The sequence below is a fragment of the Aquitalea pelogenes genome, from assembly GCF_041914625.1.
GTDB lineage: Bacteria > Pseudomonadota > Gammaproteobacteria > Burkholderiales > Chromobacteriaceae > Aquitalea > Aquitalea pelogenes.
The window spans coordinates 287,549-341,273 of the sequence record NZ_JAYSDA010000001.1 but is presented as its reverse complement, the minus strand read 5'-3'; the positions used below and the strand labels follow the sequence as shown (position 1 = coordinate 341,273).

At 60.4% G+C, this 53,725-nt stretch carries 55 protein-coding genes and 1 pseudogene (1 of these 56 only partly in view); 38 read left to right on the top strand and 18 right to left on the bottom strand.

Annotated elements, in window-relative coordinates; translation table 11 throughout:
- The 3 genes and pseudogenes from ACE3SE_RS01730 to ACE3SE_RS01720 form a co-directional block, all read right to left on the bottom strand.
- Nucleotides 1–533, bottom strand: a pseudogene (locus ACE3SE_RS01730) (hypothetical protein); the annotation flags it as partial.
- A gap of 2 nt (nt 534–535) precedes the next feature.
- Nucleotides 536–958: a DNA polymerase III subunit chi gene (locus ACE3SE_RS01725; protein ID WP_045845104.1), complete on the bottom strand. Its 423-nt coding sequence runs from the start codon at nt 956–958 to the stop codon at nt 536–538.
- Nucleotides 945–2,510 (bottom strand): leucyl aminopeptidase, encoded by a 1,566-nt coding sequence (locus ACE3SE_RS01720; protein WP_045845105.1) that lies wholly within the window; start codon nt 2,508–2,510, stop codon nt 945–947. The genes ACE3SE_RS01725 and ACE3SE_RS01720 overlap by 14 nt, the downstream gene beginning before the upstream one ends.
- A 202-nt stretch (nt 2,511–2,712) precedes the next feature.
- Between ACE3SE_RS01720 and lptF the strand changes: the two genes are divergently transcribed.
- The 4 genes from lptF (at nt 2,713) to ACE3SE_RS01700 (ending at nt 8,015) form a co-directional block, all read left to right on the top strand.
- On the top strand, nt 2,713–3,813 hold the full coding sequence (lptF, locus tag ACE3SE_RS01715) for an LPS export ABC transporter permease LptF (RefSeq protein WP_045845106.1): 1,101 nt from the start codon (nt 2,713–2,715) through the stop codon (nt 3,811–3,813).
- Between the two features lie 6 nt (nt 3,814–3,819).
- Entirely contained in the window at nt 3,820–4,896 is a 1,077-nt protein-coding gene (lptG, locus tag ACE3SE_RS01710; RefSeq protein WP_045845107.1) for an LPS export ABC transporter permease LptG, read from the top strand.
- 1 nt (nt 4,897) lies between these two features.
- Nucleotides 4,898–7,468, top strand: a complete 2,571-nt coding sequence (locus tag ACE3SE_RS01705; RefSeq protein ID WP_131359407.1) for a [protein-PII] uridylyltransferase — start codon at nt 4,898–4,900, stop codon at nt 7,466–7,468.
- A gap of 91 nt (nt 7,469–7,559) precedes the next feature.
- Nucleotides 7,560–8,015 carry a MaoC family dehydratase gene (locus ACE3SE_RS01700; RefSeq protein WP_374553541.1) on the top strand — a complete coding sequence of 152 codons (456 nt, stop codon included), beginning with the start codon at nt 7,560–7,562 and terminating at the stop codon, nt 8,013–8,015.
- Between the two features lie 53 nt (nt 8,016–8,068).
- Here ACE3SE_RS01700 and ACE3SE_RS01695 read toward each other — a convergent pair whose 3' ends face one another.
- From ACE3SE_RS01695 to ACE3SE_RS01685, 3 genes are all read right to left on the bottom strand, one after another.
- Nucleotides 8,069–9,676, bottom strand: coding sequence for a methyl-accepting chemotaxis protein (locus ACE3SE_RS01695; protein ID WP_374553539.1), 1,608 nt, complete (start codon nt 9,674–9,676; stop codon nt 8,069–8,071).
- Between the two features lie 174 nt (nt 9,677–9,850).
- A complete protein-coding gene (locus ACE3SE_RS01690) occupies nt 9,851–10,801 on the bottom strand; it encodes a GMP reductase (protein WP_082086291.1) in 951 nt (316 codons plus the stop codon).
- Nucleotides 10,802–10,984: 183 nt separating this feature from the next.
- A complete protein-coding gene (locus tag ACE3SE_RS01685; RefSeq protein WP_045845111.1) occupies nt 10,985–11,635 on the bottom strand; it encodes a ParA family protein in 651 nt (216 codons plus the stop codon).
- Nucleotides 11,636–11,738: 103 nt separating this feature from the next.
- Here ACE3SE_RS01685 and ACE3SE_RS01680 point away from each other — a divergent pair, with 103 nt between their 5' ends.
- Nucleotides 11,739–12,398: an HAD family hydrolase gene (locus ACE3SE_RS01680; RefSeq protein ID WP_045845112.1), complete on the top strand. Its 660-nt coding sequence runs from the start codon at nt 11,739–11,741 to the stop codon at nt 12,396–12,398.
- A 64-nt stretch (nt 12,399–12,462) separates the two neighbouring features.
- On the opposite strand, the gene ACE3SE_RS01675 is transcribed toward ACE3SE_RS01680, so the two are convergent.
- Together ACE3SE_RS01675 and ACE3SE_RS01670 are read right to left on the bottom strand one after the other, a co-directional pair.
- The gene (locus ACE3SE_RS01675) at nt 12,463–13,392 is read right to left on the bottom strand and encodes a hypothetical protein (protein ID WP_062789257.1); all 930 of its coding nucleotides are present in this window, start codon (nt 13,390–13,392) and stop codon (nt 12,463–12,465) included.
- A gap of 89 nt (nt 13,393–13,481) precedes the next feature.
- Nucleotides 13,482–14,072 carry an IMPACT family protein gene (locus tag ACE3SE_RS01670; RefSeq protein WP_374553536.1) on the bottom strand — a complete coding sequence of 197 codons (591 nt, stop codon included), beginning with the start codon at nt 14,070–14,072 and terminating at the stop codon, nt 13,482–13,484.
- A 95-nt stretch (nt 14,073–14,167) separates the two neighbouring features.
- Between ACE3SE_RS01670 and ACE3SE_RS01665 the strand changes: the two genes are divergently transcribed.
- The 9 genes from ACE3SE_RS01665 to ACE3SE_RS01625 all read left to right on the top strand — a co-directional run bounded on the left by ACE3SE_RS01665 (nt 14,168) and on the right by ACE3SE_RS01625 (nt 19,276).
- The gene (locus tag ACE3SE_RS01665) at nt 14,168–14,296 is read left to right on the top strand and encodes a hypothetical protein (RefSeq protein WP_255434146.1); all 129 of its coding nucleotides are present in this window, start codon (nt 14,168–14,170) and stop codon (nt 14,294–14,296) included.
- A gap of 67 nt (nt 14,297–14,363) precedes the next feature.
- Nucleotides 14,364–14,804 (top strand): NfeD family protein, encoded by a 441-nt coding sequence (locus ACE3SE_RS01660; protein ID WP_374553534.1) that lies wholly within the window; start codon nt 14,364–14,366, stop codon nt 14,802–14,804.
- A 2-nt stretch (nt 14,805–14,806) separates the two neighbouring features.
- Entirely contained in the window at nt 14,807–15,748 is a 942-nt protein-coding gene (locus tag ACE3SE_RS01655) for an SPFH domain-containing protein (protein ID WP_374553532.1), read from the top strand.
- Nucleotides 15,749–15,816: 68 nt separating this feature from the next.
- Complete coding sequence (locus ACE3SE_RS01650) at nt 15,817–16,350, top strand: septation protein A (RefSeq protein ID WP_045845116.1); 534 nt, start codon at nt 15,817–15,819, stop codon at nt 16,348–16,350.
- Nucleotides 16,350–16,652 (top strand): YciI family protein, encoded by a 303-nt coding sequence (locus ACE3SE_RS01645; protein ID WP_045845117.1) that lies wholly within the window; start codon nt 16,350–16,352, stop codon nt 16,650–16,652. The genes ACE3SE_RS01650 and ACE3SE_RS01645 overlap by 1 nt, the downstream gene beginning before the upstream one ends.
- Nucleotides 16,649–16,915 carry a BolA family protein gene (locus ACE3SE_RS01640; RefSeq protein ID WP_045845118.1) on the top strand — a complete coding sequence of 89 codons (267 nt, stop codon included), beginning with the start codon at nt 16,649–16,651 and terminating at the stop codon, nt 16,913–16,915. Before ACE3SE_RS01645 ends, ACE3SE_RS01640 begins: the two co-directional genes overlap by 4 nt.
- 19 nt (nt 16,916–16,934) lie before the next feature.
- A complete protein-coding gene (locus ACE3SE_RS01635) occupies nt 16,935–17,723 on the top strand; it encodes a peptidylprolyl isomerase (protein WP_045845119.1) in 789 nt (262 codons plus the stop codon).
- Between the two features lie 32 nt (nt 17,724–17,755).
- On the top strand, nt 17,756–18,538 hold the full coding sequence (locus ACE3SE_RS01630) for a peptidylprolyl isomerase (protein ID WP_045845120.1): 783 nt from the start codon (nt 17,756–17,758) through the stop codon (nt 18,536–18,538).
- Between the two features lie 156 nt (nt 18,539–18,694).
- Complete coding sequence (locus ACE3SE_RS01625; protein WP_374553529.1) at nt 18,695–19,276, top strand: LysE family translocator; 582 nt, start codon at nt 18,695–18,697, stop codon at nt 19,274–19,276.
- Nucleotide 19,277: 1 nt separating this feature from the next.
- On the opposite strand, the gene ACE3SE_RS01620 is transcribed toward ACE3SE_RS01625, so the two are convergent.
- Genes ACE3SE_RS01620 through ACE3SE_RS01610 form a run of 3 tightly spaced genes read right to left on the bottom strand, consistent with a single transcriptional unit; the run spans nt 19,278 to nt 23,034 of the window.
- Complete coding sequence (locus tag ACE3SE_RS01620) at nt 19,278–20,132, bottom strand: helix-turn-helix transcriptional regulator (RefSeq protein ID WP_374553528.1); 855 nt, start codon at nt 20,130–20,132, stop codon at nt 19,278–19,280.
- A gap of 54 nt (nt 20,133–20,186) precedes the next feature.
- A complete protein-coding gene (locus ACE3SE_RS01615) occupies nt 20,187–22,673 on the bottom strand; it encodes an EAL domain-containing protein (RefSeq protein ID WP_374553527.1) in 2,487 nt (828 codons plus the stop codon).
- Between the two features lie 43 nt (nt 22,674–22,716).
- Entirely contained in the window at nt 22,717–23,034 is a 318-nt protein-coding gene (locus ACE3SE_RS01610; protein ID WP_374553525.1) for a hypothetical protein, read from the bottom strand.
- On the opposite strand from ACE3SE_RS01610, the gene ACE3SE_RS01605 reads away from it, so the two are divergent.
- From ACE3SE_RS01605 to ACE3SE_RS01580, 6 genes are all read left to right on the top strand, one after another.
- Nucleotides 23,033–24,154, top strand: coding sequence for a hydrogenase small subunit (locus ACE3SE_RS01605; RefSeq protein WP_045845123.1), 1,122 nt, complete (start codon nt 23,033–23,035; stop codon nt 24,152–24,154). The two genes, ACE3SE_RS01610 and ACE3SE_RS01605, sit on opposite strands and share 2 nt — an antisense overlap.
- Nucleotides 24,154–25,944, top strand: coding sequence for a nickel-dependent hydrogenase large subunit (locus ACE3SE_RS01600; protein ID WP_374553523.1), 1,791 nt, complete (start codon nt 24,154–24,156; stop codon nt 25,942–25,944). The genes ACE3SE_RS01605 and ACE3SE_RS01600 overlap by 1 nt, the downstream gene beginning before the upstream one ends.
- Nucleotides 25,945–26,139: 195 nt before the next feature.
- The gene (gene cybH / locus ACE3SE_RS01595; protein ID WP_178972992.1) at nt 26,140–26,847 is read left to right on the top strand and encodes a Ni/Fe-hydrogenase, b-type cytochrome subunit; all 708 of its coding nucleotides are present in this window, start codon (nt 26,140–26,142) and stop codon (nt 26,845–26,847) included.
- A gap of 97 nt (nt 26,848–26,944) precedes the next feature.
- Nucleotides 26,945–27,316, top strand: coding sequence for a HigA family addiction module antitoxin (locus ACE3SE_RS01590; RefSeq protein ID WP_374553521.1), 372 nt, complete (start codon nt 26,945–26,947; stop codon nt 27,314–27,316).
- Nucleotides 27,317–27,781: 465 nt separating this feature from the next.
- Nucleotides 27,782–28,060 (top strand): hypothetical protein, encoded by a 279-nt coding sequence (locus ACE3SE_RS01585; protein WP_374553520.1) that lies wholly within the window; start codon nt 27,782–27,784, stop codon nt 28,058–28,060.
- Between the two features lie 90 nt (nt 28,061–28,150).
- The gene (locus ACE3SE_RS01580; RefSeq protein WP_374553518.1) at nt 28,151–28,387 is read left to right on the top strand and encodes a hypothetical protein; all 237 of its coding nucleotides are present in this window, start codon (nt 28,151–28,153) and stop codon (nt 28,385–28,387) included.
- 188 nt (nt 28,388–28,575) lie between these two features.
- Here the strand turns inward: ACE3SE_RS01580 and ACE3SE_RS01575 are convergent, their stop codons facing one another.
- The 7 genes from ACE3SE_RS01575 to ACE3SE_RS01545 form a co-directional block, all read right to left on the bottom strand.
- Nucleotides 28,576–29,100, bottom strand: a complete 525-nt coding sequence (locus ACE3SE_RS01575; protein WP_374553516.1) for a PaaI family thioesterase — start codon at nt 29,098–29,100, stop codon at nt 28,576–28,578.
- A 30-nt stretch (nt 29,101–29,130) separates the two neighbouring features.
- On the bottom strand, nt 29,131–30,609 hold the full coding sequence (locus tag ACE3SE_RS01570; protein ID WP_374553514.1) for an MFS transporter: 1,479 nt from the start codon (nt 30,607–30,609) through the stop codon (nt 29,131–29,133).
- 86 nt (nt 30,610–30,695) lie between these two features.
- Entirely contained in the window at nt 30,696–31,502 is an 807-nt protein-coding gene (locus ACE3SE_RS01565) for an oxidoreductase (RefSeq protein ID WP_374553512.1), read from the bottom strand.
- Nucleotides 31,503–31,596: 94 nt separating this feature from the next.
- Complete coding sequence (locus tag ACE3SE_RS01560) at nt 31,597–32,784, bottom strand: thiolase family protein (protein ID WP_374553510.1); 1,188 nt, start codon at nt 32,782–32,784, stop codon at nt 31,597–31,599.
- Between the two features lie 28 nt (nt 32,785–32,812).
- Nucleotides 32,813–35,893, bottom strand: coding sequence for an efflux RND transporter permease subunit (locus ACE3SE_RS01555; RefSeq protein ID WP_374553509.1), 3,081 nt, complete (start codon nt 35,891–35,893; stop codon nt 32,813–32,815).
- On the bottom strand, nt 35,890–37,005 hold the full coding sequence (locus tag ACE3SE_RS01550; RefSeq protein ID WP_374553507.1) for an efflux RND transporter periplasmic adaptor subunit: 1,116 nt from the start codon (nt 37,003–37,005) through the stop codon (nt 35,890–35,892). The genes ACE3SE_RS01555 and ACE3SE_RS01550 overlap by 4 nt, the downstream gene beginning before the upstream one ends.
- Before the next feature lie 84 nt (nt 37,006–37,089).
- Nucleotides 37,090–37,743 carry a TetR/AcrR family transcriptional regulator gene (locus ACE3SE_RS01545; protein WP_374553506.1) on the bottom strand — a complete coding sequence of 218 codons (654 nt, stop codon included), beginning with the start codon at nt 37,741–37,743 and terminating at the stop codon, nt 37,090–37,092.
- Nucleotides 37,744–37,798: 55 nt separating this feature from the next.
- Here ACE3SE_RS01545 and ACE3SE_RS01540 point away from each other — a divergent pair, with 55 nt between their 5' ends.
- The 18 genes from ACE3SE_RS01540 to ACE3SE_RS01455 form a co-directional block, all read left to right on the top strand.
- Entirely contained in the window at nt 37,799–39,259 is a 1,461-nt protein-coding gene (locus ACE3SE_RS01540) for an efflux transporter outer membrane subunit (protein WP_374553504.1), read from the top strand.
- 367 nt (nt 39,260–39,626) lie between these two features.
- A complete protein-coding gene (locus tag ACE3SE_RS01535; protein ID WP_374553503.1) occupies nt 39,627–39,824 on the top strand; it encodes a hypothetical protein in 198 nt (65 codons plus the stop codon).
- Between the two features lie 170 nt (nt 39,825–39,994).
- Nucleotides 39,995–40,603, top strand: a complete 609-nt coding sequence (gene hybD / locus ACE3SE_RS01530; protein WP_062789301.1) for a HyaD/HybD family hydrogenase maturation endopeptidase — start codon at nt 39,995–39,997, stop codon at nt 40,601–40,603.
- Nucleotides 40,603–40,926, top strand: a complete 324-nt coding sequence (locus ACE3SE_RS01525) for a HypC/HybG/HupF family hydrogenase formation chaperone (RefSeq protein WP_062789284.1) — start codon at nt 40,603–40,605, stop codon at nt 40,924–40,926. Before hybD ends, ACE3SE_RS01525 begins: the two co-directional genes overlap by 1 nt.
- Nucleotides 40,926–41,366: a hypothetical protein gene (locus ACE3SE_RS01520; RefSeq protein WP_374553501.1), complete on the top strand. Its 441-nt coding sequence runs from the start codon at nt 40,926–40,928 to the stop codon at nt 41,364–41,366. The genes ACE3SE_RS01525 and ACE3SE_RS01520 overlap by 1 nt, the downstream gene beginning before the upstream one ends.
- Nucleotides 41,363–42,226 carry a hydrogenase expression/formation protein gene (locus ACE3SE_RS01515; RefSeq protein ID WP_062789289.1) on the top strand — a complete coding sequence of 288 codons (864 nt, stop codon included), beginning with the start codon at nt 41,363–41,365 and terminating at the stop codon, nt 42,224–42,226. Before ACE3SE_RS01520 ends, ACE3SE_RS01515 begins: the two co-directional genes overlap by 4 nt.
- Nucleotides 42,226–42,450, top strand: a complete 225-nt coding sequence (locus tag ACE3SE_RS01510; RefSeq protein ID WP_045845133.1) for a rubredoxin — start codon at nt 42,226–42,228, stop codon at nt 42,448–42,450. The genes ACE3SE_RS01515 and ACE3SE_RS01510 overlap by 1 nt, the downstream gene beginning before the upstream one ends.
- Nucleotides 42,447–42,911 carry a [NiFe]-hydrogenase assembly chaperone HybE gene (gene hybE, locus ACE3SE_RS01505; protein ID WP_374553499.1) on the top strand — a complete coding sequence of 155 codons (465 nt, stop codon included), beginning with the start codon at nt 42,447–42,449 and terminating at the stop codon, nt 42,909–42,911. The genes ACE3SE_RS01510 and hybE overlap by 4 nt, the downstream gene beginning before the upstream one ends.
- Nucleotides 42,908–43,921, top strand: coding sequence for a hypothetical protein (locus tag ACE3SE_RS01500; RefSeq protein WP_374553497.1), 1,014 nt, complete (start codon nt 42,908–42,910; stop codon nt 43,919–43,921). The genes hybE and ACE3SE_RS01500 overlap by 4 nt, the downstream gene beginning before the upstream one ends.
- Nucleotides 43,914–44,255, top strand: coding sequence for a hydrogenase maturation nickel metallochaperone HypA (gene hypA, locus ACE3SE_RS01495; RefSeq protein ID WP_374553495.1), 342 nt, complete (start codon nt 43,914–43,916; stop codon nt 44,253–44,255). Before ACE3SE_RS01500 ends, hypA begins: the two co-directional genes overlap by 8 nt.
- A gap of 72 nt (nt 44,256–44,327) precedes the next feature.
- Complete coding sequence (hypB, locus tag ACE3SE_RS01490) at nt 44,328–45,365, top strand: hydrogenase nickel incorporation protein HypB (RefSeq protein WP_374553493.1); 1,038 nt, start codon at nt 44,328–44,330, stop codon at nt 45,363–45,365.
- A gap of 3 nt (nt 45,366–45,368) precedes the next feature.
- A complete protein-coding gene (hypF, locus tag ACE3SE_RS01485) occupies nt 45,369–47,681 on the top strand; it encodes a carbamoyltransferase HypF (protein WP_374553491.1) in 2,313 nt (770 codons plus the stop codon).
- Nucleotides 47,682–47,726: 45 nt separating this feature from the next.
- The gene (locus ACE3SE_RS01480) at nt 47,727–47,954 is read left to right on the top strand and encodes a HypC/HybG/HupF family hydrogenase formation chaperone (protein ID WP_045845135.1); all 228 of its coding nucleotides are present in this window, start codon (nt 47,727–47,729) and stop codon (nt 47,952–47,954) included.
- Nucleotides 47,951–49,069 (top strand): hydrogenase formation protein HypD, encoded by a 1,119-nt coding sequence (hypD, locus tag ACE3SE_RS01475; RefSeq protein ID WP_045845136.1) that lies wholly within the window; start codon nt 47,951–47,953, stop codon nt 49,067–49,069. Before ACE3SE_RS01480 ends, hypD begins: the two co-directional genes overlap by 4 nt.
- On the top strand, nt 49,066–50,106 hold the full coding sequence (gene hypE / locus ACE3SE_RS01470) for a hydrogenase expression/formation protein HypE (protein WP_374553489.1): 1,041 nt from the start codon (nt 49,066–49,068) through the stop codon (nt 50,104–50,106). The genes hypD and hypE overlap by 4 nt, the downstream gene beginning before the upstream one ends.
- Nucleotides 50,107–50,200: 94 nt before the next feature.
- On the top strand, nt 50,201–51,640 hold the full coding sequence (locus ACE3SE_RS01465) for a sigma-54-dependent transcriptional regulator (RefSeq protein ID WP_374553487.1): 1,440 nt from the start codon (nt 50,201–50,203) through the stop codon (nt 51,638–51,640).
- The gene (locus tag ACE3SE_RS01460; RefSeq protein ID WP_374553485.1) at nt 51,624–52,625 is read left to right on the top strand and encodes a hypothetical protein; all 1,002 of its coding nucleotides are present in this window, start codon (nt 51,624–51,626) and stop codon (nt 52,623–52,625) included. Before ACE3SE_RS01465 ends, ACE3SE_RS01460 begins: the two co-directional genes overlap by 17 nt.
- Nucleotides 52,622–53,725 carry the 5' portion of a nickel-dependent hydrogenase large subunit gene (locus ACE3SE_RS01455; protein ID WP_374553483.1) on the top strand. 336 nt of this gene lie beyond the right edge of the window, so 1,104 of the gene's 1,440 nt are visible here — the first part of the coding sequence; it begins with the start codon at nt 52,622–52,624; its stop codon lies beyond the right edge, outside the window. Before ACE3SE_RS01460 ends, ACE3SE_RS01455 begins: the two co-directional genes overlap by 4 nt.

Below are 53,725 nucleotides of genomic sequence, written 5' to 3'. Positions count from 1 at the left end.
TGCATGGCTGTCGGCATAGTCGCAACTGCTGGCGGGGCGGACGCAGTCGCATTCAGCTGGGCGGGCTTGTCGGCAGGTAATTCCGGCACCGCCTCATCCAGCACAAACTCGAAGCCATCCACCGCCATCAAGGGTGCTTCGGGCTTCGGTGAGTTTTGCGCAGCAGGCGGGGCCGCCAGGGACAGCGGGTCGCTGCCCTGCAATACCTGGCCCAGATCCAGCTCGTCCGCCGCTTCGCTCAGGTCCAGCGAAGGCAGGCCGGACAGATCCAGCGCCGGGCTGTCACTGACCGGCGGCGCTGCCACCTCCAGGTCTTCCAGTGTCAGCTCGGGAATATCCAGTTCTGCCACGCCTTCTGCCGGAGCAGACAGGGCACGGTGTGCGGCATCCAATTCGCTGGAAAAGTCAAAATCCGGCACATCCAGCACTTCGTCCGCCAGGACGGGAATGGCGGTTTCATCCACCACTTCGTCCAGCACGGGCAGGTCCAGCTCGTCCCAGGAGGGCAGATCAGGCGTTGGCGACTGGTTCATGGTCACTTGTGGCTCATGTCATGATGTTGAATGGCGTAACCGCGAGCGCGATAGGACTTGAAGCGGTGGCGCGCAGTGGCCAGCGCCTGCTCATCGGTACCGACGATTTCCAGGATACGGGAAAACTGCGCTGGCTCGACCGGCAATTCCGGCCCCAGGTTCAACAATACCGGGTGCTGCAAACCGGCCGGCAGACTGGCGGTCAGCCAGATCGGCGTTTCGGCCGCTTCGGGAGAATCCATCCGGCAATGGGCGATGAACTGGGTATCACCCATGCACCAAAGCCGGTTACTGAAGGTATCCAGCGCCCGCTCGTCTTCCAGCCAGACCAGCAGGCGCTCTCGCTTGCGGAATACCGTTGCGGCCAGCTTGCAGGCAAACTCCTGCGGCTGGGCCACATTGGTATAGAAATCAATCCGCGTCATCTTCTACGATTTCAGGCGATTCACGACGCGGGCGGCCACGGCGCACGACATTGCCCAGGGCGATGTCGGCACGGTCTTGCAGGAACTGAACCAGCAAGGGTACCGGGCGACCGGTTGCGCCCTTGTCCTTGCCACTCTTCCACGCAGTGCCGGCGATATCCAGATGTGCCCAGTCATAAGCCTTGGCAAAACGCGACAGGAAGCAGGCGGCGGTGATGCTGCCACCCGGACGCCCGCCGATATTGGCCATGTCGGCAAACGGGCTCTTGAGCTGTTCCTGGTACTCATCCCACAAGGGCATGTGCCAGGCACGGTCGGCTACTTCTTCGCCAGCCGCCAGCAGTTCACGCGCCAGGCTGTCCTGATTGCTGTACAGGCCGGTGGCGATATGGCCCAGCGCAATCACGCAGGCACCGGTCAGGGTGGCAACGTCAATCACGGTTTGCGGATTGAAGCGCTCGGCAAAGGTCAGCGCATCACACAGGATCAGGCGGCCTTCTGCGTCGGTATTGAGCACTTCGATGGTCTGGCCGGACAGGCTGGTGATGATGTCACCGGGCTTGACGGCATTGCCGGCCGGCATGTTTTCGCAAGCCGGAACAATCGTCACCAGATTGATCGGCAGCTTCATTTCCACCGCCGCGCGGAAGGCACCCAGTACCGAGGCTGCGCCGCACATATCGTATTTCATCTCGTCCATGCCTTCACCGGGCTTGAGCGAGATACCGCCGGAGTCAAAGGTGATGCCCTTGCCCACCAGCGCCAGCGGGCGGTCGTTCTTGTCCTTGGCACCCTGGTATTGCAGCACGATGAGCTTGGGCTCCACCACGCTGCCACGGGCAACCGACAGGAAGGAATGCAGGCCCAGTTCTTCCAGCTGGCTTTGGCCGTAGATTTCCACCTGGGTGCCGAATTCTGCGGCAATGCGCTCGGCTTCTTCTGCCAGGTAAGCAGGCGTGCAGACATTGGGCGGCAGGTTGCCCAGGTCCTTGGCCAGTTTCATGCCATTGCCAATGGCCAGGCCGCGCAGCAGGCCTTTTTCGCCATCAGCCAGGTCGCTGCGGCGCGGCACGGCCAGCGTGAGCTTGCGCGGCTCGCGGGCGCTGTCGTCCTGCTTGCTCTTGAAGCGGTCGAAGCGATAGAGCACGTCCAGCGTCACCACGGTGGCTTGCTCGATCATCCATTCGACATCGTGTTTTTTCACGGTCAGTTCGGTGAGGTAGCTTACCGCTTCGGTGGCGGAAGTCTGCGTCAGGCTGCGCACCGAGCTGCGCACGGCCTCGCGGTATTCCTTGGCGCGGAAGTCGCGTTCCTTGCCCAGACCCACCAGCATCACACGGTCGCACAGGGTATGCGGCACGGAATGCAGGATCAGCGTGCTGCCCAGCTTGCCTTCCATGTCACCGCGACGAATGACGTCGCTGATGAAACCGTTGGAGATGCGATCAAGCAAGTCGGCAGCAAAGGTGAGCTTGCGCGATTCATAGACGCCCACGATCACGCAGGCAACGCGCTGCTTTTCCGGGCTGCCGCTTTTTATGTTAAATTCCATCTTGTACTCCCATGAAATGCGAGTGTCAGTTGCTCCACTTCCTGCAGGCTGCCAGCGATGTCTGGCTTACCTAAAGGCCCTGCCTGTAGCAGGCAAAGACAGAAGCTGCGTCCATCCCGAAATTTGCCGAAACCGGCGTTTCAGAGTTATCAAATCAAATTATCACTACGCTAGTCATAAAAAGTCAAAAAGGCACTGATAAATGGTTTTTCGTAAAAGCCTGACCCGAGAATTGACTTTTACCGCCCTGGGCGTATTTGTCGTCCTGCTGGCCATCATTCTCTCGACCCAGGCCATCAACCTGCTTGGCCGTGCGGCCGAGGGGCAAATCGCCAACGAAGCCGTCACTGCGCTGATCGGCTTCTGGGCACTGGGTCTGTTCCCCCTGCTGATGATTCTGACCGTTTTCGTCACCGTACTGGTGGTGATGACCCGTATCTGGCGCGACCATGAAATGGCCGTCTGGCTGTCATCCGGCCTGTCCTTGCGTGACTGGGTGTGGCCGGTGATGCGTTTTACCATCCCGCTGGCCTTGCTGGTGGGCATTGTGTCGCTGTTCATCGCGCCCTGGGCGGAAGAGCGCAGCCAGGTGTATGCGGAAATCCTCAAGCGCCGGGAAGAAATCAGCGCCATCGCGCCGGGCGTGTTCAAGGAAACCGGCTCCGGTAGCAAGGTGTATTTCATTGAAAGCTATGGCGGCGACCATGGCGCAGCCACGCGCATCTTCATGCAGGACTTGAGCGAGGGCAAAGTGTCCAGCATTTTTGCCAAGCGCGGCTACATTTCGGTGAATGAAGACAACGAACGCGTACTGGTGCTGGAAGACGGCCGCCGCTACGTGGGTGAACCGGGCAAGTCCGACTACGAGGTGGGCAGTTTCCAGCGTTACAGCGTGTTGATTGGCACCAACCAGAAACTGGCCGCCCCGCCCAACAACCGTCAGGCGCAAAGTACCGGCAGCCTGATCGGCAGCAGCGACCCGGCCTTGCGCTCGGAACTGGTATGGCGCCTGTCCATGCCGCTGAGCTGTCTGGTGCTGGCCTTGCTGGCCATTCCGCTCTCTTATTACAACCCGCGCAGCGGCCATGCCTACAATCTGGTGGTGGCCTTGCTGGCATTCTTCCTGTACCAGAACAGCCTGACGCTGGTACGTAACTGGATTACCCAGGGCAAGGTGGGCATGGCCAGCATCCTGATCGTTCACGTGATCGTGCTGATCCTGGCCGTGCTGTTGCTCAAATATCGCGACCGTCCGGCCAATACCGTGCGTCAGACCCTGAAATACTTCCTGAACAAGCCCTGAAGCCAGATGAAACTGATTTATCGCTACATCATCAGCGCACTGACCCAGTCCACGCTGTTTACCCTGGCAGCCTTGCTGGGTCTGTATGGCTTCTTCGACATCATTCACGAAGTGCCCGACCTGAACCATGGCAATTACTCCATCGGCAAGATGCTGGGCTATATCGCGCTGCAAGCGCCTGGCCACGCCTACGAACTGATGCCGCTGGCGGTGCTGATTGGCGGCATGGTGGCCATGACGCAGCTGGCCAGCTCCAGTGAATACACCGTCATCCGCACCTGTGGCATCACCCTGGGCCAGATTGCCCGCACGCTGCTGCTGTTCGGGCTGGGCTTTGCCGTGCTCACCACAGCACTGGGCGAGTTCATCAGTCCCTATGCGCTGCAGCAGGCCGAACGCATGAAACTGTCGGCCATGCGTTCGATGGTGGCGCAGGAATTCCGCTCCGGCATCTGGGTGAAGGACAACAACAACTTCATCAATGTGCACGAAATGCTGCCGGACACCACCTTGCTTGGCGTGCGCATTTATACCTATGACGACAACTACCAGCTGGTGACCACCCGCTATGCCGAGCGAGGCAGCTACCAGCGCAACGCCCATGTATGGCAGTTGAGCAATGTGGTGGAAACCCGCCTGTTCCCGGACCATGTGGAAAGCAAGACCGTGGCCCTGGCGCAATGGGCGTCCATCATCGAACCGGACATCCTGAACGTGCTGCTGGTGGTGCCGGAACAGATGTCGGCACTCAACCTGATCAAGTACATCGAACACCTGAGCGCCAACAAGCAGCAAACCCAGCGTTATGATATTGCGCTGTGGAGCAAGCTGTTCTACCCGCTGGCCTGTGTCTCGATGGCCCTGGTGGCACTGGCCTTCACCCCGCAGCAACGTCGCCATGGCCAGCTGGGTGTGCGACTGTTTTCCGGCATTTGTCTGGGCGTGGGTTTCCATTTCATCAACCGCCTGTTCGGGCATCTGGGCTTGCTGTACAGCTGGAACCCGGTGATTTCCGCCACGGTGCCCACCTTGCTGTTTCTGTTTGCCGGTATCGCCATCATCCTGAAGCAGGAAAGACGCTGACATGGAACCACTCTCCGCCGAGCTGACCCAGGCACTGCGCAAGCAACTGGCCCAGGAACGGACTGCCCTGCTGGAGCAGTACCGGTCCCATCGCGACCCGCAACGCTACCTGAGCCAGCACAGCCAGCTGGTGGACCGTGTGCTGCAACAGTTGTGGCAGCATGCCGGGCTGGGAGAACAGGCCAGCATGATTGCCGTCGGCGGTTATGGCCGTGGCCAGCTGTTTCCCAGTTCCGATATCGATGTGCTGGTATTGCTGCCCGCCGTCAGCCCGGCAGAACTGCCCGAGCAGGTAGCCGCACTGATCGGCCACATGTGGGACATCGGTCTGGAGGTGGGGCACAGCGTACGCACGGCGGAGGAATGCCTCCAAGAGGCGGCCGCAGACATCACCATTGAAACCAACTTATTGGAAAACCGGCTGATTGCCGGGGCTGCCACGCCCTATCAGCAGCTGATTCAGCGCCTGGACTGTCAGCGCGACCCGCTGGCCTTCTTCGAAGGCAAGACGCTGGAACAGCAGCAGCGCCACAACCGCCACTTTGGCGTGACCAACAATCTGGAACCCAATATCAAGGAAAGTCCGGGCGGCCTGCGCGACCTGCACACCATCTTGTGGATCAGCAAGGCCATTGGTCTTGGTGAAAACTGGAGCGATCTGGTACAGCGCGGCATTCTGACCCAGGCAGAAGCACGGCTGATTCACCACAGCGACCGCCAGTTGCAACGCCTGCGCATCGATCTTCACATCCTGGCACGACGCCGCGAAGACCGGCTGATTTTCGATCTGCAGCAAAGCATGGGCCTGGCCTTCGGCCTGCAGGACACCCCGGCCAAGCGCGCCAGCGAACAAGTGATGCAGCTGTATTTCCGTGCTGCCAAGACCGTCAGCCAGCTCAATGGCATTTTGCTGCCCAATCTGCGTGCCCGCCTCTATTCGCAAGTACCACGCATCACGCAAAACCTGAACGAACGCTTTTATTCGGTCAACGGCATGCTGGGCATCCGCCGGCCGGATGTATTTGAAAAAGAGCCTTCGGCCATTCTGGAGGCTTTTTTCATGCTGCAACGCAACCCGGAACTCACCGGTTTTGCGCCACGCATGCTGCGTGCCCTGTGGCATGCCCGCAGCCACATCAACGACCGTTTCCGCAAGAACCCGGAAAACCGCCGCCTGTTCATGCAGATGCTGCGCGAACCCGGCCTCACCCGCTGCCTGCGCCGCATGAATCTGTACGGCGTGCTGGGGCGTTATCTGCCCGGCTTTGGCCGCATTGTCGGCCAGATGCAGCATGACCTGTTCCACGTGTATACCGTGGACGAACACATCCTGATGGTGGTGCGCAATCTGCGCCGCTTTGCCATCAGCGCCTTCAATCACGAATACCCCTTCCTGTCGCGGCTGATCAACGATTTCGAACGACCGGAAGTGCTGTACGTCGCCGGCCTGTTTCATGACATTGCCAAGGGGCGTGGCGGAGACCACTCCACGCTGGGCATGGTGGATGCGCGCGAGTTCTGCGAGCAGCACGAACTGTCCGCCGAGGACACCGAGCTGGTGGTATGGCTGGTAGGCCAGCACCTGACCATGTCCAGCATTGCGCAGAAGCAGGACATTTACGACCCGGACGTGATCCAGCGTTTTGCCGAACTGACACAAACCCCGCGCCGCCTGGCGGCGCTATACCTGCTGTCGGTAGCCGACATCCGCGGCACCAGCCCCAAGGTGTGGAATGCCTGGAAGGCCAAGCTGCTGGAAGACCTGTACAACGCCACCCTGCGCGTGCTGCTGCGTGGCGGCGAGGTGGACCTGAACTCGGAACTGGAAGAGCGCAAAACCCAGGCGCTCAGCCTGCTGCGCCTTTATGCGGTTCCGGCCGGCGTGGAGCAAAAGCTGTGGTCGCAGCTGGACATGGTGTACTTCCTGCGCCACGAGGCCAAGGAAATTGCCTGGCATGCACGTATCCTCAACCGTTTCGTCAATATTGAAACGCCGATGGTGCGCGCCCGTCTGTCGGACGATCACGAAGGCATCCAGGTACTGGTCTACACCCCGGACAAGCCGGAACTGTTTGCCCGCACCTGCGCATTTTTTGGCCGCACCAACTACAGCATTGCCGATGCCAAGGTGTACACCACGCGTCACGGCTACGCGCTGGATACCTTCCATGTCTTCATCCCCGAGCATCACGACGGGGATTACCGCGACATGATCAACTTTATCGAATTCGAACTGGCCGAATGCCTGCGGCTGGAAACACCGCCGCCGCCACCGGCCAATGGTCGCATCAGCCGTCACCTGAAGCACTTCCCGATTGCGCCGCAGGTGCTGATTCGCCCGGACGACAAGGACAACTTCTACGTGCTGTCCATTGTGGCTGGCGACCGTCCCGGACTGCTGGCACGTATTGCCAAGGTGCTGGCGGACTACCGGCTGAGCGTGCAGTCCGCCAAGATCATGACCCTGGGCAGCCGTGCGGAAGACTCCTTCCTGGTGAGCGGACCCGGCCTGAAAGACGACAAAACGGTACTGGCACTGGAAAGCGAGCTGATTGCCGCCTTGCGCATCTGAGTTGGCAGCAGCCACCCGGCCCAGTAACTGTTTTTGACCGTCAGGGAACAAGCACGTATGCTGGGACATCAACTTACGTTAACGTCACATCATGCTCTACTTCGAAGACCTGACACCGGGCCACCGGTTCGAAACCGGCAGCCATACGCTGACACAGGACGAAATCATCAGTTTTGCCCGCCAGTTCGACCCGCAGCCGTTTCATACCGACCCGGAAGCCGCCAAAACCAGTGTGTTTGACGGACTGGCTGCCTCCGGCTGGCATACCAGCAGCCTTACCATGCGCCTGATTACCGCCAGCGAGCTGAAAAACGTGGCCAATGGCTTGATCGGCATGGGGATCAAGGACATGCGCTGGCCACAGCCCACCCGTGCGGGTGACACCTTGCGCGCAACCATCGAAGTGCTGGCGCAAAAAGCCTCCGGTAGCAAACCGGGATTCGGCGTGGTGCAATTGCGCTGGACCACGCTGAACCAGCATGACGAGATTGCCATGCAGCTGGAAACCTCCATCTGGGTTGCCCGCCGCCCGACTGAACAAGCATGAAAAAAGCCTGCCCCGTCACACGGCGGCAGGCGTTTGTAACGCACATCACATACTTAGCGCTTGTGCCACTTGCTGAAGTTATCGGTCAGTTGCGCCAGATCGACCGAAGTTTCCGCCAGATGACTGGCACTTTCACCAATGGAATGAGTGGTATTGAGGTCTTGTTCCGACAAGGCATTCAACTGCTCCAGTGCAGCGGCCATCACATTGATGGAGTCGGACTTGCTGCCCATTTCCTGCGCCAGTTGCGCTGCCTGACGGCTGGATTGCTCGGCTGCTTCAATCAGGCCCTGCAGATTGCCGGATGACAGGCGGATCTGGCCATTCACCTCGCCCACCTCCTCCACCGTGGCATCCATGCTGCTGACCGCGCTATGGGTGATCTTGCCGATTTCCTCGACGATGCCGCCAATCGAATCGGTGGTATTGGTAGTGCGTTCCGCCAGCTTGCGTACTTCATCGGCCACCACGGCAAAGCCACGGCCCATTTCACCGGCACGGGCAGCTTCGATGGCTGCATTCAGTGCCAGCAGATTGGTCTGATCGGCAATTTCACGGATCAGCGCCGTCATGCTGCGAATCCGTGTCATCGCCTCGTCCAGTTCCACCATGGCAGTGCGTGACCGCGATACCACCGAAACAGCCCGCTCAGCAGCTGTGGTGGCGGCATCCATGGTCTGCCGTCCCTCGCGTGCCACGCGCTGGGTATGCTGTGAATCCTGCTGGTTATGCTCGGCCAGTTGCACCACGTCCTGAATGGCCACGCTGAGCGATTCCATATTATGACTGATCTGGTTCAGCCCTTCGCGCTGCTCCACCGAGCGCGAAGCCAGCGCGTGCATGTCATCCAGCAAACCGTGCGCCTGCTGTTTGGTGTATTGGCTGGCGCGCATCACATCGGCAATGGTGGCACGATAGTGAATGCGCAGCGCCTCCATCGAGGACAACACCTTGCCTGCCAGGCCGCCTTCACGGGCCTCGACCGCCTGATCCAGCCGGCCTTCCTGCAAATCCTGAAAACGTTGATCCAGCACGCCCAGCACCGCGCGCAAGCGCACCCAGGCCCATACCCCGGCACCCAGGGCCAGCAGGCATCCGGCAATGCCCGTCATTTCGCGGATGGCACTGATGGAGTCCGGCAGGAAAAAGGACACAATGGCCAGCAACAAACCAACCAGCGAGAACACCGGTGCCAGCTTGAAGACATCCGGCTGGCGCGCATAGCGTTGCAGCGTGGACGGCAGAGTAGCCTTCTTGTCCTGTACCTGACGATACAGGGCGGCTGCGGCGTCGACATCCTGTCGGCTCGGGCGCGAGCGCACCGACATGTAACCCACGATACGGCCATGTTCGGTGATGGGTGTGACATAGGCCTCCACCCAGTAGAAATCGCCATTTTTGGCCCGGTTTTTCACAATGCCGCGCCAGGGCTTGCCTGTCTTTACCGTGTCCCACAGATCGGCAAATGCGGATGGCGGCATGTCCGGGTGGCGCACGATATTGTGGTTTTTACCCAGCAGCTCGTCTTCGGTAAAACCACTGATGTCGATGAATGCCCGGTTGGCGTAGGTGATGCTGCCTTTTACATCGGTCTTGGTGACGATGGGATTGACAGGGTCGACCATCAGTTCGTTGGTGGTAACCGGCAGATTGATCTTCATTTGATGAGTGTTCTTTTGATAGTTTTAATTATTTGTAAGATTCAGTTGAATCCCACTATTCTAACAACAAAGCCACTCTTCAGAATATGCAAGCCACCACTATTTACCAATCCATTTGCACATGAAAAAGCCCGCAAAATGCGGGCTGTTGCAATGAATGTTCTTTCCCGGTTCTCAGCGATAAACCTGGATCATCTGGACATCACGCAAGGCTGACAGATCGCGGCCGCCGGCATAGCTGACCGACGACTGAAGATCCTCTTTCAGTTCACGCAGCAGTTTGCCAATGCTGCCCTTGTACTCCACCAGAATCTTCTTGCCTTCCACATTGACATAGGCACCCTTGTTGAACTGCGAGGCGCTGCCAAAGTATTCCTTGTAATGCTTGCCGTTGATTTCGACAATCTCTCCCGCCGATTCGTCATAGCCGGCAAACAGCGAACCGGCCATGATCATGCTGGCGCCGCAGGCCAGGGCCTTGGCCATGTCGCCATGCTCCACAATGCCGCCATCGGCAATCACCGGCACGCTGACAGCTGCTGCGCAGTCACGCACGGTGGAAACCATCGGGCGGTGAAAGCCGGTCTTGTTCTTGGTGATGCAGACCCGGCCACCGGCAATGCCTGCCTTGATGGCATCGCAGCCCCAGCTTTCCAGGTCGCGAGCGGCATCGGCCGTGGCAATATTGCCGCCAATCAGGAAGCTACCCGGGAAAGTGTCCTTGATATGCTTGATCATGCGCTCGGCCTTGACGCACCAGGCATTGGCCACGTCCAGGGTGATGTATTCCGGCGTCAGGCCAGCGGCTTTCAGTTCTGCCAGCTGTTGCAGGGTGTCTTCGTTGACTCCGGCGCTGATGGAGGCAAACAGGCCCTTCTCCTGCATGGCCGCGGTAAAACGGCAGGCATCCACATTGAAGCGGTGCATGGTGTAGAACCAGCCCAGCCGGGCAAAAGCCTCGCAGGTTTCTTCGTCCACCACCGATTTCATGTTGGAGGGGTAGATGGGCATGTCAAAACGGCGCGGCCCGAATTGAACCGAGGTATCGCATTCCTTGCGGCTGTCGACAATGGTTTTTCTCGGGACGAGGTACACGTCGCCATAGTTCAGTTCGGTATTCATCATGCAAGTATTCCCTTCAGGCTGTAGACGATAAAAATGCAGGGGCCCCAATAAAAAGCGGGAGCCACATGGGCTCCCGCTTACGGATTCTCCTGCGCCGCCGTTCTGTTGGCTCGCACGCAATTACCGGCTGACTCTACGCCGGCAATATCTTCACGTCAAGAGATAAATGCTTCACGTGAAGATTTATTTATCAAACCAGCAGGATTCATCCTGCTCACCCAGCCAGCTCAGGATGGGCTGCCAGGCTTCGCGGTCTTTTCTGGTTCGCGACTCAGGCAGATCGAACAAGGTCATGCCCGATGCGGCCGCCTGAACGTATAACTGGGTGTCACGCAACCAGCTGAGCACCGGCACATCATGTTCGGCCAGAAAGCGTTCCAGCTCTTTTGCCGAGCGGGTGCGCGGGTCCACCCGCATGCCCACCACCGCCATGAATACCTTGTTCTTGCGTACCGCTTTTTCCGCCAGCAATTGTTCGAAAAACTCGCCACTGGCCCACATATCGAAAGGGGAAGGTTGAATCGGAATCAGGATGCGTTCGACCCGGGACACCAGCGCCGCCATTTTCTTGCCATGCAGACCGGCACCACTGTCCAGAATGACCACTTCGGTGCCCTTGGGCGGCTTGGCCGGAGCTCCTGCTGCCACTTCCCAGCCCTGAATGCGCGGCAGGCTGTCAGCGCGTTGCTGCAACCAGCGCAAGGAAGATTGCTGGCGATCCACGTCGCCCAGCATGACATTGCGGCCGGAACTGGCAAAGTAACCAGCCAGGTTGGTGGCTAGAGTGGACTTGCCGCTCCCGCCCTTGGGATTCGCTACCAGCACAGACTGCACACAGACCCCCGATTGCTTGGTGATGAACCACTATACCAGAGTCATTACCCTTGCAGGCAGCTGCCTGCCGCATTAGGCTGACACGCCGGAGGAAAGCAAACCAATGAAACCAAGCATGCAAGCCATCCTGTTCGACATGGACGGGCTGATGATCGACACCGAAAGCATCAGCGGCCAATCCTGGCTGCGCGCCGCTGACGAGGTGGGCGTGGAGATTCCCGAAGCGGTGATCCTGGGCATGGTGGGCCTGTCGGTCACCAAAAGCCTGGACTATGTGGCCCAGCACTTTCAGGACCGCACGCTGGCAGAAACACTCAGCCAGCATTGCCGTCATCACTATCGCGAACTGCTGACCCATGGCGAGCTGAAGCTCAAGAGCGGCATCATCGAGGTGCTGGACTGGGTGGAAAGCCGGGAACTGCCACGCGCCGTGGCCACCTCCACCCAGCGCCAGATGTGTGACCTGAAACTGCGTCGCAGCGGCCTTGGCCCTTATTTCCACCACACTGTCGCCGGCGATGAAGTGGCCAACACCAAACCGGCGCCCGATGTCTACCTGGCTGCGGCAAGCAGACTGCAGATCGATCCGCAGCATTGCGTGGTGCTGGAGGATTCGCTCACCGGCATGCAAGCCGGACTGGCCGCCGGCATGCGGGTGATCCTGGTGCCGGACATGGTGAAACCGCAAGCCCACCAGACCACGGGAGCGCTGGCGGTATGTGACGACCTGCACCAGGCACTGGAACTGCTCAAGACGCTGTAACAGCGCGCCATCCCGGATAGCAAAAAGCCGCCAAGATGGCGGCTTTTTCATGGTTCGGGAGACATCAACCCTGTGCGCGAATGCGCGAAATCAGCTCGTCGCGAATATCTTCGTATTGATCCACGCTGACCTGGCACGTCCCGGCGGCTTCATGGCCACCACCGCCGTATTGCAACATCAGCGCGCCGACATTGGTACGGCTGCTGCGGTCGATGATGGATTTGCCGGTGGCAAACACGATGTTCTGCTTGTTCAGGCCCCACATCATGTGGATGGAAATATTGCATTCCGGGTACATGGCGTACACCAGGAAGCGGTTGGCCGGGTAAATGGTTTCCTCCAGCAACAGGTTCAGCAGCACCAGGTTGCCATGCACCTTGGCACAACGGGCGATCTGTTCGCGCGCCTGGTCCTGATACTGCATGTACAGGTCCACCCGCTCCTTCACATCCGGCAAGGCCAGGATCTCCTCGATGCTGTGGTCGCGGCAATAGCCGATCAAATCCATCATCAGCTGATAGTTGCTGACGGTGAAATTACGGAAGCGGCCAAGACCGGTTCGCGCATCCATCAGGTAATTGAGCAGCACCCAGCCGGTGGGGTTGAGGATTTCTTCGCGGGAGAACTGGGCAGAGTCGGCCTTGTCCACCGCCGCCATCATTTCGTCACTGATACGCGGAAAGGCCTGCTTGCCACCAAAATGGTCGTACACCACGCGGGCTGCGGAAGGCGCGGCCGGGTCGATGATGTGATTGGCATGCTGCTCGTTGCGCAGGGTTTCAGAAAAATGGTGGTCGAACGCCAGATACGCACCCGGCACATACGGCAGGTTGGTGGTGATGTCCCGCTCGGTGATTTCAATCTTGCCATCCTGCATGTCCTTGGGATGGACAAACTTGATGTCATTCACCATACCCAGCTCATTCAACAGCACGGCACACACCAGGCCGTCAAAATCACTGCGCGTCACCAGACGGTATTGCTGCTGCGACATGTCATTCTCCCCGCTTGGCCAGACAAGCCGGCCTGAATACTGTGATGGACCGCTACACCGGAAATGCAGATACCACTCCGGCAGCGAGATTAATTTTCGTGCGTCATGAAATATACCTCACCGGCCAACAGGTCGTGCAAGCGCATTTGCAGGCTGGTGCACTGGCTTTGAGGCAGGCTGAGGCTCAGTTCTACCTGTTCACCATAGTCGGCAGACAGCACGGCAATCTGCAAGGCTTCGCAATGGCGGCGAAAGCGTGCCTCGTCCGCAAAGGCAATACGGGCACGGCATTGTGTCATCACCACCACCGGCACCGCTTGCGACAGCAGCAGCGCTTCGTTCAGAGCCTGGGTATACGCCCGTACCAGGCCACCGGCACCCAGCTTGACGCCACCAAAATAGCGCACCACCACGGCCAGCACATTATGCAATTGCTTGTGCATCAGTACGTTATACATGGGACGGGCCGCCGTACCGGAAGGCTCGCCATCGTCATCCAGCATAGAGTCGCCATCCACAAGCAGTACTGCACAGTAATGACGGGCATCGGGATAGCGGGCGCGCAGTGCATCGAGATGCTGCATGGCTTCTTCACGCCGGGAAACCGGGTACACAAAGGCAAGAAAGCGGCTTTTTTTGATTTCGATTTCTGCAGCAACAGGGGCTGCCAATTGAAACATTTATACCTGTCCTGAAGTCTTAGTCATTAGCGCATGGTAGCGTGCTTTCCCGCCAGCGTGCGCCATTAACCGTTCAACCCTCCGGGAGTCATGCGATGAACCTGCTACTGATCTGCCTGACCCTGCTGCTGGAAGCCTGCTGGCTGGCACTGGAAAAGTACTGGCTTGATCCAGCGCAAGCTGTCGCCTTGCGCGCTACCCTTCCCGACCCGGACCACCGCTGAAAGCAGTTGTCTTGGACCCGTTTCGGCATGAGAATGCCTAATCTTTCGTCATGAAAGCAGGCTAACCTTGACTCCTACCCTGTGGCTGGTCGGCGCATTGCTGGCGTTGATGGCCGAATTCATGTCCGGCACGTTCTACTTGCTGGTCATCGCGGTGGCGCTGGCCGCCGGTGGCGTTGCCAGCCTGCTGGGCGGCAGTGAGGCACTGTGCTGGACACTGGCCAGTCTGGGCGGCATTGCCGGTGTGGTGGCGGTAAGCCGCTGGCGCAAACGACAGCCACCTGCTGCGCTGCCAGGCAAGGCAGTCCCGGACGACCCGGACATCGGCCAGCTGGTACGCGTAATCAGCCGGATCGACAAGCAAAACCTGCGTGTGCATTATCGCGGTACCGAATGGCAGGCCCGTGCACAAGATGCCAGCGCGCTGGCGCCGGGTGACAGCGCCGCCATCGCCGGTCGCGACGGCAATGTACTGCTCCTTACCACCCCACAACAAGAAAGCCGATAATCATGGAATTCGTCATTGTCCTGTTTGCTGCCGTGGTGATCTTCATCATCAAGTCGGTCAAGGTGGTACCGCAACAGCATGCCTATATCGTGGAGCGGCTGGGCCGCTATCACGCCACCTTGACGCCGGGGCTGAACATCCTCATCCCCTTCATCGACCGGCTGGCCTACAAGCACAGTCTGAAAGAAGTACCGCTGGATGTCCCCAGCCAGATCTGCATCACCCGCGACAATACCCAGCTGAAAGTGGACGGCATCCTGTATTTCCAGGTAACCGACCCGCAACGCGCTTCCTACGGCACCAGCGACTACCTGCTGGCCATCACCCAGCTGTCGCAAACCACCTTGCGCTCGGTAATCGGCAAGATGGAGCTGGACAAGACCTTCGAAGAGCGTGATGAGATCAACCAGATCGTGGTGGCCTCGCTGGATGAAGCCGCCATCAACTGGGGGGTGAAGGTGCTGCGCTATGAAATCAAGGACCTGGTGCCGCCGCAGGACATCCTGCATTCGATGCAGGCACAGATTACCGCCGAGCGGGAAAAGCGCGCCCGCATTGCCCAGTCCGAAGGGGTGAAGATGGAGCAGATCAACCTGGCCAACGGTGCGCGTGAAGCTGCCATCCAGAAGTCCCAGGGCGAAATGCAGGCCACCATCAATAACTCGGAAGGCAACAAGCAGGCTGCCATCAACAAGGCACAGGGTGAAGCCGAGGCATTGCGCCTGGTGGCCGATGCCACGGCAGACGCAGTGCGGCGTGTCGCCGAGGCAGTGAAGGTGGACGGCGGTATCGAAGCAGTCAACCTCAAGGTGGCAGAGCAGTATGTTGCCGCCTTTGCCCAACTGGCCAAGCAGAACAATACCGTCATCCTGCCGGCCAATGTGGCGGATGTCAGCTCGCTGGTGGCCACGGCGCTCAGCGTGGTCAAGCAAAGCAATCGTTAACACTTATGTCATTTTCGCAGCCTGCCCCTGTCTTGTATAACAGGCAGGCTGCCCCCATAATCAGCCGCATGAAATTCTTATCCGACTTCCTTCCGGTAGCCCTGTTCTTCGGCAGTTACCTGATTACCCACGACATGTTCCTGGCCACCAAGGTTCTGGTGGCAGCAACCGCCCTGCTGTTTGCCTGGACCTGGTTCAAGCACCGCAAGGTGGATGCCATGCAATGGATCAACCTGGTCCTCAGCGTGGTGCTGGGTGCGGCTACCGTGATTTCCCACAACGACCTGTTCATCATCTGGAAATTCACCGTGCTGTACTGGCTGATGGCCATCGCCTTGCTGGTGAGTGACTTCATGGGCAAGAACGGTCTGAAACTGCTGATGGGTGAGCAAATCCAGCTGCCGCAGGCCATCTGGCGCAAGCTGGCCTATGCCTGGGCCGTGTTTTTTGCCTCCATGGGCGCACTCAATCTGTATGTGGCTTTCAATTTCAGCCGCGAAATCTGGCTGAGCTTCAAACTGTTTGGCAGTCTGGGCCTGATGGTGGTGTTCGTCATTGCGCAAAGCCTGTTCCTGTCCAAATACATCGAGGAAAAGAAATAATGCTGTATATCATCAGCGGCCAGGATCACCCCGGCTCCCTGGAAAAGCGTCTTGCTGCACGTCCAGAACATCTGGCCCGTCTGTCCGCCTTGCAGGAACAGGGCCGCCTGGTACTGGCTGGCCCCTGCCCGGCCATCGACAGCGTGGACCCGGGCAGCGCCGGTTTTACCGGCAGCCTGATCGTGGCCGAATTTGCCAGCCTGGAAGAAGCCCGCAACTGGGCCGATGCCGACCCCTATGTTGCCGCCGGCGTTTACGCCGCGGTGGAAGTGAAGCCCTTCCGCAAGGTATTCCCGGCATGAGCGATACCGTCGCACTGCTGCAGGCCGCCTTGCAGCAGCTGGCCCCGGAACATCTGGAAATCCATGACGACAGCGCGGCACATGCCGGCCATGCCGGTGCGCGTTCGGGCGGCGGTCATTACGATGTCCTGATTGTCTCCACCCGTTTTGCCGGTCTGAACAGCGTCGCCCGTCACCGCCTGGTCTACGCGACGCTGGGCGATCTGATGAAAACCCGGGTGCATGCGCTGGCCATCCGCGCACTGACACCTGAAGAACTTTGATTCCGAGGAAGAACCGTCAATGAAAAAGAACCACATCGCTGCCTTGCTGCTGGCTGCAACCATCAGTGTTCCGGCTCTGGCCGAATCCATTGCCACCGTCAATGGCAAGTCCATCGACAAGACCGACCTGGACAACGCTGTGGCCGTTGTCGTACAGAACAGCAATGGCAATGTGCAGGATTCCCCTGCCCTGCGTCAGCAGGTGAAAGACACCCTGATCAACCGTGAAGTGATTCTGCAAGAAGCGCAGAACCGCAAGCTGGACCAGCAACCGGCCTTCATCAAGCGCATGGAAGAAGTGCGTCAGGACATGCTGCGTGAAGCGCTGTTTGCCGATCTGGTAAAGAACATCCCGATCACTGATGCCCAGCTGCAAGAACGCTACAACCAGACCCAAAGCAAGTTTGCCGGTACCAAGGACATCCACGCCCGCCAGATTACCGTTGGCAGCGAAGCCGATGCACTGAAGATCATCGACAGCCTGAAAAAGGGTGCCAAGTTTGACGAGCTGGCCAAAACCCGCTCGCTGGACCCGGCAGCCAAGCAAAATGGCGGTGACATGGGCTGGGGTAATCTCGCACGCATGGAGCCGCAACTGGCTGACATCCTGAAAGACCTGAAAAAGGGTCAGTTCAGCAGCAAGCCGATGCAGACCCGCGTAGGCTGGATCATCTTCAAGGTAGAAGACATCCGCGATGCCAAACTGCCGCCGCTGGCTGAGGTAAAGCCGCAAATCGAGCGTCAGCTGCAGGAAGAAGCCATTGCCAAGGCAGTGGATGATTTGCGCAGCAAGGCGAAAATCCAGTAACACCACCCCGTCGTAACAACAGGAAATACAATATGCGCAAGACTTTGCTGGCAAGCGCCCTGCTGGCCGCCCTGAGCACCACTGCCGTCCTCGCTGCCGGCCCGTCCGTGAATGGCAATGAGATCTCCCAGGCGCGTATCGACGCCGTGGTACAGATGATGGCCTCCCAAGGCCAGGCTGCTGACGACAAGACCAAGGACATGGTGAAGGATCAACTGATCACCGCCGAAGTACTGCGTCAGGAAGCCGTGAAGAAGGGTCTGGACAAGACGCCGGAATTCAAGGCCGAGCTGCAGAACATGGAAGCCATGGCCCTGGCCAACCGCGTAATCCGCGACTTCCAGAAAGCCAACCCGGTAACGGATGAACAACTGAAAGCCGAATACGACAAGCTGGTTGCATCGGTACCGGAAACCAAGCAATACCACGCCCGCCACATCCTGGTAGGCAGCGAAGCCGAAGCCAAGGCGGTGATCGAAGCCCTGCGCAAGGGCAAGGCTTTCGACCAACTGGCCAAGGAAAAGTCCAAGGACCCGGGCAGCAAGGGTAATGGTGGCGATCTGGGCTGGCAGGAAGCTGGCACTTTCGTGCCGGAATTCTCTGACGCCATGGCCAAGCTGAGCAAGGGCCAGGTTACTGCCAAGCCGGTGAAAACCCAGTTTGGCTGGCACGTGATCAAGCTGGACGACGTCCGCACCGAACGCAACGTGCCGTCGCTGGACGATGCCCGTCCGCAGCTGACCCAGCGCATCATGGGTGCCCGCATCGAGAAATTCGTTGGGGACCTGAAGGCCCAGGCCAAGATCCAGCAGTAACACCCTGCCCTCTGGCAGACAAAAAGGGATGCTCCGGCATCCTTTTTTCTTGCCTGCCGCAGTTGTCCTTACCCCATGCAGTGGGCAATTTTCTTCAATACCGGACGCAACTGGCGCTCTATCTTCTCAGACTGTTCCCACCTGTCGAGGATAGACATGCAAGTCCTGCTCTCCATGGCCGCCTTTGCGCTGGCCGCTTCCATCTCACCCGGTCCGGTGAATATCGTGGCTTTCGGCTGTGGCGTCAGCCATGGCTTCCTGCCCAGCCTGCGCCATGTCAGTGGTGCCACCATCGGCTTTACCCTGCTGTTTCTGCTGACCGGCCTTGGTCTTGCCGAACTGCTGGACGGACTGCCTGCCGCTGCCCGGCTGATCCAGTATGCCGGGGTCGCGTTTTTGCTGTATCTGGCCTGGAAACTGGCCCGGGATAATGGCGAACTGCACACCAGCAGCCAGCGACCCTCGTTTCGCCAGGGCGCACTGATGCAGTGGCTGAATCCCAAGGCCTGGCTGGCTTCGTTGGCCGGCATGGGGGCATTTGCCAGCCAGGGTGACACACTGCTGGTATGGCGTTTTGCCGCCATTTATTTTGTCATCTGCTACGGGTCGATTGCCTGCTGGGCATGGGCGGGAGCGCGCTTGCAGCCGTATTTGCGCGAGCCCAGGCATGTGCGGCTGTTCAACCGCCTGTTGTCCTTGCTGCTGGCTGGCAGCGCGCTCTACTTGCTACTGGAGTGATTCAGCCGCTGCTGCGACAGTACTGACCGGGCGTAGCCGCCACCAGCCGCTTGAAGGTGCGCTGGAAGTGGGCCTGGTCGGCAAAGCCCAGGGTCTGCGCGACCTGGGCGATGGACTGGCCACTACGCAGCAGTGTCTTGCCGCGCCGGATGCGCCGGTCCAGCAGATATTCATGCGGCGTCATGTGATAGCGCTGGCGGAAGGCGCGAATCAGATAAGAAGCAGATAAGGAGGACGCGGCGCAGATGTCTTCCAGCCGCAGGTCACTGGCGTATTGGTCGTCAATGAACTCAGCCACCCGTTGCAAGCGCCGGTGCTGCTCCGTGCTGTCCGGCATCACGGTGTGCAAGCGGCTGTGCAACTGCGCAAAGAAGCTTGTGGCCGCCTCCTGCTTGCCAAGCAGGGCCATATCCGGGGTCCGGCAAGTAGCCACCAGTTGCTGCAGTTCGCCAAACAGGCGTGCATCCTCGCTCAAGCGCGGGGAAAAACAATGGAAATCCTGATTGGCACTCAGCCCGAGTTCCACTTGCAGTTGCGCCAGCCAGGCGGTATCCACATACAGCATGTGGTAGGACCATGCCTGATTGGCAATCGGATTACAGGCATGCACCTCACCCGGATTCATCAGCACCACGCTGCCATGCGCCACCTGATAGCGGTCTTGCAGGCTCAGGTAAGTGCTGACACCACCAGTGATGGCACCAATGGAAAAATGCTCGTGCGAGTGACGGGCGTAACACACCTGCCGCCCGTCCTGTACGGTACGGATTTCCAGGAAGGGCAAGGCCGGGTCACGCCAGAACAAGGGCTGTGACTGGCTGGAGGCAGAAGAAGGCGTGGCTGGCGAACGAGGCATCCGCTCAGCATATCGCAGCCACTGCCGGCATGCCAGCCCTGCGGCTGGTGATGTCTAGCCCTGCTGGGCGCGCAGCAGGCTTTCGAATACAGCGGCAGGCACCGGCTTGCTGAACAGATAACCCTGCCCGCAATCACAGCCCTGTTCTACCAGGAAGCGGCGCTGCTCATCCAGCTCCACGCCTTCGGCCACCAGATCCAGCCCAAGGCTGCGGGCAATGGAAATGATGGCCTGGGTGATGGCGGCATCGTCCCGGTCCTGATGCAGGTCCATGATGAAGCTCTGATCAATCTTCAAGCCGCGAACCGGCAGGCGCTTGAGGTAGGACAGGCTGGAATAGCCGGTGCCGAAGTCGTCAATCGACAGGTAAATGCCCAGCGCCTGCAGGCGGTGCAATACCTCCACCATGCCGCTGTCTTCATCCATGGCCACGCTTTCGGTGATTTCCAGCTCCAGCGCGCTGCTGGGCAGGCCATGACGTTCCAGCGCCTGGGCTACCGTGTCGACAATGCTGGAATACTTCAGCTGTCGGCCGGATACATTCACCGCAATACGCCCCTGCAACAGCCCGGCGTCACGCCAGCGGCGGATGGATGCACAGCTGTTGTCCAGCACCCATTCGCCGATGCTGGTGATGAGCGAGCTTTCCTCGGCAATGGGAATGAACTGCGCCGGGGAGATCAGCCCCATGTCCGGATGCTGCCAGCGCAGCAAGGCTTCGCCGCCGATGATGCGGCCCGAGGCCAGTTCCACCTTGGGCTGGTACCACACTTCCAGCTCATCCTGCGCCAGTGCGCGGTGCAGGCTGTATTCCATCTTCAGCCGCTCTATCGCCCGCGCATTCATGTCGGCGGTGTAAAACTGGAAATTGTTCTTGCCGCGCTCCTTGGCCCGGTACATGGCGGTGTCGGCATTCACCAGCAAGGCATCCGCCATGGCACCGTCTTCCGGGAACATGCTGATGCCGATACTGGCGGAAATGAACACGCCCTGCCCGGCCACGGTGGATTCGGCGGAAATGGCATCCAGAATGCTCTGCGCCCGACTGGCCACCTGCTGCACGGTGACGATGTTTTCCAGCAACACGGTGAATTCATCGCCGGACAGGCGCGCCACGGTGGACAGATTGGGCACGATGCGTTGCAGCTCGCTGGCAATGCGCACCAGCAGCTCGTCACCGGCATGATGCCCCAGGGTGTCGTTCACCATCTTGAAGCGGTCCAGGTCGATGAACAGCAAGGCAAAGCGGCGATCGAACTGCCGCGCCTGGTCCACCGCCGACTGCAGTTTCTCGATGAACAAGGTACGGTTGGGCAGGCCGGTCAGTGCATCATGATTGGCCAGAAAGTGCAGTCGTTCCTCGGCCTGCTTGCGCTGGGTAATGTCGGAAAACACGGCCACGTAGTGCAGGCATTCGCCACGCTCGTCGCGTATGGCCGTGATGCTCAGATGCTCGGTATACAACAGGCCGTTCTTGCGGCGGTTCACCACCTCGCCCTGCCAGGCACCGTCGTGTCGCAGGCAGCGCCACAGGTATTCGTAGAATTCCGGCGATTGCTTGCCGGACTTGAGCAAGGCCGGGGTCTTGCCGATGGCCTCCTCACGGCTGTAGCCGGTAATACGGGTGAAGGCCGGGTTGACCGACTGGATGATGCCGTTGCCATCGGTGATGACAATGCCTTCCATGGTGGCTTCAAATACCTTGTCGGCCAGCAGCAGGCTCTGGCGCGACTGGATCAGCGCTTCGTCACGCTCGCGCAGTGCACCATGCAGCTCCAGCAGGAACTCGTGCTCGATGCTCTGGATGATTTCGCGGAAACCGACAATGTGAACCAGACGCTGATCACCATCGAAAACCGCCAGGTGGCGGATCTGGTGCTGCAGGATCACACGCCGGGCCTGCAACAGGCTGGTACTGACCGACACGCCAATCACCGGCCGGGTGCAAATGTGCCCGAGGTCGGCATCCGTCTGACCGCTGGCCACCAGGCCGACGACATCCCGCTGGGTGAGGATGCCGTAGCTGCCGTCGGGAAACTGTATGCCAATGGCGGTCAGCTGTTGTTCGCGCATGCAGCTCAAGGCGGCTGTCAGGCTGTCATCCGCCTGCAGGATGGCTGCCGGCGGGGCCAGGATGCCATCCAGCCGCTTCAGGCCGAGAAAGGCCTCGGTGCCCTGGCACAGCACTACGTCGGAGAGGGAAACCAGGCCGACAATATCGCCATGCTTCTCTACCAGCGCATGGCGGATGCCGTTGCTGCGAAAGCGCCCCACCGCGTCATGCACGCTCAACTGGTGTGACAGGGTCACCACCGGCGTACTCATTACCTGGCTGATCGGCTGGCGACGTGCCACCGGGTCGGTCAGGTCGATCGACAAGGCATCGGTTTCGGTCCAGATACCCAACGCATGACCGGACGCATCAAACACCACGATGGAACCGCAGCCGCTCTCCATCATCATGGCGGCAGCCTGATGCACCGGCGTCTCGGGCGTGCAACTGAGAATATCCGAGGAGGCGATTTGCTCTATGGGCTGCATCAGCGGCGACATCATCCTAGACCTGTAAGCAATTTACTGTTCATTACAGCGGCATTATACATTTTTCACTTAACACCATAAAACGAATCTGGCTATTTAATTGCAGCCGGTCAGCTGCACGATATTTTCCACTTTGCCGCAAAACCGAAAACAAAGTTTGCAGTACTTTTCTTTGCCACCAAAGCAATTCACTGATTTTAAAAGACTTGTCACAACCCAAAGCCTGGCACGGAATTTGAAACCCACTGACAGCTTGCAACACCGCCAGCCTGTCCGGACAGACCACGAACAACGCAGATCCGGCACAACAATTAAAACACATCGAATGCCATTTGCATGGCATGGAGGAGCGTAACCACATGGAGACTTTCTATCAAGCCATGCGTCGCCAGGGCGTGACCCGACGCAGCTTCCTGAAGTTCTGCAGCCTGACCGCCACCTCGCTGGGCCTGGGCTCGGCTTTTGTCCCGCGCATTGCCTATGCACTGGAAACCAAACCCCGTGTGCCGGTGATCTGGCTGCACGGCCTGGAATGCACCTGCTGTACCGAGTCCTTCATCCGCTCGGCCCACCCGCTGGCCAAGGACGCCATCCTGTCGCTGATCTCGCTGGATTACGACGACACCATCATGGCCGCTGCCGGGCATCAGGCCGAGGCCATTCTTGACGACCTGATCAAGAACCACAAAGGCAATTACATCGTGGCCGTGGAAGGCAACCCGCCGCTCAATGAGGACGGCATGTACTGCTTCCCCGGTGGCGAACCCTTTGTGGAAAAACTCAAGCGCGTATCGGCCGATGCCAAGGCGCTGATCGCCTGGGGTTCCTGTGCCAGCTGGGGCTGCGTGCAGGCCGCCAAGCCCAACCCCACCCGCGCCACGCCGGTGCATCAGGTGATTCTGGACAAGCCGGTCATCAAGGTGCCGGGCTGCCCGCCCATCCCGGAAGTGATGGCCGCCGTCATCACCTATATGGTCACCTTCGACAAGATTCCGGAACTGGACCGCCAGGGCCGGCCGAAGATGTTCTACGGCCAGCGCATCCATGATAAATGCTATCGCCGCCCGCACTTTGACGCCGGTCAGTTTGTCGAGAGCTGGGACGACGAAGGCGCGCGCAAGGGCTACTGCCTGTACAAGATGGGCTGCAAGGGCCCCACCACCTATAACGCCTGCTCCACCGTGCGCTGGAACGACGGCGTGTCCTTCCCCATCCAGTCCGGCCACGGCTGCATTGGCTGTTCGGAAGAAGGCTTCTGGGACAAGGGTTCCTTCTACGACCGCGTCACTTCCATTCCGCAGTTCGGCGTGGAAGCCAATGCCGACAAGATCGGCTTTACCGTGGCCGGCACCGCCGGGGCTGCCATTGCCGCCCATGCCGCGGTCAGCGCCATCAAGAGCACCATGCTGAAAAAGCAGGACCTGCAGCCGCTGGACCAGGCCGCCGCACAGAATAAAGACAAGAACGAGGAGAAAGTCTGATGTCCTACCAGACCCAAGGTTTTACCCTGGACAATAGCGGCCGCCGCGTGGTGGTGGACCCGGTCACCCGTATCGAAGGCCACCTGCGCTGCGAAGTGAACATCGACAGCAACAACATCATCACCAATGCCGTCTCCACCGGCACCATGTGGCGCGGCCTGGAAGTGATTCTCAAGGGCCGTGACCCGCGTGACGCCTGGGCCTTTGTCGAGCGCATCTGCGGTGTATGCACCGGCACCCACGCGCTGACTTCGGTGCGCGCCGTGGAAGACGCGCTGAAGATCAAGATTCCCGAAAACGCCAACCTGATCCGCAACATCATGCAGGCGGCGCTGTATGTGCACGACCACCTGGTGCACTTCTACCACCTGCACGCGCTGGACTGGGTGGACGTGGTGTCCGCCCTCAAGGCCGACCCGAAGAAAACCAGCGAGCTGGCACAGAGCATTTCCGACTGGCCGCTGTCCAGCCCCGGTTATTTCCGTGACCTGCAATCGCGGCTGAAGCGCTTTGTCGAATCCGGCCAGCTGGGCCCCTTCCGCAATGGCTACTGGGGCCACCCGGCGATGAAACTGCCGCCGGAAGCCAACCTGATGGCCGTGGCCCACTATCTGGAAGCGCTGGATTTCCAGAAGGAAATCGTCAAAATCCACACCATTTTTGGCGGCAAGAACCCTCACCCCAACTGGCTGGTGGGCGGCATGCCCTGCGCCATCAATATCGATGACGTGGGCGCAGTCGGTGCCATCAATATGGAGCGGCTGAATCTGGTATCGCAGATCATCGACCGCACCATCACCTTCTGCGAGCAGGTGTACATTCCGGACGTCATCGCCATCGGCGGCTTCTACAAGGACTGGGCCTCCATCGGCGGCGGCCTGTCCAGCCAGAGCGTGATGTCCTACGGCGACTTCCCCGACCATGCCAATGACTACAGCGAAAGCAGCCTGCTGCTGCCGCGTGGTGCCATCATCAACGGCAAGTTCAACGAAATCCACCCGATCGACCTGTACGCCCCGGATGAAATCCAGGAATTCGTCACCCACAGCTGGTACAGCTATGGCGACGACAGCAAGGGTCTGCACCCCTTCGATGGCATCACCGCGCCCAAATTCGAGCTGGGTGCCAAGCACAAGGGCAGCAAGACCCGCATCGAGCAACTGGACGAATCGGCCAAGTACTCGTGGATCAAGTCGCCGCGCTGGAAGGGCCACGCCATGGAAGTGGGCCCGCTGGCACGCTACCTGATTGGTTATCACCAGAACAAGCCGGAGTTCAAGGAACCGGTGGACAAGCTGCTGCATGCACTGGGCGCACCCAAGGAAGCCTTGTTCTCCACCCTGGGCCGTACTGCCGCCCGTGCGCTGGAGTCGTCCTGGGCTGCCAACAAGATGCGCTACTTCTTCGACCGTCTCATCAGCAACATCAAGAACGGCGACACGGCAACTGCCAACGTAGAGAAGTGGGACCCGGCCAGCTGGCCGGCAGCCGCCAAGGGGGTGGGCTTTACCGAAGCACCGCGCGGCGCGCTGGGCCACTGGCTGAAGATTGCCGACACACGCATCGACAGCTACCAGTGCGTGGTACCTACCACCTGGAATGCCGGCCCGCGTGACGCCAAGGGCCAGATCGGCGCATACGAAGCATCGCTGATGGGCACCAAGATGGCAGTGCCGGATCAGCCGCTGGAAATCCTGCGCACCCTGCACAGCTTCGACCCCTGCCTGGCCTGCTCCACCCATGTGATTGGCGAGGACGGCGGCGAGCTGGTGAGTGTGAAAGTACGTTGAGTTCGTCGCGCCCGTCCGCCCGGCGGCACCCCCTGCCCGGCAGACGGCTCGACGATTGACCAGTCGGCACCGCCCCGCTCCCCCCGCAGGCGGTGCTGGCGAACTTCCTGATCGTCCGCCACGCTGGCCGGAGTGCCCATCACTCCCGGGATGGCCGGCAGCGTGGCGGTACGGCGGGAAAACAGGAGATTCAACATGAAAAGCTACGGCTTCGACGGCAACGCCCCGCAGGGCCTGGGCCGCAAGGTCACGTCGGTTTATGTCTACGAGGCACCGGTACGCCTGTGGCACTGGGTTACCGTGCTGTGCATCATCACCCTGTCGGTAACCGGCTACCTGATTGGCAAGCCCCTGCCTTCAGTACCCGGTGAGGCCACCTTCAACTTTGTCATGGGCTATATCCGTTTTGCCCATTTCACCGCCGGCTACATTCTGGCCATCGGCCTGATCGGACGCTTGTACTGGGCGCTGGTGGGCAATCACCATGCACGCGAGATCATTCTGGTGCCGGTGTGGGACCGTGCCTGGTGGAAGGAATTTTTCTTTGAAGTGCGCTGGTATCTGTTTCTGGAGCGCTACCCGAAGAAATACATCGGCCACAACCCGGTAGGGCAGATCGCCATGGCCAGCTTCCTGTGGGTGGCCGTCTTCATGTGCTTTACCGGCTTTGCGCTGTACGGCGAAGGCCTGGGCACCAAGAGCTGGGCCTACCAGGGCTTTGGCTGGGTGATTTCCGCCTTTGGCGGCAACAGCCTCACCGTACACAACTGGCACCGGCTGGGCATGTGGTCCATCATTTTGTTCGTGATGATTCACGTGTATGCCGCCATCCGCGAGGACATCATGTCCAAGCAGAGCATGGTGTCGACCATGATCAGCGGTTTCCGCATGTTCAAGGATTAGGACAAAAAACGTCAGCTACTGCGTTGCGCCTCCTTGCCGTACTCAGTGTACTGTCTGCGTCGGCGCGCCTTGTCCCTGACGTTTTCATTTTCCTGATATGACTCTGAGATTTTTCGAACTGCCGCCAGCACGCGCTGGCGGCAAATCAACTCAGCCTCAAACCCCATCCACACCCACCGCCATGGCCACTCCGCTCGTCAGTGCCCGCACCCCGCTGCACCCCGGCCGTTTTCTGGATAGCCGCTTTCTTGCGCCCTCCGGCATGAGCCAGACCGATGCCGCACGACGACTGGGCATCTCGCGGCGCAGGCTGAACGAACTGATTGGCGGCAAGCGCGGCATCAGCCCGGATACCGCCATCCGGCTGGCCTGCGTGTTCGGCCAGGACGCACAGTTCTGGATGGCGCTGCAAAGTGCCTGGGACCTGGCGCAGGCCCGCCGCCAGCTGCGGCAAGCACGTCGCGTTTAAACCTTGCGTCGCAGCTGACGCAAGCTTGCACTGCGTTGCCATCCACGACCCGCGCTCCGTACACCATGCCCCGCCTGGCCCCGCTCGCCTTACCCCCATGTTTCTTGCCTTCCCACCCGCAGCACTAGATAATCCCCACCGTGCCGTTCAATAGCGGCACCGGGATTGGCGTCCCGAGCTTCCCGGACTGCTACGCGCTTGCGTACCAGTCCACACACCATTGCTTTGCCTTTTTTATGGCGGGCCATGGTGGGAGCCTCTTTTGAGGCGCCGGGAAGGAAGCCGGTAACGCCAATCCCGCCATGCGCCTGCCACCCGCGATTGGCGTCGTAGGGAGCAGATTCCAGCTGCTTTCTGGAGCCTTATGATGCGTATCTTCCTATCCTGTATTGCACTGTTTACCGCCTTACGCAGGTGTTCCGCCACCCCGTCGTTGCTCTATATACCATCTCAGGAGCAACGCCCATGACACACCAAACCACCGCACCCGTCCTCCCCCTGATGCGCCAACACATCCTCCTGCTGCAAGCCATGCTCCAGCAGGACCGCTTTGCCGCGCTGCGAAGCCCGGTGCAGGAGTTGGCACGTGGTTTTGCCCAGCTGGAATCCGCATTGCGGGAACAGGCCCAGACGCTGGAGGCAGTGATGGCCTTGCTGGCCCTGCACCCGTCTGATGCCTATCGCAATCACTTGATGCAGGGCTTGCTGGGTTTGCAGCAGCAACAGCAGCAATTGCAGGCTTGAACCCGCGTAGTCACCCGTGCATAACAGCCCGGCTTTTTAATGGATAGCCGGGCTGTTGGCATGAAGCTTGTTATTCAATAGCGGCGTGCCTTGCATCTGGTCCCGGAATACGTCGGCACCATCATCGACCGGATCAGCCGGAGTACCACCATCAAGCAGGTAGAAGCCTACGGCGGCAGCAACTGCCTGGAACTGGGCCAGAACGCCACCGTCAACAAGGTGCTGGTGCCGAAATACTGGCTATGTGACCGCAGGATTGAGGAAATTCTGGATAAGGAGGATGACTTGGTACCGCTGAGTGATACCGGACAAGGCTCGCTGTTCTGAATGAGAAATGGCCCCGACGGGCCATTTTTACTTCTACTACATCGGCGAACCACACAAAACGGAAGTCAGAGCATATCGGCCCATAGCCCCCATATCGGCCAAAGCAGCCACTCAGTGACAAGATTAGAGATGGCAGCTTTCAATGTGAAAGCTGCCATAAAATTAACGAAGAAAGCAGGTTGATTCAACTACAAAGCAGGTTGTTGTTGCATGCGCGTAAAGTTTGCCATTTTCATCTTCGACACGGGCTTCAGCCGTGGCCATCTGACGCCCCCGTGGATAACCCTGGCAACGGCACGTAGCGGGCCGTTCTTGTGAGAGGCTGGCCGTACAATGTTTATGCTGAGCTCGGCCGTCGTGTAGGAACGTCCGGCCGGCAGCGTGGCCTGCACAGCACATCCCAAGGCTGAGTCCAGCAGCGTGGCGAACCACCCGCCATGCACCGTGCCCAGCGGGTTGTAGTGTTGTGAAAGCGGAATGCCTTGGAACGCGGCGAAGCCGTCGCCCACCTCCAGCAGCGTCATGTTCATGGTTTCGTTCATGGGTGGATACGGCAACTCGCCGGACATCATGGCGTCGAGAATCGCGCGCCCACTCTTGCCGACAATCTGCTCCATCCGGGTAAGACCGGGTGCCCCACCACCATCGCGTATACGTTGCTGCGCAACCAATTGTTTGCTTGCCCAGGCAAGAGATTTCTGATCGCGTTCCATTGATACCTCCGATACGGTTTGCGCAAAATTTCACGCTTTGGAATTTGAACCCGAGCCAGAGACACGAGCATTTGCGATAGCTCCAGACAAGGTGTTAACGGGGAGGCACAGAACTGCGGTCAACAGTGCCAAGCTCATGTGGCACAAGTAGACGGTATCGAAGTCGGCACGCTGCAAACTGGCACTTCCAAGCAGTAGCACGGTGAGGGCAACGCCCATGACTGAACCAATTTGTCGTATCGCCTGATTAATGGCACCGCCTACTGCGTAATGGCTGGAGGGTAAGTGGCTGACCGCAGCCCCCGACAGCGAAGGCAACACCATGCCCACACCTATGCCACTGAACAGCATGCCGGGCAGCCAGTCGGTCAGATACGCAGGCGTAGTACCAGGCACCAACAAGAACCACAACGCACTGCCGGCGTAGACCAGACCGCCCACTACCAGCAGTGGACGGTGGCCATGCCGACCCGCTATTCGGCCCGATATGGCTGCGACTGGAATCACCAGCAGTGGTCCGGGAGCCATCGCCAAGCCCGCCAGTGGCAGCGAATAGTGCCAGATCGACTTCATGTAAAAAAAGAAGGCGAAAAACATCATCGAGAACGCAATGCCGAAGCTCAGCGTTGCGAGATTGACATAACGGTATGTAGCGTTGCGAAACAAACTCAAATCCACCAGTGGCGCGGAGGTAACCCGAGCCCAGGCGATAAATCCGAGGATGCACACTAAGCCGATGCCTCCAACACCCAGCAGCTCATGGCGTGACCAGGCAGGTGACTCCGCTTGCACGATAGACAGCGCTAGTGCACCGATGCCGACGATCAGCAAGCCCATGCCCACCAAATCCAGTGGACGCTTCTCGGTAGACCGCTTCGTTTCCGTCAACAGTTTTGCGCCACGCCAGATGGCCAAAAGCCCCATCGGCACATTCAGGTAGAACGCCCACGGCCACCCGAGCGATGCGATCACGAATGCCCCCAGGCTGGGACCGACTGCTGCCGCCAGACCACCGACCGCGCCCCATAGGCTGACAGCCACCGCACGTTTGTTTGTCGGGAATGCCGCCAGTACGAGCGAGAGTGATGCGGGAGTCAGCAATGCAGCACCAATAGCCTGGAGAACTCTGGCCGCGACTAGCCAGCCCACGCTGACTGCCAAACCACAGGCAACAGAGGCCACCAGAAACAGTGCAACACCAACGAGGAATACCCTCTTGCGCCCATGATTGTCTGCCAATCCGCCTGCGGGGATCAGCATCGCTGCATAGGCCACGGTGTAGGCATTGAGCACCCATGATAGATCTGCTGCGCTTGCCTGCGTAAAACCTGCCCGCAAGGCACTGAAGGCTGCGAACAGCATGGTGCCGTCCATGGAAACAAGAAACACGGCCACGCTGGCAACCCAGAACACCGGCCAAGGTGAGGCGCTGCTGGGGGGCATGCTTGGCAGAGCCTGTTCCAGGCTAGCGCGTGGAGACGTGATGGTTTTGCTGTCTGAGTCTGTCATGCGGCTCTTCCGGTCATTTGGTGCGCTCGGTCCCTCAGTGGCAAGCTCGTTGAGATACTTGCCACTGTGAAAAGGTTGGGAACGACTCAGGCCAATCCAAATGTTTTCCTCAGACCCTTCTCGACCGGGCCTGCGGGCATGAATCGGCGCAACTTGGCCAGAAGAGAGGCCTCGCCTTTGGGTGTATGGCGCATCTTCCACGCGCCCAATGCAGCATCAACAACCGTGGTGGCAACGCCATCAGGATTGGGGGCTTTTTGGACATTGTTTTGAATGGCCTGGGAAACAACGCCGAGCTCTACGTCGTAGTCGGAAATTCTGGAAGCCGTCTGTGGTGCATTGATATCCAGATTGGTTTTGGTAAAAGAGGGTTCGACCAGCGCTACGCGAATACCGAATTGGCGCACTTCGTGATCCAGAGTCTCGGACAGCCCTTCAACAGCATGCTTGGATGCCGAATAGAGCGCCATATAGGGTGCGGGCAGGAAGCCCAACACCGAGCTGACATTGACAATACGTCCGGAGCGTTGCTTGCGCATGTGTGGCAGTACCGCCTTGGAAACCCGCAAGAGACCAAAGAGGTTGGTATCAAACAGCGTTTTGGCCTCCTCAATCGAGGCTTCTTCCAGCGCGCCCAGCAGGGTCACTCCGGCACTGTTGACCAGCACGTCGATGCGTTTGGCCAGATTGATAACTGTTTGAATCCCTTGCAGAACAGATGCTTCGTCACGGATATCCATTTCGATGAGTGTTACACCGGGTATTGCCCGCGCTTTTGCAATGTTTCGGACCGTGCCAAATACACGGCAACCTCGTTGGGTAAACTGCTCCGCAGTAGCGCGGCCTATGCCCGATGACACTCCAGTAATGATGACAACCTTGGAATTCGACATGATGACTTTTCCGTATGTGGTGAATGCTTGGCAAATCTGTAGGCTAGATAAATGGCCCTGCCCCTAAAAAGAGGCAGGGCAAATGAAGTTGCGCTCAGCCCAGTGTCTCAAGCGCCAGGGCGATGCCTTGACCGCCGCCGATGCATAAAGTCACGATGCCGCGGCGCAAGTTGTCACGGCGCATGGAGTGAATCAGCCGTGTCGTCAGAATTGCGCCGGTAGCGCCGATAGCGTGGCCATGTGCAATGGCCCCACCTTCGACATTGACAATGTCTTCGGCAAAGCCAAGTTGCTGTAAGCACAGTAAGGAAACGGCGGCAAAGGCTTCATTGATTTCCACACGATCCACATCGGAGGTCTTCCAGCCAGCGCGTTCCATGGCAAGCTTTACTGCGGGTATCGGCCCCATACCAAACAGGCCGGGTTCAACGGCAGCAACCGCATAGGATGCCAAGCGTACCGATGGCTGCAGGCCATGCGTTTCAGCAAAGATGCGCTCTGCAATCACCATGGCAGAGGCTGCACTATTGAGCCCTGGCGCATTCCCTGCCGTGATCGTGCCATCGGGGCGGAATGCCGGTTTAAGACGGTGCAGAGCCTCGATTGTCGTTTCCGGCCGATTGCTTTCGTCCCTGGCAAAAACGACAGTTCCTTTTCGACTTTGCAATTCGACCGGAATGATTTCATCTGCAAATTTTCCGGCAGCTTGCGCCGCCCCAAAGCGCAGCTGAGAGCGTAAGGCCCACTGGTCCTGCTGCTCGCGACTGATATGGAAGCGGGTCACCAGATCTTCGGTATGCCAACCGGAATGTTGATTACTGAATGCATCGTTCAGTCCGTCATTCAACATGCTGTCAATGACCTGGCCGTTGCCCATGCGATAGCCCCAGCGCCCACCCGGAATCAGGTACGGTGCTTGGTCCATGTTCTCCATCCCACCAGCAATCGCACAATTTCCATAACCGGCCAGTATTTCCAGTGCAGCGGAGACAATCGCCTGTGCACCGGAACCACAAACACGATTCACGGTGAAAGCCGGGACATCGACAGGTAAACCTGCATGAATAGCAGCCTGGCGGCCGGGATTCATCTTGGCACCAGCTTGAATGACATTGCCCATCACCACAGCATCAACCGCTTGAGGAGAGATGCCGGAGCGCTGCAGGGTTGCCTGGATTGCTGCGGCACCAAGTACCGTTGCGAATGTGTCTTTCAAGCTGCCGCCATAGTTGCCGATGGCAGTCCGTACCGGGTTGCAGATGACAATTTCTCTTTGCTTCATTTCACTTCTCCTTACGCATCAACTGGCACTAAATGGCGGATAAGCCTTTTGATTGATCGGGTTTGATCCTGAACCAGATCGAATACATGGCAGGCAGGAATACCAAGGTCAGGATGGTCCCGGCCAAGGTGCCGCCAATCAGGGTGTAAGCCAGCGTTCCCCAGAACACCGAATGGGTGAGTGGGATGAAGGCAAAAATGGCTGCCAGCGCAGTCAGAATCACTGGCCGTGCCCGCTGCACGGTTGCTTCGACTACCGCGCGGAACGGGTCCAGCCCGGCCTTTTCGTTTTCACGAATCTGGCCGATCAGGATCAGCGTGTTGCGCATCAGAATGCCGGATAGGGCAATCAGGCCCACCAGCGCATTGATGCCGAAGGGTTGCTGGAACAGAAGCAGCGTCGGCACCACACCAATCAGCCCCAGCGGACTGGTGAGAAAGACCATTACCATCCCGGAGATAGAGCGAACCTGCAGAATGATGATGAGCAGCGTGAGGGCAATCATGATAGGAAACAGAGGCAGCATGGCAGTGCTGGCCTTGCCGGATTCCTCAATGGAGCCCGCTTCAACGATGTGGTAGCCGCTTGGCAGCATTGCCATGATGGGTTGCAGCTGCTTGGTCATTGCTGTTGATACGTCTGGCGGCTGCAAGCCTTCGGCAATGTCACCACGCACCGTGATGGTTGGCGTTCGGTCGCGGCGGCGCAGGACAGGATCCTCCATACGAACCTCGACCTTACCGACCTGGGACAAGGGAATGCGCTGCCCGGTCGCGCCAACCAGCGTGAAACCAGCAATCTTCGCCGGATCAAGACGGATATCTCCGGCTGCACGGCCAACCACTTGCACGGCACGGATATCTTCACGTACCTCGGTCAATGGCACTCCCGAGAGGAGGAACTGCAATTGCGATGCCACCGCGCTTGAACTCAAACCGAAAGACTGCAGTCGATCTTGATCAAGGGCAAAATGCAGGGTGGGTACGCGCGTGCCCCAATCGGTGTTGACAGTGCGCATCATCGGGCTGGCATTCATTACCCCTGCTACTTGCGCAGCAATCGCGCGCAGCTTGTCGGGGTCTGGTCCCGTCACGCGATAGGCAACAGGGAATGGCGAGGGAGGACCAAACACGATCTGAGTGACACGGACTCTTGCCTCGGGGGCCAAGCCCTCGGCTGCTGCCTCCCGGAGTCGGAACTTGAGGGCTTCGCGTTCATGGTCATTACCGGTCAGCACCACGATTTTGGCAAACGACGGGTCAGGCAATTCCGGTGCCATTGCCAGGAAGAAGCGGGGAGCGCCTTGCCCAATGTAGGAGGTGACCACTTTTGCTTCTTTCTGCTTGGCCAGCCACGCTTCTACCTTCGCGGTTGCAGCACTGGTTTGCTGGATCGAAGTGCCATAAGGCATCTGCACTTCAACCAGCACTTCTGGCCGGTCGGAAGTCGGAAAAAACTGCTTCTTCACGATACCCATGCCCACAATGGCCAAGGTAAACATCCCGACAACTGCGCCAGCTACCCACCATTTGCTGGCAATGACGCGCCCCAGCAACTGCCGGAAGCGGTTGTAGCGAGGCGTGTTGTAGAGCGCTTCATGCCCTCCTTCCACCTTCTTGAAGTCTGGTAACAGCTTGACCCCGAGATAGGGCGTGAAGACCACGGCCACTACCCATGACGCAATCAGCGCAATCCCGACGATCCAGAACATATTGCTGGTATATTCACCCGCTGTGGACCGTGCGAATCCGTTTGGCATGAAGCCGATCGCGGTGACCAAGGTCCCCGACAGCATGGGTGCTGCGGTATGACTCCAGGCATAGGCCGATGCGGCAATACGGTCGTACCCTTCCTCCATCTTCACCACCATCATCTCAATCGCAATGATGGCGTCATCCACCAGCAAACCCAGCGCCAGAATCAGCGAGCCCAGGGTAATGCGGTCGAAGTTCTTGCCAGAAGCGGCCATGACGACGAACACGGCAGCCAATGTCAGTGGAACCGCCGCAGCCACCACAATACCGACGCGCCAGCCCATGCTGACAAAGCACACCACCATCACCACCAGCAAGGCGACGAAGAACTTCACCATGAACTCGTCCACTGCCGAGTGGATATTGACCGCCTGGTCAGTCACTTTCGATAAGGTCATTCCCTTGGGGAGTTCAGCATTGATCTTGGTGACTTCGGCCTCAAGTGCCTTGCCCAGATCAAGCCCATTCCATTCGTCGCGCATCACCACGCCGAGTAACAATGCCGGTTCACCGCCATTACGGACCAGGAAAGTGGCGGGGTCTTCATAGCCACGTGCCACGGTGGCCACATCGGACAGCTTCAGCGTGCGTCCCTGTACAACAATCGGGGTCTGCCGAATCTTCTCCAGTTTGTCGAACGCCCCATCGATACGAACAAACACCTCAGGGCCTTTGGTCTCGATCGACCCGGCTGGCGTCAGCACGTTCTGGCTGTTCAAGGCGGCAAAAATGTCCTGCGGCGTAACGCCCAGCGTTGCCAGACGATCATGCGAGAAAGAGACGAAAATACGTTCCGGCTGCTCGCCGATGATATTGACCTTCTTGACCCCGGCGACATGCAGCAGTTGCTGGCGCAGCGCCTCTGCATCGCGCACCAGCAGTCTTTGCGGCTCGCCCTTGGCTTTGAGGGCAAACAGTGCAAACGTCACGTCCGCATATTCGTCGTTGACCATGGGGCCAATGACGCCTGCAGGCAGCTTTTTGGCTTCGTCACTAATCTTTTTGCGCGCCTGATAGAACTCTTCCTGAACTTCTGATGGTGGCGCGCTATCGAGCAGGGAAACCATAGTGAAAGCCAAGCCGGGGCGGGTGAAGGTTTCGGTGCGGTCATACCACCGAAGCTCTTGCATACGTTTTTCCAGGGGGTCCGCCACCTGATCCTGCATCTCCTGCGCCGTTGCACCCGGCCAGGCGGTCATGATCGTCATCTGCTTGATGGTGAATGGCGGATCTTCCGCCCGGCCTAGCTTGAAAAAGGCCAGGACGCCTGCGGCAGAAATCAGCAGGATCAGGAATAGGGTGATGGCGCGCTCCCGTACGGCGAGCGCAGATAGATTGAAGCGGCCCTCGCTCATGGGCGGTCTCCTTCGGCAGTGCTATTGAAGACCTGTTTGGCAAGCCGAACCTGTTCGCCTTCACGCAGCAGATGGGCTCCGAGTGCGACAATCTTGTCGCCTGGTACGAGCTTGCCCGTTACGCGGGCATGGTCGTCTTCAATGCGCTGGACCACGACGGGACGCCAGGAGACCTTGGCCGGCTTGCCATTAATGACCCAGACGCCAGGCCCTTTACCCGCATCGAACAAGGCAGCGATGGGTACCCGCATGCCCGCCGTGTCAAGCGCATGTCCATCCGGAATCTGGATGGAAACGGTCGCGCCCAGCGGCGCATTGGCTAGCTCGCCATCCAGCACGTAGCGTGCTTCGAAGGTACGGGTCAGGCGATCGGCAGTCTCTGAGAGCTGGCGTAGTTTGGCGGGGACAGGATGGGTTTCAGATCCATATAGCGCAGCTTGCCCGACAGAGCCTACCGCCGGACGCAAGGTCTCCGGCAACTGGATGACCGCTTCACGCCGACCGGCATGGGCAAGGCGCACAACAACTTGCCCGGCATTCACCACCTGGCCGGGTTCTGCCAGCGTTTCCATCACCACGCCATCGCCATCCGCGAGAAGCTCGGCATAACGACTGGCATTACGGGCGACATCAGCCTGAGCTTCTGCTGCGCTCAACTGGGCTTTGGCTGCATCTGCTGCGGCTTTGCTCTGGTCGTAAGCAGAAGCAGAGATTGCGCCTGTACCGCGCAGTTCACGGTAACGCGCTTCGTCCTGTGCCGCCTGCTGCGCCCGCGCCCGCGCGGCACTGACCGACTCCTGCTGGGCATTGGCGGCCAGCCGCAGATCGACCGGGTCAATCCGCATCAGCAGTTGGCCGCGCTTGACGGTTTGGCCTGCGTCGACAAGGCGCTCCAACACCTTGCCGGAAACGCGAAAGCCGAGATCGCTTTGAACGCGGGCGGCTACAGTACCAGTGAATGAGCGCGATTCAGGCGTGCTGGCCTGCACAATGGCAGCGCGCACCAAGGGCGTGCTGCTGCGGGGGTCGGTCTGTGCTGTTTCGCCGCAAGCGACCAAGGCAAACGGCAAGGCACAGATGACGGTAGAGATGATAAGGCGATGCCGAAGCATGAAAGTCCCTTTGACGAATTGATCGGGACTTTCAGTATTATTCTTGTGACCAAATTAGTCAATGGTCACTGCTCAAGTGTAGCTTCACGGCGACAGGCTGCGTAGTACCAGGCTGGAAAGCTGGGCCGGGGCTTCTTCGGTGTAATCAAAGCTGTATTGCAATATCAGGGGGTGTAGAAAGGGCCGCATCACCAGGAAAATTGCCGTGGTGGTTTCATCCAGTGGCGTTTTGCGTTCGAAGTCGCCGCTGAGCCGACCCTGTTGCACAATGTCTTGCAACAAATTGCGAATGCGTTCCTCGTAAGTAATGGTAGCCGGCCAGCGCTCACCCGCCGCAGACGCTGCAATTTCATACAGCTTTCTATCCTGAAAAAACAGTCTTAAGCTTGATTCCACAATGGTTTTAAACATACGCCGCAGCTTTTCTGGCGGGCCTTCCACTGCGTCAACTGCCGCTTTGACATCGTCTTCGATCTCGCGCAGGCAGTTACTGCAAATCATCTCGCCAATGGCTTGCTTGGATTCAAAGAACTTGTAGATATAGGCCTTGGAAAAGCCGATGGCTTTGGCAAGGTCAGACACCGTGGTTTTCTCATAACCATAGAGGCTGAAATGCTCGGTGGCGGCAGTGACGATTTGATCGCGGACTTCGTGATCCGCCGGGCCACGTGCTGCGTTCGGGGATGTGTGTGCATTTTTCATGGCTAGTAGCTTACAGACGTGCTCAAAAATTGACAATCGGTGACTATTATGTATTATGGTCACTAAAGTTCATTTTACTCCGGAGTCGCCCGTGCTAGCAAAACATCCTCTCGCCTTGCTTGTTGCCGCCAGTTTGTTGACCGGCTGTGCCGTTGGCCCCGATTACGTCCGGCCCAACCCGACGATGCCGGAACGGTATATGGGTGCTGCCGCAGTGGAGCAGCGGCATGCCACCACCAATGCCGACCTGGCAGCATGGTGGGCGGGCTTTGGCGATGCGCAACTGAGTCGATACGTCATGTTGGCGCTGGAGCAGAACCTCGATCTGGCACAAGCCTCGGCACGCGTGCTGCAAGCACGGGCAGGCTTGGGGGCGGCCAATGCAGCGCTGTTGCCCGCCGGTAATATCAGTGGACAAGCCGCCAGAGCTTACCAATCGGTTGAAGCGCCTTTAGGGCAAGTCTTGAATGCGCAGCCTGGTTTCAACCGTTATGGCAATAACTACGAGGCTGATCTTGGCGCTAGTTGGGAGCTGGATGTGTTTGGCGGCTTGCGTCGTGGCCGCGAAGCGGCGCTGGCCGAGTATCAGGCTTCGCAGGCTGGTGCGACTGCCACCCGCTTGGCGGTAGCAGCCCAGACGGCCGATATCTACATCAGCATTCGCGGCTTGCAAACCCGCTTGGCTGTTGCGCGTCAACAGGTTGAAAAGCAGCAAGCACTGCTTGATACCATCCAGTTGCTGTATAGCAAAGGCTTGGTCGCTGAACTGCAGGTGAACCAGGAAGAGGGGGCGCTGGCGCAGGTCCAGTCCTCGGTGCCGGTGCTTGAGACCGGTCTGGATGCCGCCATGAATGCCTTGGATGTAATGCTGGGCTCGCCCCCCGGCACCCATCGTGCCGAGCTGGCCACTGTGAGTGCCATTCCGACCGTTCCTCAAATCACCGCCACTGGATCTCCGGCCGACTTGCTACGGCGGCGGCCAGACCTGATTGTGGCCGAGCGCCGCCTGGCTGCATCCAATGCGCGTATTGGCGTGGCGATTGCCGAGTACTACCCCAAGTTGTCATTAAGTGGGCTGATGGGTAGTGCCACGGCGGTATCCTCCAGCAATCTGTTCACCAGTGGTGCCAGCCAGGCCTCCGGCGTGCTGGGGCTGCGTTGGCGCTTGTTCGATTTTGGCCGCATCAACGCGCAGATTGACCAAGCCAAGGGTCAGGAGGCCGAAATGCTGGCCGCTTATCGACTGGCCGCGCTGCATGCAACTGAGGATGTCGAAAACGCGTTCTCAGCCTTGGTTAAACGTGAGGAGCAAGTTACCGTCCTGGCAAGGGGAGTGGACTCGCTCAGCCGCGCCCGATCCGCTTCGTTTGCCGCGTATCAAAAAGGGATAGTCAGTCTGATCGAGGTTCTACAGGCTGATGAAAACCTGCTGCGCGCCTCTGACGCACAAGCACAAGCCAAAACTGAAGCAGCACGTGCAGCGGTTGCAGCCTTCAAAGCACTTGGCGGTGGATGGCAGCCCAGTGAGTCTGAGGTACTAGCAATCAAGTGACAAAGTCACATCTTGTGTACCCTGGCGACTGGCGGAATGAATTGCCCCACGTTTGCTCTATACTTTTGTGGCCGCTTCCAATCGGTTAGTGGCCACAGTTCATCTGGAGCTCGAACGTCCGCTTTGGCCGAATTTGAGACCTTGGCTTCGTATCAACGCTCCTGGTCGAAAGCTGACTCTTTCCGATTACTAGCAGTCTGACATGCCTTGCCATGGCGATACCCATATTGCATGAAAATGCAATGACTTTGCGGGCTACCAATCTCAGATATCACTCATCGCCACCTGGCTGTACCGAACCCCTCTCCAACTCCCCTCCCCCTGACCTTCCCTACGATTTGCCTCATATCCTGCATGAGGAAATATCGTGTCCCGCACCATCAAGCTGATCGTCATCCACTGCGCCGCCAGCCCCAATGGCAAGGTGTTTGGCGCTGCATCCGGGACTGCCGCAGCCTTCCTCGACCAGTGGCATGCCCAGCGTGGTTTTCACCGCCAGCTGGCGCCATTCCCGAATCAGCCATGTCCATTGCCGGGAACGCCTCCATGCACGGCAGCTACCTGATCACTACTGGTTAGATGGTTTGCACTTTTACTTTCCATTTGTCAGGGCTATGTCCTTGCATCGCGTATGGAATATGCCTCAAGCCCCTGATCTGACACACATTCCCTGCAAGCCCGGCACTGGCATGAATCTTGATCTGTAACCCATTCCGTTACAGCAGTATCGAAACCATGCACACCGCACACATCACCATCATGGGGCTGGGCAACCTGCTCTGGGCTGACGAAGGCTTTGGCGTACGCGCCGCCGAGCAGCTGTTTGCCCGCTACCAGCTCCCTGCCAACGTCGACGTTGTGGACGGTGGCACCCAAGGCCTGTTGCTGCTGCCCTATGTAGAAGAAGCGGACCGGCTGATCCTGTTTGACGCCATCGACTTTGGCCTCACGCCCGGCACGCTCAAGGTGTACCGCGACGATGCCGTACCGGCCTATCTCACCGCCAAGAAAATGAGCTTGCACCAGACCGGGTTTTCCGAGGTGCTGGCACTGGCCGACCTCAAGGGCAACCTGCCCGGCCAGATTGTGCTGATCGGCGTACAGCCGGTGCAGCTGGAAGACTATGGTGGCAGCCTGACCGAGCCGGTGCGTGCACAGCTGGAACCGGCCATTGCGCTGGCCGTGCAGCAGTTGCAGGACTGGGGCGTCAGCCTGTCACCCCGCCAGGACGACGACCGGCTGAATCACGCCAGCCTGGACATGCAGCGCTATGAAGACGAACGCCCGTCAGCCGAGCTGGCCTGCCGCATTGGCGACGACCGCGTGCTGCAAGGAGAAGGCTGATGTGTCTGGGCATCCCCATGCAAGTGGAACGCTGTCACGAACTGGAGGCCGACTGCCAGCACGCAGGGCAATGGCAAACGGTAGACCTGTCGCTGGTGGGCGCAGTACAGCCCGGTGACTGGCTGCTGGTATTCATGGGCGCGGCACGCGAGGTGCTAAGCGCCGAACGTGCGGCCGACATTCTGGACGCGCTGGCCGCACTGGATGCCGCCATGAACGGCCGTTTCGACCCGGCCATCCATCTGGCCGACCTCAATCAGCGCGAACCGCAGCTGCCACCGCATCTGCAGGCGCAATTGGACGCACAAAGGAAAACCTCCTGATGAGCAACCCGCAAGACAATCTGCTGCAACGGCTGGCTGACAGCGGCTACCAGGCCGTTGATGCCGCCAGCCTGGACTCGCTGGCCGCTGCCACGCCAAACCTGATCGTGATGCTGAATGCCGACCCGGTGAAATACCCGGAAGTGCTGGACAATGTGGTGATCGTGCCGGAAGTGCTGCGCGAATTCCCCGCCGGCACCTTCCACGTAGCCTATGCCGACCTGCCAGCCAGCCAGGCCATTGCCAAACGCTTTGGCATCCTGAAATTCCCCGCCCTGCTGTTTCTGCGTCAGGGCGAATACGTGGGCATCATCGCCGGCCTGCAGGACTGGCCGGACATCGTGCACAGCTTTGCCGACAAGCTCACCGCCACCACCCGTCGCCCGCCTTCGGTCGGCATTCCGGTCACCAGTGCCAGCAGCGAGAAAGGTTGCGCATGAACATCAAACCCTTCCCCGTCGCCGTGGTGGGCCTTGGCCCCGGCTCGCAACCGGAAGACCCGGACCTGGCCTACATGCCGCTGCCGCGTGAAATCGACAGCTTCGACCAGCCCACCCTGCCCACCTCGGAAGAGGTGGAACACCTGCATGCCGCCAAACAGGTGATTGCCGAGCTGATTGCCCAGTTGCAGGGCTATCAGGGTGATGCCGAGGTTTACCCGGTGCAGGACATCAGCCAGCTTGATGCCGCCAACCGCCAGCTGATCAACCAGCTATTGGGCGAAGGCGAGGTGTCCTGTCGGGTGAAACTGCTGGACGGCCGCGAACTGGACATGCAGGAGTCGGTGTTCGCCGGTATCTGGCGCGTGCTGGAAAGCAGCGCCGATGGCCAGCTGCTGGCCGACCGCATTGAAGCCTGCCCGATTCCCGCCGCCGTATGGCAGGCTGCCCGCGCGTTTGGCAAAGGTGAGCTGGACATCCCCACCCTGCCCGACCAGCTGATGAATGCCGGGCCGGTACTGACCGAAATTGCCGCCGCCATGCAAAACCCCGGCAGCGAGGCCCATATCATCAACTTTTCCTTGCTGCCGATGAGCCCGGCCGACATGGACTGCCTGGATGCCATCCTGGGGCCGGGCAATAGCGGGGTGTTTTCCCGTGGCTATGGCAAATGCCGCATCATGGCCACCTCGCTACGCAATGTCTGGCGCGTGCAGTACTTCAACGGCATGAACAGCATCTTGCTGGATACGCTGGAAATCACCCGCATTCCGGAAGTGGCGCTGGCCTCGGAGGATGATCTGGCCGACTCGCTGGACCGCCTGCAGGAAGCCTGGCAGTGGTTGCAAGGGGAATACTGATGGACGGGCGCTTTGAAGGCTCCTATCTGGGACGCGACGCCAGCCTGGCGGACGATGCGCGCATGGAATGCAAGATCTGCTGGTGGGTGTACGACCCGGCCCAGGGCGACGATGTATGGCAGATTCCGCCCGGCACGCCGTTTTCCGCCCTGCCGGAACACTGGCGCTGCCCGGTATGCGATGGCGCACGCGACCAGTTCATGGTGCTGGACAGCCCGGCATGAACCCAGCCCACAACCCCGGCCCCCGGCTGGAACAGCTGTTCCGCCAGATTGCCGACACCCGCATGCAGGGCATTCCCATCCTCAACCCGGCCTTGCAGGTACAGGCCATCGGCTTTCAGCAGTGGGACGGCCCGCATGGCCAGCTATGGGTGGGCGTGCTGCTCACCCCCTGGTTCATGAACCTGTTGCTGCTGCCTGCCGCAGCCGACAGCCTGCCGCCGGTGCCACCGGGGGGCGAGGTGGTGGTGCAACTGCCGGGTGACGCCCTGCCCTTCATGGCTGGCCATGAAGACGCACTGGGCGACTACCGGCTGTGCTCGCTGTTTTCGCCGGTGCTGCAATTTGCCGATCAGGCCAGCGCCTGTGCTACGGCGGAAGAAGTACTCAAGCTGCTGTTTCCACCGGCACAGCCCGCCGCACCGGATATGTCCCGCCGTCGCCTGTTTGGACTGAGCCGATGAATACCGACCGGATTCACATTGTCCTGAGCCAGAACAAGGACAGCACGACTGCCGTTCGCGTAAGCTGGCCGCGCATGGAGGCCGAGCGCCTGTTCATCGGCCAATCCGTGGCACAGGTCGAGGCCATGACGCCCCTGTTGTTCACCCTGTGTGCCAGGGCGCAGAGCCTGGCCGCCCGACTGGTGTTGCAACAGGCAGCCGGTCAGCAGGCCACGGCAAGTGATGAACAGCATGCCACGCTGACACTGGAAGCCGTGCGGGAAACCCTGCGCAAGCTGCTGCTGGACTGGTCGCAGGCTTTTGATGGCGCACCGGCGGCGGCACAGTGGACCGCACAATGGCGCACGGCACAGGATCTGCCCACCCTGCGCAGTCTGGCCGAAGCCTTTGTCTACGGCGAAGACTGCCAGCACTGGCTGCAACGCGGCGAAGACGGCTGGCTGGCCTGGCTGATGCAAGGCGATACCGCACCGGCACGCTGGCTGCGCATGCTGGATCAGCCGCTGCCGGGCTGTACGCTGCTGCCCCCGCTTGGCGCTGGCATGCTGGCGGCGCATCTGGCCGACTGGCTGCGTCCCGGCGGGCCGGTGTGGCAGGGACAGGCATGTGAAGTGAGCGCACTGGCACGCGAGGCGGATCAACTGCCCGGCATGCTGGAAATGAATTTGCGTCCGCGTGCACGGCTGCTGGCGCGGCTGCTGCAACTGGCGCGCTGGCTGAGCGGCACACAGCAACTGCAAGCCAGTGTCGCCAGCCTGCCCGATGGCGCGCTGGCGCTGGTGGAAACCGCACGCGGGCCGCTGCTGCATCTGGCGGCGCTGGATGCAGCAGGCCGCATCAGCCGTTACCGGGTGCTGCCGCCCACGCTGTGGCATGCGCATCCGGAAGGGGTATTGCGGGTAAGCCTGGGTTTTCTGGCCAAGGCCAATACCGCAGAATGGCAGCGCCAGATCAGCCTGATCGACCCCTGTGTGGCATACAGCGTGAGCAAGGAAACCGAATATGCATGAAATGTCACTGGCCGAAGGCATCGTCCAGTTGCTGGAGGACCAAGCCAGGGCCCAGGACTTCAGCCGGGTCAAACAGGTGTGGCTGAGCATAGGCGAGCTGGCCGGAGTGGAAGTGGAAGCCCTGGATTTTTGCCTGGAAGTGGTCAGCCGCGACACGCTGGCCGATGGCGCGCGCTTTCACTTTGTGCGCCAGCCCGGTGAAGGCTGGTGCCTGGCCTGCAGCCAGCGCGTGGCCGTCCATGCCCGCTTTGATGCCTGCCCACTGTGCGGCAAGCATCAGGTGCAAGTAACCGGTGGCGATGAAATGCGCGTCAGCGAACTGGAAGTGGAATAAGCCCCGCCCCATGAATACCGGCAAGTGGCCACCGGCCGCTGCCATCAGAATGAAAAACAAGGAGAGGCAGCAATGTGTACCGTTTGCGGCTGCAGCAAAGGCAATGTGAAGATTGAAGGCCGGGCTCCCGGCGGCGTGAAGTTTCCGTATCGCCCGCACCATGCGCATGATCATGGCCATTCCCACGACCACGACCACGACCACGACCACGACCACGACCACGACCACGACCATCATCATGTCCACGCCCGCCCGGCACCGGCAAGCCCGGCAGGCCAGGCGGCAGAACATCAGCCCACGCTCAGCCAGCAGGCGGGTGGCGCGGCGCTGCATTACGGTCAGGGCGCGGCCCATGCCCATGCGCCGGGCCTGAGCCAGGCGCGCATGGTGAAGATCGAGCAGGACATCCTGTCCAAGAACGATGGCTATGCCGCGCAAAACCGCCAGTGGCTGCGCGACCGCGGCATCTTTGCATTGAATCTGGTGTCCAGCCCCGGTTCGGGCAAAACCACCCTGCTGGCCGAAACCATCCGCCAGCTGGGCAGCGACACCCTGGTATACGTGGTGGAAGGCGACCAGCAAACCAGCAACGATGCCGAGCGCATCCGCGCGGCCGGCGCACCGGCCATCCAGATCAACACCGGCAAGGGCTGCCATCTGGACGCCCACATGGTGGGCCAGGCGCTGGAACAGCTGAACCCGGCGGACGACAGCCTGTTGCTGATCGAAAACGTCGGCAATCTGGTGTGCCCGGCCGCTTTCGATCTTGGCGAGGCACACAAGGTGGCCATCCTCTCCGTGACCGAAGGCGAGGACAAACCGCTGAAGTATCCGGACATGTTTGCCGCCGCCGACATCATGCTGCTGACCAAGATCGACCTGCTGCGCCATCTGGATTTCGACGTGGACGTGTGCATTGCCAACGCGCGGCGCATCAACCCCAAAATCAAGGTATTGCAGCTGTCCAGCAAGAGCGGCGACGGCATGGACCTGTGGATTGACTGGCTGTTGCTGGAAATGAACGATGCCCAGCTGGTGAAGCAGCGTGAAGTGGCCCGCCTGCGCCAGCAGATTGCCGCGCTGGAACAGCAATTGCAGGAGCGCCGCTGAATCATGCCGACACAACGCTTGCGACTGGCCATCCGCGGCCGGGTTCAGGGAGTGGGCTTCCGTCCCTTCATCTGGCGCACCGCCCAGGCGGAAGGCCTGTCCGGCTTTGTACACAACAGTGGCGAGGGCGTAACGGTGGAACTGCAAGGCAGCAGCAGCCAGCTGGCCGCCTTCCAGCTGCAACTGCAACAGCACCTGCCGCCACTGGCGCAGATCGACAGCATGCAGCAAACCCTGCTGGACCCATTGCCGGACGAAGACGGCTTTGAAATACGCAGCAGCAGCGGCAGCACCACCCAGGCACGCCTGCCTGCCGACAGCGCCACCTGTCCGGCCTGCCTCGCCGAATTGTTCAACCCCGCTGACCGCCGCTATCGCTACCCCTTCATCAACTGTACCGATTGCGGCCCGCGCTACACCGTCACCCATCGCCTGCCCTACGACCGGGCCAACACCAGCATGCTGCCCTTCTTGCTGTGCCCGACCTGTCGCAGCGAATACCAGAGCCCGCACAGCCGCCGCTTTCATGCCGAACCCACCGCCTGTCCGGACTGTGGCCCGCAGCTGCAACTGACCGACCGCTTTGGCATTGCTCTGAATGGCGACCCGCTGCACGGCGCATGGCAGATCCTGCAGATGGGCCGCAGCATTGCCATGAAGGGCCTGGGCGGTTTTCATCTGGTGTGCGACGCCACCAATCCTGAGGCCGTGGCGCGGCTGCGACAGCTCAAGCATCGCCCCGGCAAGCCACTGGCAGTGATGGCGCTCAATGTGGAATCAGTCCGCGCCTTTTGTGAAGTCAGCCCGCAGGAAGCCGCCTGGCTGCAACGCCCGGAACGGCCCATCGTGCTGCTGCAAAAGAAACCGGAAGCCGACCAGCGGATGCCGGACATCGCGCCCGGCATTGCCGCCATCGGCGTGATGCTGCCCTACACCCCGCTGCAATGGCTGCTGTTCCACGAAGCACTGGGTCGCCCGCAAGGCGAGCAATGGCGCGAGCAAGCCTGTGAGCAAACCTGGGTGATGACCAGTGCCAACCTGTCCGGCGAACCCATTGTCACCAGCAATCAGGAAGCGCGTGAACGGTTGAACAAAGTGGCCGACGTGTTCCTGCTGCACAACCGCAGCATCGTCACCCGCTGCGACGACAGCGTGCTGGCGCTGCAAGGCGGTGAGCCCATGTTCTTCCGCCGGGCGCGCGGCTTCGTGCCGGACCCATTGCCGCTGGCCGACAGCGGGCCGGACGTGCTGGCGCTGGGCGCTTATCTCAAGACCACGGCCACCGTGCTGCGCGGCAACGAGGCTTTTGTCTCACAATATGTGGGCGACCTGGACCACCCGCTCAGTTGCGAGGCGCTGGAACATACCGCCCAGCATCTGCTGGACCTGACCGGCGTCAGTCCGCAGGCCATTGCCTGCGATCTGCAACCGGACAGTTTTTCCAGCCAGCTGGCACAACAATGGTCGCAGCAGCTGGGGATTGCAGTGCTGCCGGTGCAGCACCACCATGCCCACCTGGCGGCGGTCATCGCCGAGCATGGCTTGCAAGGCCCGACGCTGGGTCTGGCGCTGGATGGTTATGGCCTGGGCAAGAACGGTGGTGCCTGGGGCGGCGAACTGATGATGCTGGAAGGTGCCAGTTGCGAGCGCATGGGTCATATCACCCCCTTGCCGCTGCCCGGTGGCGACAAGGCCGCGCGCGAGCCCTGGCGCATGGCGGTGGGCTTGTGGCACCGGCTGAGCGGCGAGCTGCCCTTGCCGCAGCACCTGAGCGAGCGCCCGGGCCTGCCCATGCTGCTGCGCCAGCTGGAAACCGGGCTCAACTGTCCGGACACCACCAGCATGGGCCGCTGGTTCGACGCCATTGCCGGCCTGACTGGCATCTGCCCGGAACAAAGCTTCGAGAGCGAGGCCGCACAAAAACTGGAAGCGCTGGCCGCGCCCTGTGCGCCGCTGGCCGGTGGCTGGCAGGTGTCTGCCGCCAATTTGCTCGACCTCACCCCGCTGGCGCGCCAGTTGCTGCAACTGCACGACCCGGTGGCCATTGCCAGCCTGTGGCACGCCACGCTGGCGCATGCGCTGGCCGACTGGGCCGCACGTGCCGCCAGCACCACCGGCATACGGCAACTGGTGCTGGCCGGTGGCTGCTGCGCTAACCGCCAATTGCTGCAAGGCCTGCTGCCGCTGCTGCGTGACGCCGGCCTGCAAGTACACACCGCCCATGCCCTGCCGCCCAACGATGGCGGCCTGAGCCTGGGTCAGGCCTGGGTGGCCCGCCAGCGGCTGCTGCAGGGTAATGCGCAGCAATGGCGCTGATGCGCCTGCCCTTGCAGCGCAAACACAATAACAAGGAGAAACAATATGTGCCTGGCCATGCCGGTAAGAATCAGCCAGCTACTGCCCGACGAGATGGCCGTAGTGGACGTGGACGGTGTCAGCCGTGAAGTCTCGGTCGCCCTGATCGACAGCCCGCAGGAAGGCGATTACGTCATCCTGCATGTCGGTTACGCCATCGGCAAACTGGACCCGGAAGAAGCCGCCCGCACCCTGGCCTTGATGGATCAATTGGCAGCGGGGGAGCAGGCATGAAATATGTAGACGAATTCCGCCGTGGCGATGTTGCCCGTGGCATGGCTGCGCAAATCAGCCGTCTGGTGGACCCGGCGCGTGAATACCGGCTGATGGAGTTCTGCGGCGGCCACACCCACGCCATTGCCCGCTACGGTCTCACCGGCTTGCTGCCGGACAATATCAGGCTGATCCACGGCCCCGGCTGTCCGGTGTGCGTGCTGCCCATCGGCCGGGTGGATTCCGCCATCGAGCTGGCGCTGCGTCCGGATGTCATCCTGTGCAGCTATGGCGACACCCTGCGCGTACCGGCATCAAACAAGATGAGCCTGTACCAGGCGCGTGCCAAGGGCGCTGACGTGCGCATGGTGTACTCCACCAATGACGCCTTGCAGATTGCCCGCGACAACCCGCACAAACAGGTGGTGTTTTTCGCCATCGGCTTTGAAACCACCACCCCGCCCACCGCACTGGCGCTATTGCAGGCACGGCAGGAACAGCTGGCCAATTTCAGCGTGTTCTGCAACCACGTACTGACCCCGCCCGCCATGCGCCATCTGCTGGCCGCAGGCGATGCGGTGCAGCTGGACGGCTTTATCGGCCCCTCCCACGTCAGCACCGTGATTGGCAGCGCACCCTATGCCGCCGTGGCCGCAGAGTTTGCCAAGCCAGTGGTGATTGCCGGTTTCGAACCGCTGGACGTGCTGCAGGCGGTGGCCATGCTGGTGGAGCAGATCAACCAGGGCCGTACCGAGGTGGAAACCCAGTTTACCCGTGCCGTCACCCATGAAGGCAATCAGAAAGCCCGCGAGCGGGTGGCGCAAACCATGGTGCTGCGCGACAGCTTTGAATGGCGCGGCCTGGGCCAGGTGCCGCACTCCGCGCTGGCCATTCACCCCGACTTTGCCGAATTTGACGCCGAGCTGCGCTTTGCCCTGCCCTATCGTCACGTGCCGGACCACAAGGCCTGTGAGTGCGGTGCCATCCTGCGTGGCCAGAAGCAGCCGCAGGACTGCAAGGTATTCGGCATTGTCTGCACCCCGGACAACCCGCTGGGCTCCTGCATGGTGTCCAGCGAAGGGGCCTGTGCCGCCCATTACCACTATGGCCGTTTCGTACAGGGAGCCACGGCATGAGCAAGCCCTACACCCGTCCGCTCGACCTCAAGCACGGTCTGGTCAACCTTACCCACGGCAGCGGTGGCCGCGCCATGGCCCAGCTGGTGAGCGAGCTGTTTGCCGCCGAATTTGCCAACGACTGGCTGGCGCAGGGTAATGACCAGGCCATCCTGCCGCCACCGGGCGGACGCATCGCCATTGCCACCGACAGCCATGTCATCTCGCCCTTGTTCTTCCCCGGCGGCGACATCGGCAGCCTGGCGGTACATGGCACGGTGAACGACCTGGCCATGGGCGGTGCCACGCCGCTTTATCTGTCCGCCGGTTTCATTCTGGAAGAAGGCCTGCCGCTGGCTGATCTGGCCCGCATCGTGCGCTCCATGGCGGCCGCCGCACGTGAAGCCGGGGTGGCCATTGTCACCGGCGACACCAAGGTGGTGGAACGCGGCAAGGGCGATGGCGTGTTCATTTCCACCACCGGCGTGGGCGTGGTGGCCGACGGGGTGAACCTGTCCGGCGATCAGGCTCGCCCCGGCGATGTGATCCTGCTTTCCGGCACGCTGGGCGATCATGGCATGGCGGTGATGTCACAGCGTGAAGGGCTAGGCTTTGCCAGCCCCATCCTGTCCGACAGCGCAGCCCTGCACACGCTGGCTGCCGCACTGATGGCCGCCAGCCCCGGCCTGCGCCTGATGCGCGACCCCACCCGTGGCGGCCTGGCCACCACGCTCAACGAAATCGCCCAGCAGTCCGGCGTGGGCATGCGGCTGCAGGAAAGCGCCATTCCGGTACAGGCCAGCGTGCGCGCCGCCTGCGAATTTCTGGGATTGGACCCGCTCTACATCGCCAACGAGGGTAAACTGGTGGCCATTTGCCCGGCAGCAGAGGCAAACGCGGCGCTGGCGGCACTGCATGCCCACCCGCTGGGACAACAGGCGGCCATCATTGGCGAAGTGGTAGCCGATGCCCACCAGTTTGTGCGGGTGCAGACCGATTTTGGCGGCGAACGCCTGCTGGACTGGCTGAGCGGCGAAATGCTGCCGCGCATTTGTTGAGTGCTTGTCCGATACTGCAAGCAACCATACAGGCCGGGCCTGCCCGCACCATAGCAAACACAACGTACCGAACACACCTTGGGGAATAACAACAATGCGCGCCAAACCCGCCATCTTGCTGGTGGATGATGAAATCCGCTCTCTGGAAGCCCTGGAACGCACGCTGGAAGACGACTTCACCCTGTTTACCGCCAATGGCGCTGCCGAGGCACTGGCCATTCTGGATTCGGAATTCATTCAGGTCGTGGTGAGCGACCAGCGCATGCCGGACATGAGCGGCGTGGAGTTTCTCAAGCAGGTGCGCGAACGCTGCCCGCAAGTCATCCGCATCATCCTGTCCGGTTACACCGACAACGCCGACATCATTGCCGCCGTCAACGAAGCGGGTATCTATCAATACCTGCTCAAGCCGTGGCGGCCGGAATCGCTGCTGCTCACCGTGCAGGGCGCAGTGGAGCTGTTCCGCCTGCAGCAGGAAAACGAACTGCTGAACGTGGAGCTGAAATCGTCCGAGCCCTGGCTCAAGGTGCGGGTGGACAGCAAGCGCGAGCAAATGCGCGAACGCTCGGCCATGGACAATATCGTGCGTGCGCCGGACAGCAGCATGAGCAAGATCTGCGCACTGCTGTCGCGGGTGGCACCGTTTGACATCGCCGTACTGATTGAAGGCGAATCCGGCGTGGGCAAGGAATTGCTGGCGCGCGCACTGCACTATGCCAGCCACCGCCGCGACCGCCCCTTCGTGGTGGAAAACTGCGCCGCCATGCCGGAACAACTGCTGGAAAGCGAGCTGTTCGGCCACAAGCGCGGTGCCTTCACCGGGGCCTACCAGGACCGCATCGGCCTGTTCCAGCAAGCCGATGGCGGCACCATTTTCCTGGATGAAATCGGCGAAACCTCGCCCGCCTTCCAGGCCAAGCTGCTGCGCGTGCTGCAAGAGGGCGAAATCCGCCCGGTGGGCAGCCCGCGCCCGCTCAAGGTGAATGTGCGCGTGGTATCCGCCACCAACAAGCAACTGGCCGAGCTGGTACGCGCCGGTCAGTTTCGCGAAGACCTTTACTACCGCCTGTCCGCCTTTACCGTCAGCGTACCGCCGCTGCGCGACCGGCCACAGGACATTCCGCTGATTGCGCACAGCCTGCTGGAAGAAGCCTGCCAGCACTATCAGCGCCCGGCTGCCCACTTTGGCGCGGATACCCTGCAAGCCATGCAGGACTACCGCTGGCCGGGCAATGTGCGTCAGCTGCGCAACGAGATCAACCGCATGCTGGTATTGAGCGACGAAGACCGGCTGGGTGCCGAGCTGCTGTCGGCCGAAGTACTGCAGGCGGCAGCCGAAGAGCAAGTCGCCGAGCTGGCCTTTCTTTCCGGCCTGCCGGGCGATCTGAAAACCCGCATGGAAGAACTGGAAAAGCAAATCCTGCGCGAAACCCTCACCCGGCTGCGCTGGAACAAAACCCGCGCGGCGGCCGAGCTGGGACTGTCCCGCGTCGGCCTGCGCAACAAGCTGACCCGCTATGGCCTCGAAAAATAAGCGCCTGCTGTGGCTGCAATCCGGTGGCTGCGGCGGCTGTACCCTGTCGCTGCTGAATGCCGAATCACCCAGCCTGTTCACCACGCTGGAGGACATCGGCATCGAGCTGATCTGGCACCCGAGCTTTGCCGAGCAAAGCCTTGATGAAGCCATGCACTTGCTGCAAGCCCTGGCCGATGGCAGCGAGCCGCTGGACATGCTGTGCCTGGAAGGATCGGTAATGACTGGTGCCGCCGGGCGCTTCCACCTGCTGCCGGACGGTCAAAGCATGAGCACGCTGATCGAACAACTGGCGCGCCGCGCCCGGCAAGTCATCGCCGTGGGCACTTGCGCTGCCTATGGCGGCATCAGCGCGGCGGGCGACAACCTGACCGGTGCGGTGGGGCTGAACCACAGCGGCAATCATCCGGGCGGACTGCTGGGCGGAGACTTCCACGCCGTAGGCGGACTGCCGGTGGTGAACATCTCCGGCTGCCCTACCCATCCGGGCTGGGTACTGGAAACCCTGGCCTTGCTGGCCAGTGACAGCCTCAAGGCCAGCGACCTCGACCCGCTCGGCCGCCCGCGTTTTTACGCCGACAAGCTGGTACACCACGGCTGCGACAAGAACGAATTCTACGAATTCAAGGCCAGCGCCACAGCACCGGGCCAGATGGGCTGCCTGATGGAACACGTGGGCTGCAAGGGCACCCAGGCCCATGCCGACTGCAACAGCCGTGGCTGGAATGGCGAGGGTTCCTGCCTCACCGGCGGCTACCCCTGCATCAACTGCACTGCGCCGGACTTTGCCGACCCCGGCCATGGTTTCTTCAGCACACCGCAGGTGGCCGGTTTCCCGGTAGGCCTGCCCACCGACATGCCCAAGGCCTGGTTTGTCGCACTGGCCACGCTGTCCAAATCCGCCACGCCGGCCCGGGTACGGCAGAATGCCACCCGCGACCGCCTGACCGTGCCACCCTCCCTGCCGAAAAAGAACAAAGCATGAGCCGCCGCATTCTTGGTCCCTTCAACCGTGTCGAGGGCGATCTGAACATCACGCTGGACTTTACCGATGGCAAGGTCAGCGCCGCCCGCGTCACCGCCCCGCTGTTTCGCGGTTTCGAACGGATATTGCTGGGCCGCGAGCCGCTGGACGCTCTAGCCATCGTGCCGCGCATCTGCGGCATCTGTTCGGTATCGCAATCGGTGGCGGCTGCCAATGCGCTGTCTGCCCTGTATGGCATCAGCCCGCCAGCCAATGGCCTGCATGTGCGCAATCTGGTCCATGCGGTGGAAAACATTGCCGACCATCTCAGCCATTTCTATTTGTTCTTCATGCCGGATTTTGCCCGCGCCGACTACCAGTCCCGGCCCTGGCATGCAGACACCCTCGCCCGCTTCCAGGCCCAGCGCGGCAGTAGCGTCGCCCCCATGCTGGAGGCACGCGCCATCCTGATGCGCTTCATGGGCAGCCTGGCCGGTCACTGGCCGCACACGCTGTGCCTGCAACCGGGTGGCGTCACCAAGGTGGTGAGCGCGGCCGAACGGGTGCGCTTGCAGCAATGGTTGCGCACCTTCCGCCGTTATCTGGAACAGCACACCTTCGGCCTGCCGCTGGAAGCCATCGTAGAACTGGACTCGGCAGAGGCACTGGCAAACTACCGCGAGCAAGCCCCCAAGGCGGACTTTGCCTGTTTTCTGCACATTGCCGACAAGCTGCAACTGCACCAACTGGGCCGTAGCTACGACCGCTTCATTGCCGCCGATGCCTATGCCGCGCCGGATGGCTGCTGGAGCCCGGCCGGGGTATGGCAGGACGGCAGTCGCCTGCCGCTGGAACTGGACGACATCAGCGAGGACAACCACAGCAGCTGGCTGGCTGGCGAGGGTTCGGCAACGCCCTTGCATAACGACACGGTACCGCTGCCGGACAAGGCCGAAGGCTACAGCTGGAGCAAGGCCCCGCGCATTGCCGGTGCCGCCGCCGAAACCGGCGCACTGGCACGCGGCCTGCTGCGTGGCGAGCCGCTGCTGCTTGCCCTGTTGGCAGAACATGGTGGCAATGTACTGAGCCGGGTGGTGGCGCGCCTTACCGAAGTGGCACGC

Bases quoted from the DNA above. Each gene is read 5' to 3' on its own strand.
- ACE3SE_RS01725 (WP_045845104.1), bottom strand. From the start codon at position 958: ATGACGCGGATTGATTTCTATACCAATGTGGCCCAGCCGCAGGAGTTT.
- ACE3SE_RS01720 (WP_045845105.1), bottom strand. From the start codon at position 2,510: ATGGAATTTAACATAAAAAGCGGCAGCCCGGAAAAGCAGCGCGTTGCC.
- lptF (WP_045845106.1), top strand. From the start codon at position 2,713: ATGGTTTTTCGTAAAAGCCTGACCCGAGAATTGACTTTTACCGCCCTG.
- lptG (WP_045845107.1), top strand. From the start codon at position 3,820: ATGAAACTGATTTATCGCTACATCATCAGCGCACTGACCCAGTCCACG.
- ACE3SE_RS01705 (WP_131359407.1), top strand. From the start codon at position 4,898: ATGGAACCACTCTCCGCCGAGCTGACCCAGGCACTGCGCAAGCAACTG.
- ACE3SE_RS01700 (WP_374553541.1), top strand. From the start codon at position 7,560: ATGCTCTACTTCGAAGACCTGACACCGGGCCACCGGTTCGAAACCGGC.
- ACE3SE_RS01695 (WP_374553539.1), bottom strand. From the start codon at position 9,676: ATGAAGATCAATCTGCCGGTTACCACCAACGAACTGATGGTCGACCCT.
- ACE3SE_RS01690 (WP_082086291.1), bottom strand. From the start codon at position 10,801: ATGATGAATACCGAACTGAACTATGGCGACGTGTACCTCGTCCCGAGA.
- ACE3SE_RS01680 (WP_045845112.1), top strand. From the start codon at position 11,739: ATGAAACCAAGCATGCAAGCCATCCTGTTCGACATGGACGGGCTGATG.
- ACE3SE_RS01675 (WP_062789257.1), bottom strand. From the start codon at position 13,392: ATGTCGCAGCAGCAATACCGTCTGGTGACGCGCAGTGATTTTGACGGC.
- ACE3SE_RS01670 (WP_374553536.1), bottom strand. From the start codon at position 14,072: ATGTTTCAATTGGCAGCCCCTGTTGCTGCAGAAATCGAAATCAAAAAA.
- ACE3SE_RS01665 (WP_255434146.1), top strand. From the start codon at position 14,168: ATGAACCTGCTACTGATCTGCCTGACCCTGCTGCTGGAAGCCTGCTGG.
- ACE3SE_RS01655 (WP_374553532.1), top strand. From the start codon at position 14,807: ATGGAATTCGTCATTGTCCTGTTTGCTGCCGTGGTGATCTTCATCATC.
- ACE3SE_RS01650 (WP_045845116.1), top strand. From the start codon at position 15,817: ATGAAATTCTTATCCGACTTCCTTCCGGTAGCCCTGTTCTTCGGCAGT.
- ACE3SE_RS01645 (WP_045845117.1), top strand. From the start codon at position 16,350: ATGCTGTATATCATCAGCGGCCAGGATCACCCCGGCTCCCTGGAAAAG.
- ACE3SE_RS01640 (WP_045845118.1), top strand. From the start codon at position 16,649: ATGAGCGATACCGTCGCACTGCTGCAGGCCGCCTTGCAGCAGCTGGCC.
- ACE3SE_RS01635 (WP_045845119.1), top strand. From the start codon at position 16,935: ATGAAAAAGAACCACATCGCTGCCTTGCTGCTGGCTGCAACCATCAGT.
- ACE3SE_RS01630 (WP_045845120.1), top strand. From the start codon at position 17,756: ATGCGCAAGACTTTGCTGGCAAGCGCCCTGCTGGCCGCCCTGAGCACC.
- ACE3SE_RS01625 (WP_374553529.1), top strand. From the start codon at position 18,695: ATGCAAGTCCTGCTCTCCATGGCCGCCTTTGCGCTGGCCGCTTCCATC.
- ACE3SE_RS01620 (WP_374553528.1), bottom strand. From the start codon at position 20,132: ATGCCTCGTTCGCCAGCCACGCCTTCTTCTGCCTCCAGCCAGTCACAG.
- ACE3SE_RS01615 (WP_374553527.1), bottom strand. From the start codon at position 22,673: ATGCAGCCCATAGAGCAAATCGCCTCCTCGGATATTCTCAGTTGCACG.
- ACE3SE_RS01605 (WP_045845123.1), top strand. From the start codon at position 23,033: ATGGAGACTTTCTATCAAGCCATGCGTCGCCAGGGCGTGACCCGACGC.
- ACE3SE_RS01610 (WP_374553525.1), bottom strand. From the start codon at position 23,034: ATGTGGTTACGCTCCTCCATGCCATGCAAATGGCATTCGATGTGTTTT.
- ACE3SE_RS01600 (WP_374553523.1), top strand. From the start codon at position 24,154: ATGTCCTACCAGACCCAAGGTTTTACCCTGGACAATAGCGGCCGCCGC.
- cybH (WP_178972992.1), top strand. From the start codon at position 26,140: ATGAAAAGCTACGGCTTCGACGGCAACGCCCCGCAGGGCCTGGGCCGC.
- ACE3SE_RS01590 (WP_374553521.1), top strand. From the start codon at position 26,945: ATGACTCTGAGATTTTTCGAACTGCCGCCAGCACGCGCTGGCGGCAAA.
- ACE3SE_RS01585 (WP_374553520.1), top strand. From the start codon at position 27,782: ATGACACACCAAACCACCGCACCCGTCCTCCCCCTGATGCGCCAACAC.
- ACE3SE_RS01575 (WP_374553516.1), bottom strand. From the start codon at position 29,100: ATGGAACGCGATCAGAAATCTCTTGCCTGGGCAAGCAAACAATTGGTT.
- ACE3SE_RS01570 (WP_374553514.1), bottom strand. From the start codon at position 30,609: ATGACAGACTCAGACAGCAAAACCATCACGTCTCCACGCGCTAGCCTG.
- ACE3SE_RS01565 (WP_374553512.1), bottom strand. From the start codon at position 31,502: ATGTCGAATTCCAAGGTTGTCATCATTACTGGAGTGTCATCGGGCATA.
- ACE3SE_RS01560 (WP_374553510.1), bottom strand. From the start codon at position 32,784: ATGAAGCAAAGAGAAATTGTCATCTGCAACCCGGTACGGACTGCCATC.
- ACE3SE_RS01555 (WP_374553509.1), bottom strand. From the start codon at position 35,893: ATGAGCGAGGGCCGCTTCAATCTATCTGCGCTCGCCGTACGGGAGCGC.
- ACE3SE_RS01550 (WP_374553507.1), bottom strand. From the start codon at position 37,005: ATGCTTCGGCATCGCCTTATCATCTCTACCGTCATCTGTGCCTTGCCG.
- hybD (WP_062789301.1), top strand. From the start codon at position 39,995: ATGCACACCGCACACATCACCATCATGGGGCTGGGCAACCTGCTCTGG.
- ACE3SE_RS01525 (WP_062789284.1), top strand. From the start codon at position 40,603: ATGTGTCTGGGCATCCCCATGCAAGTGGAACGCTGTCACGAACTGGAG.
- ACE3SE_RS01520 (WP_374553501.1), top strand. From the start codon at position 40,926: ATGAGCAACCCGCAAGACAATCTGCTGCAACGGCTGGCTGACAGCGGC.
- ACE3SE_RS01515 (WP_062789289.1), top strand. From the start codon at position 41,363: ATGAACATCAAACCCTTCCCCGTCGCCGTGGTGGGCCTTGGCCCCGGC.
- ACE3SE_RS01510 (WP_045845133.1), top strand. From the start codon at position 42,226: ATGGACGGGCGCTTTGAAGGCTCCTATCTGGGACGCGACGCCAGCCTG.
- hybE (WP_374553499.1), top strand. From the start codon at position 42,447: ATGAACCCAGCCCACAACCCCGGCCCCCGGCTGGAACAGCTGTTCCGC.
- ACE3SE_RS01500 (WP_374553497.1), top strand. From the start codon at position 42,908: ATGAATACCGACCGGATTCACATTGTCCTGAGCCAGAACAAGGACAGC.
- hypA (WP_374553495.1), top strand. From the start codon at position 43,914: ATGCATGAAATGTCACTGGCCGAAGGCATCGTCCAGTTGCTGGAGGAC.
- hypB (WP_374553493.1), top strand. From the start codon at position 44,328: ATGTGTACCGTTTGCGGCTGCAGCAAAGGCAATGTGAAGATTGAAGGC.
- hypF (WP_374553491.1), top strand. From the start codon at position 45,369: ATGCCGACACAACGCTTGCGACTGGCCATCCGCGGCCGGGTTCAGGGA.
- ACE3SE_RS01480 (WP_045845135.1), top strand. From the start codon at position 47,727: ATGTGCCTGGCCATGCCGGTAAGAATCAGCCAGCTACTGCCCGACGAG.
- hypD (WP_045845136.1), top strand. From the start codon at position 47,951: ATGAAATATGTAGACGAATTCCGCCGTGGCGATGTTGCCCGTGGCATG.
- hypE (WP_374553489.1), top strand. From the start codon at position 49,066: ATGAGCAAGCCCTACACCCGTCCGCTCGACCTCAAGCACGGTCTGGTC.
- ACE3SE_RS01465 (WP_374553487.1), top strand. From the start codon at position 50,201: ATGCGCGCCAAACCCGCCATCTTGCTGGTGGATGATGAAATCCGCTCT.
- ACE3SE_RS01460 (WP_374553485.1), top strand. From the start codon at position 51,624: ATGGCCTCGAAAAATAAGCGCCTGCTGTGGCTGCAATCCGGTGGCTGC.